General features: G+C 56.0%; 59 protein-coding genes and 2 tRNA genes (1 of these 61 running past the window's edge). 34 read left to right on the top strand and 27 right to left on the bottom strand.

What is annotated here, in order from left to right; all coding sequences use genetic code 11:
- Positions 1-134 precede the first annotated feature (134 nt).
- The 3 genes from flgA (at position 135) to flgN (ending at position 1,611) form a co-directional block, all read left to right on the top strand.
- Positions 135-794 (top strand): flagellar basal body P-ring formation chaperone FlgA, encoded by a 660-nt coding sequence (gene flgA, locus FHC48_RS02255; protein ID WP_059364671.1) that lies wholly within the window; start codon positions 135-137, stop codon positions 792-794.
- 93 nt (positions 795-887) lie between these two features.
- A complete protein-coding gene (flgM, locus tag FHC48_RS02260; RefSeq protein WP_008500817.1) occupies positions 888-1,181 on the top strand; it encodes a flagellar biosynthesis anti-sigma factor FlgM in 294 nt (97 codons plus the stop codon).
- 4 nt (positions 1,182-1,185) lie between these two features.
- Positions 1,186-1,611 carry a flagella biosynthesis chaperone FlgN gene (gene flgN, locus FHC48_RS02265; protein WP_008500818.1) on the top strand — a complete coding sequence of 142 codons (426 nt, stop codon included), beginning with the start codon at positions 1,186-1,188 and terminating at the stop codon, positions 1,609-1,611.
- A gap of 59 nt (positions 1,612-1,670) precedes the next feature.
- Here the strand turns inward: flgN and murJ are convergent, their stop codons facing one another.
- From murJ to rimJ, 4 genes are all read right to left on the bottom strand, one after another.
- Positions 1,671-3,206, bottom strand: coding sequence for a murein biosynthesis integral membrane protein MurJ (gene murJ, locus FHC48_RS02270; protein ID WP_021240770.1), 1,536 nt, complete (start codon positions 3,204-3,206; stop codon positions 1,671-1,673).
- Between the two features lie 129 nt (positions 3,207-3,335).
- Positions 3,336-4,259 (bottom strand): Gfo/Idh/MocA family protein, encoded by a 924-nt coding sequence (locus FHC48_RS02275; protein WP_045417119.1) that lies wholly within the window; start codon positions 4,257-4,259, stop codon positions 3,336-3,338.
- A gap of 2 nt (positions 4,260-4,261) precedes the next feature.
- Positions 4,262-4,912, bottom strand: coding sequence for a YceH family protein (locus tag FHC48_RS02280; RefSeq protein WP_021240772.1), 651 nt, complete (start codon positions 4,910-4,912; stop codon positions 4,262-4,264).
- A gap of 9 nt (positions 4,913-4,921) precedes the next feature.
- Positions 4,922-5,506: a ribosomal protein S5-alanine N-acetyltransferase gene (gene rimJ, locus FHC48_RS02285; RefSeq protein WP_008500822.1), complete on the bottom strand. Its 585-nt coding sequence runs from the start codon at positions 5,504-5,506 to the stop codon at positions 4,922-4,924.
- Positions 5,507-5,742: 236 nt separating this feature from the next.
- Here rimJ and mdtH point away from each other — a divergent pair, with 236 nt between their 5' ends.
- The 9 genes from mdtH (at position 5,743) to FHC48_RS02330 (ending at position 12,421) form a co-directional block, all read left to right on the top strand.
- The gene (gene mdtH / locus FHC48_RS02290) at positions 5,743-6,951 is read left to right on the top strand and encodes a multidrug efflux MFS transporter MdtH (protein WP_008500823.1); all 1,209 of its coding nucleotides are present in this window, start codon (positions 5,743-5,745) and stop codon (positions 6,949-6,951) included.
- Between the two features lie 123 nt (positions 6,952-7,074).
- Entirely contained in the window at positions 7,075-7,635 is a 561-nt protein-coding gene (locus FHC48_RS02295) for a lipoprotein (RefSeq protein ID WP_008500824.1), read from the top strand.
- A 127-nt stretch (positions 7,636-7,762) separates the two neighbouring features.
- Positions 7,763-8,809: a dihydroorotase gene (gene pyrC, locus FHC48_RS02300; RefSeq protein WP_008500825.1), complete on the top strand. Its 1,047-nt coding sequence runs from the start codon at positions 7,763-7,765 to the stop codon at positions 8,807-8,809.
- 74 nt (positions 8,810-8,883) lie between these two features.
- Positions 8,884-9,129 carry a DNA damage-inducible protein I gene (gene dinI / locus FHC48_RS02305; RefSeq protein WP_008500826.1) on the top strand — a complete coding sequence of 82 codons (246 nt, stop codon included), beginning with the start codon at positions 8,884-8,886 and terminating at the stop codon, positions 9,127-9,129.
- A gap of 274 nt (positions 9,130-9,403) precedes the next feature.
- Positions 9,404-9,658 carry a biofilm formation regulator BssS gene (bssS, locus tag FHC48_RS02310; RefSeq protein ID WP_008500827.1) on the top strand — a complete coding sequence of 85 codons (255 nt, stop codon included), beginning with the start codon at positions 9,404-9,406 and terminating at the stop codon, positions 9,656-9,658.
- Between the two features lie 116 nt (positions 9,659-9,774).
- Positions 9,775-10,893: an N-methyl-L-tryptophan oxidase gene (gene solA / locus FHC48_RS02315; RefSeq protein WP_059364673.1), complete on the top strand. Its 1,119-nt coding sequence runs from the start codon at positions 9,775-9,777 to the stop codon at positions 10,891-10,893.
- A 59-nt stretch (positions 10,894-10,952) separates the two neighbouring features.
- Positions 10,953-11,066: a DUF2770 family protein gene (locus tag FHC48_RS02320; RefSeq protein ID WP_021240776.1), complete on the top strand. Its 114-nt coding sequence runs from the start codon at positions 10,953-10,955 to the stop codon at positions 11,064-11,066.
- Positions 11,067-11,274: 208 nt separating this feature from the next.
- Positions 11,275-11,841, top strand: coding sequence for a cytochrome b (locus tag FHC48_RS02325; protein ID WP_023343748.1), 567 nt, complete (start codon positions 11,275-11,277; stop codon positions 11,839-11,841).
- Position 11,842: 1 nt separating this feature from the next.
- On the top strand, positions 11,843-12,421 hold the full coding sequence (locus FHC48_RS02330; protein ID WP_008500830.1) for a YceI family protein: 579 nt from the start codon (positions 11,843-11,845) through the stop codon (positions 12,419-12,421).
- A 41-nt stretch (positions 12,422-12,462) separates the two neighbouring features.
- Here the strand turns inward: FHC48_RS02330 and FHC48_RS02335 are convergent, their stop codons facing one another.
- Entirely contained in the window at positions 12,463-13,512 is a 1,050-nt protein-coding gene (locus FHC48_RS02335; protein WP_008500831.1) for a rhodanese-related sulfurtransferase, read from the bottom strand.
- 221 nt (positions 13,513-13,733) lie between these two features.
- Here FHC48_RS02335 and FHC48_RS02340 point away from each other — a divergent pair, with 221 nt between their 5' ends.
- The 3 genes from FHC48_RS02340 (at position 13,734) to FHC48_RS02350 (ending at position 16,492) form a co-directional block, all read left to right on the top strand.
- Complete coding sequence (locus tag FHC48_RS02340) at positions 13,734-14,660, top strand: Kdo(2)-lipid IV(A) acyltransferase (RefSeq protein ID WP_008500832.1); 927 nt, start codon at positions 13,734-13,736, stop codon at positions 14,658-14,660.
- A gap of 143 nt (positions 14,661-14,803) precedes the next feature.
- Positions 14,804-16,021 carry a multidrug efflux MFS transporter MdtG gene (gene mdtG, locus FHC48_RS02345; protein ID WP_059364680.1) on the top strand — a complete coding sequence of 406 codons (1,218 nt, stop codon included), beginning with the start codon at positions 14,804-14,806 and terminating at the stop codon, positions 16,019-16,021.
- Between the two features lie 96 nt (positions 16,022-16,117).
- Positions 16,118-16,492 carry a MysB family protein gene (locus FHC48_RS02350; protein WP_008500834.1) on the top strand — a complete coding sequence of 125 codons (375 nt, stop codon included), beginning with the start codon at positions 16,118-16,120 and terminating at the stop codon, positions 16,490-16,492.
- Positions 16,493-16,498: 6 nt separating this feature from the next.
- On the opposite strand, the gene FHC48_RS02355 is transcribed toward FHC48_RS02350, so the two are convergent.
- The 3 genes from FHC48_RS02355 to mdoG form a co-directional block, all read right to left on the bottom strand.
- Positions 16,499-16,726: a YceK/YidQ family lipoprotein gene (locus tag FHC48_RS02355; RefSeq protein WP_008500835.1), complete on the bottom strand. Its 228-nt coding sequence runs from the start codon at positions 16,724-16,726 to the stop codon at positions 16,499-16,501.
- 84 nt (positions 16,727-16,810) lie between these two features.
- A complete protein-coding gene (gene mdoH / locus FHC48_RS02360; protein ID WP_023292800.1) occupies positions 16,811-19,339 on the bottom strand; it encodes a glucans biosynthesis glucosyltransferase MdoH in 2,529 nt (842 codons plus the stop codon).
- Positions 19,332-20,885, bottom strand: a complete 1,554-nt coding sequence (mdoG, locus tag FHC48_RS02365; protein ID WP_021240787.1) for a glucans biosynthesis protein MdoG — start codon at positions 20,883-20,885, stop codon at positions 19,332-19,334. The genes mdoH and mdoG overlap by 8 nt, the downstream gene beginning before the upstream one ends.
- Before the next feature lie 254 nt (positions 20,886-21,139).
- Between mdoG and mdoC the strand changes: the two genes are divergently transcribed.
- A complete protein-coding gene (mdoC, locus tag FHC48_RS02370; protein ID WP_008500838.1) occupies positions 21,140-22,279 on the top strand; it encodes a glucans biosynthesis protein MdoC in 1,140 nt (379 codons plus the stop codon).
- A gap of 35 nt (positions 22,280-22,314) precedes the next feature.
- On the opposite strand, the gene ymdB is transcribed toward mdoC, so the two are convergent.
- The 5 genes from ymdB to csgB all read right to left on the bottom strand — a co-directional run bounded on the left by ymdB (position 22,315) and on the right by csgB (position 24,787).
- On the bottom strand, positions 22,315-22,857 hold the full coding sequence (gene ymdB, locus FHC48_RS02375) for an O-acetyl-ADP-ribose deacetylase (protein ID WP_008500839.1): 543 nt from the start codon (positions 22,855-22,857) through the stop codon (positions 22,315-22,317).
- 105 nt (positions 22,858-22,962) lie between these two features.
- Positions 22,963-23,283: a type 1 fimbrial protein gene (locus tag FHC48_RS02380; protein WP_008500840.1), complete on the bottom strand. Its 321-nt coding sequence runs from the start codon at positions 23,281-23,283 to the stop codon at positions 22,963-22,965.
- Between the two features lie 160 nt (positions 23,284-23,443).
- Positions 23,444-23,776: a curli assembly chaperone CsgC gene (gene csgC / locus FHC48_RS02385; protein WP_023343744.1), complete on the bottom strand. Its 333-nt coding sequence runs from the start codon at positions 23,774-23,776 to the stop codon at positions 23,444-23,446.
- A gap of 61 nt (positions 23,777-23,837) precedes the next feature.
- Positions 23,838-24,290 carry a curli major subunit CsgA gene (csgA, locus tag FHC48_RS02390; RefSeq protein WP_008500842.1) on the bottom strand — a complete coding sequence of 151 codons (453 nt, stop codon included), beginning with the start codon at positions 24,288-24,290 and terminating at the stop codon, positions 23,838-23,840.
- Between the two features lie 41 nt (positions 24,291-24,331).
- Complete coding sequence (csgB, locus tag FHC48_RS02395) at positions 24,332-24,787, bottom strand: curli minor subunit CsgB (protein ID WP_220418745.1); 456 nt, start codon at positions 24,785-24,787, stop codon at positions 24,332-24,334.
- Between the two features lie 756 nt (positions 24,788-25,543).
- Here csgB and csgD point away from each other — a divergent pair.
- Genes csgD through csgG form a run of 4 tightly spaced genes read left to right on the top strand, consistent with a single transcriptional unit; the run spans position 25,544 to position 27,885 of the window.
- Entirely contained in the window at positions 25,544-26,194 is a 651-nt protein-coding gene (gene csgD / locus FHC48_RS02400) for a biofilm master transcriptional regulator CsgD (RefSeq protein ID WP_021240790.1), read from the top strand.
- Between the two features lie 4 nt (positions 26,195-26,198).
- Positions 26,199-26,588, top strand: coding sequence for a curli production assembly/transport protein CsgE (gene csgE, locus FHC48_RS02405; RefSeq protein ID WP_008500845.1), 390 nt, complete (start codon positions 26,199-26,201; stop codon positions 26,586-26,588).
- A 23-nt stretch (positions 26,589-26,611) separates the two neighbouring features.
- Positions 26,612-27,025 carry a curli production assembly/transport protein CsgF gene (gene csgF / locus FHC48_RS02410; RefSeq protein WP_008500846.1) on the top strand — a complete coding sequence of 138 codons (414 nt, stop codon included), beginning with the start codon at positions 26,612-26,614 and terminating at the stop codon, positions 27,023-27,025.
- Positions 27,026-27,051: 26 nt separating this feature from the next.
- Positions 27,052-27,885, top strand: coding sequence for a curli production assembly/transport protein CsgG (csgG, locus tag FHC48_RS02415; RefSeq protein ID WP_021240792.1), 834 nt, complete (start codon positions 27,052-27,054; stop codon positions 27,883-27,885).
- 43 nt (positions 27,886-27,928) lie between these two features.
- Here csgG and FHC48_RS02420 read toward each other — a convergent pair whose 3' ends face one another.
- The 4 genes from FHC48_RS02420 to ghrA all read right to left on the bottom strand — a co-directional run bounded on the left by FHC48_RS02420 (position 27,929) and on the right by ghrA (position 30,844).
- Entirely contained in the window at positions 27,929-28,411 is a 483-nt protein-coding gene (locus FHC48_RS02420; protein WP_072203727.1) for a DUF1097 domain-containing protein, read from the bottom strand.
- Positions 28,412-28,507: 96 nt separating this feature from the next.
- Positions 28,508-29,062 (bottom strand): molecular chaperone, encoded by a 555-nt coding sequence (locus tag FHC48_RS02425; protein WP_021240794.1) that lies wholly within the window; start codon positions 29,060-29,062, stop codon positions 28,508-28,510.
- Between the two features lie 21 nt (positions 29,063-29,083).
- Positions 29,084-29,821: a phosphatase gene (locus FHC48_RS02430; RefSeq protein ID WP_059362655.1), complete on the bottom strand. Its 738-nt coding sequence runs from the start codon at positions 29,819-29,821 to the stop codon at positions 29,084-29,086.
- 84 nt (positions 29,822-29,905) lie between these two features.
- A complete protein-coding gene (gene ghrA / locus FHC48_RS02435; protein ID WP_059362658.1) occupies positions 29,906-30,844 on the bottom strand; it encodes a glyoxylate/hydroxypyruvate reductase GhrA in 939 nt (312 codons plus the stop codon).
- A 232-nt stretch (positions 30,845-31,076) separates the two neighbouring features.
- Here ghrA and FHC48_RS02440 point away from each other — a divergent pair.
- Positions 31,077-31,164, top strand: a tRNA-Ser gene (locus tag FHC48_RS02440).
- A gap of 499 nt (positions 31,165-31,663) precedes the next feature.
- Here FHC48_RS02440 and FHC48_RS02445 read toward each other — a convergent pair.
- Positions 31,664-32,569: a LysR family transcriptional regulator gene (locus FHC48_RS02445; protein ID WP_025912992.1), complete on the bottom strand. Its 906-nt coding sequence runs from the start codon at positions 32,567-32,569 to the stop codon at positions 31,664-31,666.
- 109 nt (positions 32,570-32,678) lie between these two features.
- Between FHC48_RS02445 and FHC48_RS02450 the strand changes: the two genes are divergently transcribed.
- From FHC48_RS02450 to FHC48_RS02460, 3 genes are all read left to right on the top strand, one after another.
- Positions 32,679-33,539, top strand: coding sequence for a pirin family protein (locus FHC48_RS02450; protein WP_045334690.1), 861 nt, complete (start codon positions 32,679-32,681; stop codon positions 33,537-33,539).
- A gap of 20 nt (positions 33,540-33,559) precedes the next feature.
- Positions 33,560-34,237 (top strand): isochorismatase family protein, encoded by a 678-nt coding sequence (locus FHC48_RS02455; protein WP_008503510.1) that lies wholly within the window; start codon positions 33,560-33,562, stop codon positions 34,235-34,237.
- 147 nt (positions 34,238-34,384) lie between these two features.
- Positions 34,385-34,472 (top strand) — tRNA-Ser (locus tag FHC48_RS02460).
- A gap of 221 nt (positions 34,473-34,693) precedes the next feature.
- Here the strand turns inward: FHC48_RS02460 and phoH are convergent.
- The 4 genes from phoH to efeU form a co-directional block, all read right to left on the bottom strand.
- A complete protein-coding gene (gene phoH, locus FHC48_RS02465; RefSeq protein WP_008503509.1) occupies positions 34,694-35,482 on the bottom strand; it encodes a phosphate starvation-inducible protein PhoH in 789 nt (262 codons plus the stop codon).
- A gap of 500 nt (positions 35,483-35,982) precedes the next feature.
- Positions 35,983-37,266 carry an iron uptake transporter deferrochelatase/peroxidase subunit gene (efeB, locus tag FHC48_RS02470; protein ID WP_032651282.1) on the bottom strand — a complete coding sequence of 428 codons (1,284 nt, stop codon included), beginning with the start codon at positions 37,264-37,266 and terminating at the stop codon, positions 35,983-35,985.
- A gap of 5 nt (positions 37,267-37,271) precedes the next feature.
- Positions 37,272-38,399 carry an iron uptake system protein EfeO gene (gene efeO, locus FHC48_RS02475; protein ID WP_045334694.1) on the bottom strand — a complete coding sequence of 376 codons (1,128 nt, stop codon included), beginning with the start codon at positions 38,397-38,399 and terminating at the stop codon, positions 37,272-37,274.
- Positions 38,400-38,439: 40 nt separating this feature from the next.
- The gene (gene efeU, locus FHC48_RS02480) at positions 38,440-39,273 is read right to left on the bottom strand and encodes an iron uptake transporter permease EfeU (RefSeq protein WP_059363218.1); all 834 of its coding nucleotides are present in this window, start codon (positions 39,271-39,273) and stop codon (positions 38,440-38,442) included.
- 251 nt (positions 39,274-39,524) lie between these two features.
- Here efeU and FHC48_RS02485 point away from each other — a divergent pair, with 251 nt between their 5' ends.
- Positions 39,525-40,709 (top strand): NupC/NupG family nucleoside CNT transporter, encoded by a 1,185-nt coding sequence (locus tag FHC48_RS02485; protein WP_021240801.1) that lies wholly within the window; start codon positions 39,525-39,527, stop codon positions 40,707-40,709.
- Positions 40,710-40,779: 70 nt separating this feature from the next.
- Here the strand turns inward: FHC48_RS02485 and FHC48_RS02490 are convergent, their stop codons facing one another.
- Positions 40,780-41,199: a DUF3574 domain-containing protein gene (locus FHC48_RS02490; RefSeq protein WP_032651277.1), complete on the bottom strand. Its 420-nt coding sequence runs from the start codon at positions 41,197-41,199 to the stop codon at positions 40,780-40,782.
- Between the two features lie 116 nt (positions 41,200-41,315).
- Positions 41,316-42,824 carry a sodium/proline symporter PutP gene (gene putP, locus FHC48_RS02495; protein ID WP_008499815.1) on the bottom strand — a complete coding sequence of 503 codons (1,509 nt, stop codon included), beginning with the start codon at positions 42,822-42,824 and terminating at the stop codon, positions 41,316-41,318.
- Between the two features lie 423 nt (positions 42,825-43,247).
- On the opposite strand from putP, the gene putA reads away from it, so the two are divergent.
- Positions 43,248-47,210, top strand: a complete 3,963-nt coding sequence (gene putA / locus FHC48_RS02500; RefSeq protein ID WP_032651275.1) for a trifunctional transcriptional regulator/proline dehydrogenase/L-glutamate gamma-semialdehyde dehydrogenase — start codon at positions 43,248-43,250, stop codon at positions 47,208-47,210.
- A gap of 101 nt (positions 47,211-47,311) precedes the next feature.
- Entirely contained in the window at positions 47,312-47,707 is a 396-nt protein-coding gene (locus FHC48_RS02505; protein WP_059363217.1) for a lysozyme inhibitor LprI family protein, read from the top strand.
- Here FHC48_RS02505 and rutR read toward each other — a convergent pair.
- Entirely contained in the window at positions 47,704-48,342 is a 639-nt protein-coding gene (gene rutR, locus FHC48_RS02510) for an HTH-type transcriptional regulator RutR (protein ID WP_008499819.1), read from the bottom strand. The genes FHC48_RS02505 and rutR overlap by 4 nt on opposite strands.
- A 245-nt stretch (positions 48,343-48,587) precedes the next feature.
- On the opposite strand from rutR, the gene rutA reads away from it, so the two are divergent.
- The 7 genes from rutA to rutG are packed head-to-tail and all read left to right on the top strand — an operon-like array spanning position 48,588 to position 54,022.
- Positions 48,588-49,679: a pyrimidine utilization protein A gene (gene rutA / locus FHC48_RS02515; RefSeq protein ID WP_059363215.1), complete on the top strand. Its 1,092-nt coding sequence runs from the start codon at positions 48,588-48,590 to the stop codon at positions 49,677-49,679.
- Positions 49,679-50,368, top strand: a complete 690-nt coding sequence (gene rutB, locus FHC48_RS02520; RefSeq protein WP_059363214.1) for a pyrimidine utilization protein B — start codon at positions 49,679-49,681, stop codon at positions 50,366-50,368. Before rutA ends, rutB begins: the two co-directional genes overlap by 1 nt.
- 11 nt (positions 50,369-50,379) lie before the next feature.
- Positions 50,380-50,766 (top strand): pyrimidine utilization protein C, encoded by a 387-nt coding sequence (gene rutC, locus FHC48_RS02525; protein WP_008499822.1) that lies wholly within the window; start codon positions 50,380-50,382, stop codon positions 50,764-50,766.
- A 7-nt stretch (positions 50,767-50,773) separates the two neighbouring features.
- Complete coding sequence (gene rutD, locus FHC48_RS02530) at positions 50,774-51,574, top strand: pyrimidine utilization protein D (protein ID WP_021240807.1); 801 nt, start codon at positions 50,774-50,776, stop codon at positions 51,572-51,574.
- 9 nt (positions 51,575-51,583) lie between these two features.
- Positions 51,584-52,174, top strand: a complete 591-nt coding sequence (locus FHC48_RS02535; protein WP_059363212.1) for a malonic semialdehyde reductase — start codon at positions 51,584-51,586, stop codon at positions 52,172-52,174.
- Between the two features lie 9 nt (positions 52,175-52,183).
- Positions 52,184-52,678, top strand: a complete 495-nt coding sequence (gene rutF, locus FHC48_RS02540) for an NADH-dependent FMN reductase RutF (RefSeq protein WP_023292823.1) — start codon at positions 52,184-52,186, stop codon at positions 52,676-52,678.
- Between the two features lie 21 nt (positions 52,679-52,699).
- On the top strand, positions 52,700-54,022 hold the full coding sequence (gene rutG, locus FHC48_RS02545; protein ID WP_008499826.1) for a pyrimidine utilization transport protein G: 1,323 nt from the start codon (positions 52,700-52,702) through the stop codon (positions 54,020-54,022).
- 73 nt (positions 54,023-54,095) lie between these two features.
- Here rutG and FHC48_RS02550 read toward each other — a convergent pair whose 3' ends face one another.
- Both FHC48_RS02550 and FHC48_RS02555 read right to left on the bottom strand, forming a co-directional pair.
- Entirely contained in the window at positions 54,096-54,617 is a 522-nt protein-coding gene (locus tag FHC48_RS02550; protein WP_059363211.1) for a GNAT family N-acetyltransferase, read from the bottom strand.
- Between the two features lie 6 nt (positions 54,618-54,623).
- Positions 54,624-54,850, bottom strand: partial view of a DUF1778 domain-containing protein gene (locus FHC48_RS02555; RefSeq protein WP_008499829.1) — the 3' portion only. 43 nt of this gene lie beyond the right edge of the window; the window shows 227 of its 270 coding nt (coding positions 44-270); its start codon lies beyond the right edge, outside the window; its stop codon occupies positions 54,624-54,626.

A 54,850-nucleotide genomic window follows, 5' to 3' on the forward strand; every position in this document is an offset into this window, starting at 1 on the left:
TTCAGTTCACAGCTTAAATCTCACCCGGTCTCCCCTATCGACGGAATAAGCGCAAAATGCGTCGCTATTTATTCCGTTGATGCAAAACCACTGCAGGTAGAATTCGTTCAACTCTGGAAACGGTGGAACTTGCGATGCAAACGTTAAAACGTGGTCTGGTGGCGGCTCTCTTGCTGTTAAGCCCTCTGGCGCAGGCTGAAGGGATACAGGATCGGCTAACGGCTTTTTTTGCTGAAAAACTGGCAGGCTTTAGCGATGACGTGACCGTTACCGTGCGCACGCCACCGAATCTGTACCCGACGTGCGACCAGCCGTCCTTCAGCGTGGTAGGGTTCACAAAGCTCTGGGGGAATGTGAACGTGCTGGCACGCTGCGCCAACGAAAAACGCTATTTACAGGTTGCCGTTCAGGCGACGGGCAATTATGTTGTCGCCGCCGTGCCCATTGCGCGCGGCAGCGTACTACAAACAAACAGCGTGACCTTGAAGCGCGGCCGTCTGGATCAGCTGCCGCCACGCACCATGCTGGATATTAACCAGGCACAGGACGCCGTCAGCCTGCGCGACGTCGCGCCAGGCCAGCCGATACAGCTCTCCATGCTGCGTCAGGCATGGCGGGTAAAAGCAGGCCAACAGGTGATGGTGGTGGCCAACGGAGATGGCTTTAGCATCAACAGTGAAGGGAAAGCGTTGAACAATGCCGCGGTGGCGCAAAACGCCCGCGTCAGAATGTCCTCAGGCCAGGTGGTGAGCGGAACCGTCGATGCTGATGGGAATATTCTGATTAACCTATAATCTTTTTAAAGATTTCGCGGCGCGTGCCGATAAATATTCCACTAATGATGATGTCAGGCGCAAACGCCGTGAACCCTCGATGAGGACAACACTATGAGCATTGATCGTACATCAGCCCTGAAGCCGGTAAGCGCTGTACAACCTCGCGAAACGAATGATGCAACGGCGCAGAAAACGCGCCTGGAAAAACCGTCAACGTCCAACAGCACCAGCGTGACCCTGAGCGACGCGCAGGCAAAACTGATGCAGCCGGGCAGCAACGATATCAATATGGAACGTGTTGAAGCGCTGAAAACGGCTATTCGTAACGGTGAGCTGAAAATGGACACCAGCAAAATCGCTGACGCCCTGATTCAGGAAGCACAGAGTTTCTTACAGAGTAACTAACCGTATGAGTCGACTGTCAGAAATACTGGATCAAATGACGGTTGTCCTGAACGACCTGAAAACGGTAATGGACGCTGAACAGCAGCATCTCTCTTCCGGTCACATCAACGGCAGCGCGCTGCAGCGTATTACTGAAGACAAAAGTTCGCTTCTGGCAACGCTGGATTATCTGGAGCAGCAGCGACGCGCTGAGCAAGATCCTAAGCGCAGCGCCAATGACGATATTATTGAGCGCTGGCAGACCATTACTGAAAAAACCCAGCACCTGCGCGATCTTAACCAGCATAACGGCTGGCTACTGGAAGGGCAGATTGAGCGTAATCAGCAGGCGCTTGAGGTGTTGAAACCGCATAAAGAAACCGGTCTGTACGGTGCGGATGGTCAGACGGCGACGGCGCGTATTGCAGGTGTGAAAAAGATTTCGATTTGACGCTTAAGCGACTAATCATGCAGTGGGGAGCACCATGAGGTGAACTCCCCTTTTGGCGTTTATGCCGTCCGGCGGGCAAACTCTTTGACTTTGAAACCCAGCACCGCGAGCGTAGCAAAGTACGCCACCACACCAACGCACACCACGGCCATCAGGCGCATCAGACGATAAGGCATCGTGCCCAGGGACCACTCCGGCATCACGTGCATCATGCCAAGCAGCGCGGCAGACATCACCAGTACCGCAACGATCAGACGCACCAGGAAACTGCCCCAACCCGGCTGCGGCGTGAAAATATCCTGCTTGCGCAGCTGCCAGTACAGCAGGCCGGCATTCAGACAGGCCGCGAGACCAATCGATAATGACAGGCCGGCATGTTTCAGCGGACCAATAAACGCCAGGTTCATCAGCTGCGTCATAATCAGCGTCACGATGGCAATTTTTACCGGCGTTTTGATGTCCTGACGCGAGTAAAAGCCCGGCGCCAGCACTTTCACCACGATCAGCCCCATCAGTCCCACCGAGTAGGCAATCAGCGCGCGCTGGGTCATGGCGGCATCGAAGGCGGTGAATTTCCCGTACTGGAAGAGCGACACCGTCAGCGGTTTGGCCAGAATACCCAGCGCCACCGCGCTTGGCAGGGCCAGCAGGAAGCAGAGACGCAGGCCCCAGTCCATCAGGCGGCAATACTCATCATGATTGCCGCTGGCAAAACTTTTCGACAGCGACGGCAGCAGGATGGTCCCCAGCGCCACGCCCAGCACCCCGGACGGAAACTCCATCAGGCGATCGGCGTAGTACATCCAGGAAACCGAGCCGGACACCAGGAACGAGGCAAAGATGGTGTTGATAATCAGCGAGATCTGGCTGACGGAGACGCCGAGAATGGCGGGCCCCATCTGCTTGATGACGCGCATCGCCCCGGCATCTTTGAGGTTGATGCGCGGCAGCACCAGCATGCCGATTTTTTTCAGGTGCGGCAGCTGATACGCCAGCTGCAGCACGCCGCCGACGGTGACCGCCCAGGCCAGCGCCAGCACCGGCGGGTTGAAGTGCGGGGCGGCGAACAGGGCAAAGCCGATCATGCTGACGTTAAGAAACGTCGGCGCAAACGCCGGTACAGAGAAGCGGTTCCAGGTATTGAGGATCGCCCCCACCAGCGAGGCCAGCGAGATCAGCAGAATATAGGGGAAAGTAATGCGCAACAGCTGCGAGGTCAGGGCAAACTTGTCGGCCGTATCGGCAAAGCCGGGCGCGGTCACCATAATCACCCAGGGCGCGGCCAGCATCCCGAGGACGGTCACCACCGCCAGCGCCAGCGTCAACAGGCCGGAGACATAAGACACAAAGACGCGCGTGGCGTCCTCGCCCTGCTTGCTTTTATATTCTGCCAGGATCGGGACGAATGCCTGGGAGAACGCCCCTTCCGCAAAAATACGACGCAGCAGGTTCGGTAATTTGAACGCGACGAAAAAGGCGTCCGTGGCCATCCCTGCACCAAATACCCTTGCCACAATGGCGTCGCGCGCAAAACCCAGCACGCGGGAAAACATGGTCATCGAGCTGACGGCCGCCAGCGATTTTAATAAGTTCATTAACGTGAATTTCCAGAACCATACGGATTTCCAGGACGGGCAAGCGTAAGCGCCACCCGGCAAAGCCTACAAGCGGCGCTTAGTCTACCCGGATTTCAACGAATTACTATCCGCAGATGTTACAGCGAGTTATTCACTCATGGCCTCGCGCCAGAGCCTTTCCACAATGCGCTGCGCCATGATGGCCTGCTCGCCGGACGTTTCAGGAACCGTCTGATTTTGCACGCAGGTGATGAAGTGGCGGGCGCAACCGGCAAAACCGCGCTGTTCAAGCGTGCTCTGCCAGCCAGGCGCGGGGAGCGTCACCACGCCGCTGCCCTTCTCTTCCCGCCATTCACGCATGTCGGTAATGTCGTACAACGCGCCGTCGGTGACGGCCTGGACGCATTCTCGCTGGCTGCCGGCACGACGATGCATGCTGGTCGTGATCTGCAGATGGTCAATCGCGAAATGGTGTTCTGCATAGACCATTTCACCCTGCTCGTTCGTGAGCAGCGTGCCACTTTGCAGCTGCGCGTTGCTGCCGGCGAGCCACAGCGCCGTATCCACAACGTGGAGATAATCATCCAGCAGCGTGAAGCGCAAATCGTTCGGCCCGATGCTGTCCGTGCGGTGCTTATCCATCCGCAGCGAGGCAAACGTGCCCGACTGTGCCTTAAGCTGCTGGTAAAGGGGCGCGAAGCGGCGGTTGAAGCCGACCATCAGCGTCAGTTTTTTACGCGCCGCCAGTTCAATCAGGCGTTCCGCGTCCGGAACATTTTCCGCCAGCGGTTTATCCACGCAAACGTGAACGCCCGCATTGAGCAGCTCGCTCACGACCTGATAGTGGGTAGACGTTGAGGTATGGACAAAGACCGCATCGCACTCGCGGGCCAGATCCTGAAGCGACGCCGCATACGGCATACGCCAGGTTTCGCAGATCCGCTCGGCCTTCTCGCGCGTGGGTGACCATGCCCCTTGCAGCGTCCAGTCCGTCGCTGCCCCCAGAACCGGCAGCCAGGCTTTTTGTGCAATACCGCCCAGCCCTACTACGCCAATGCGTAATTTTTTCACCGTCAGTCTCCCAAATGTGCCAGCAGGGCATCCAGACGCTGTTTCAGCCCGGCGACCTCGTCTTCCAGCGCCGCTACGCGGGCAACCAAATCATCATCTACGGCCGTTATGTCAGTTGCGCTGGATTTAACTGAACTATCAACGTCACCGCTGAACAGGTGCATATAGCGGCTTTCACGCTTGCCCGGCTCGCGCGCCAGACGCACCACGTAAGGACCGTCTTCACGCGCGGCCAGCCCTTCCAGAGTTTGCTCGACCTCCTGCATGTCGCTAAACTCATGCATGCGGGAAGCGCGGGTTCGCAGTTCTCCCGGCGTTTGCGCCCCGCGCAGCAACAGCGTGGTGATGACCGCCACTTCCGCACTGCTCAGCTTCAGGTCACCGAATTCAGAGTTACAGAAGCGCTGTTCGTATTTGGTCACGCGGTTGCCGAAGCCGCTGACGGTGCGCAGATAGTGGCGTTTGACCAGCGCATCCAGCACGTCCTGAACCTCATGCTCGCTGAGGTTCATCACCGGCTCGCGGTTGGTTTTCTGGTTGCAGGCCATGGTCACGGCGTTGACGGACAGCGGATACTGCTCCGGCGTGGTGACCTGTTTTTCGAGTAAGCACCCAATCACGCGCGCTTCTGTACCGTTTAGCTGATACTTCATCTTTTCTCCTTAACGACCTGCAGTCCAGTCCCGGGTGGTTAATGCCGTCAGAACGTGGTCGCGCCACTCTCCGTCTATCAGCAGATAGTCTTTGGCGTAACCCTCTTTCTCGAACCCTAAACGCGCCAGCAGATTTCCGCTGCGCTGGTTATGCGGCATATAGTTCGCCATAATGCGATGAATGTGCTGGGTGCGTTGCATATAGCGGATCGCTACCGTCAGCGCCTCGTACATCAGCCCCTGCCCCTGCCACTTCTGGCCGATGGAGTAGCCCAGGTAGCAGGCGTGAAACGATCCCCGCACCACGTTTGAAAAATTGGCGATCCCGATAATCTCTTTCTCTTCAGGATCCAGCAGCGCGAAATAAAACGCGCTGCCCTGCTTGTGAAATTCCGTAATCATGCTGAGGCGCGCCTGCCAGCCGGAAGGGTAACAATGGCTCTCATCCCGAACGGGTTCCCAGGGTTTTAAAAACTGGCGATTCTCGGCGTAATAATCCGCCAGACGCCAGGCATCACGCTCATGCACCAGACGAACGACCAGCCTGTCCGTTGTCAGACGCACTTTTGGCACATTACTGCGATAGCCAAACATCGATACCACTCCTTCCCGTCACTTCAGCTTGCCCATTAGCTTTACTATACCTGCGCCTGCGCCGTCTGTGAAAACAGTGACATACCATTTTCACCTCTTTTCACATTTTTCGATGAGAACTCTCTATCAAAGCACCCTTTTGATAAAAAAATATTGTCACGTGCAGGGGTGGGAAAAAACGCGGCGACACCGCAGAATGTTAGCGTGCTCACCATCTTATTTTCCCTGGAGGGAAAATGTCCCGCGTATCACAGGCCAGGAGCCTGGGTAAATATTTCCTGCTCGTCGATAACATGCTGGTCGTGCTCGGCTTTTTTGTCGTTTTTCCGCTTATTTCGATCCGCTTTGTCGATCAGATGGGCTGGGCGGCATTAATGGTCGGCATTGCCCTGGGGCTACGCCAGTTTGTCCAGCAGGGCCTGGGCGTCTTTGGCGGGGCTATCGCCGACCGCTTTGGCGCGAAACCGATGATCGTCACCGGTATGCTGCTGCGCGCGGCAGGGTTTGCCACGATGGCGGTCGCCCAGGAGCCCTGGCTGCTCTGGTTCTCCTGTTTCCTCTCCGGTATCGGGGGCACGCTGTTCGATCCGCCCCGCACCGCGCTGGTGGTAAAGCTGATTCGCCCGCAGCACCGCGGCCGTTTCTTCTCGATTCTGATGATGCAGGACAGTGCCGGGGCGGTTATCGGCGCCCTGCTGGGAAGCTGGCTGCTGCAGTATGACTTCCGTCTGGTCTGCGCGGCTGGGGCGGTGCTCTTTATGCTGTGCGCGCTGTTTAATGGCCTGTTCCTGCCGGCGTGGAAACTGTCAACGGTGAAAGCGCCGGTTCGGGAAGGGCTGGGCCGCGTTCTGCGCGACAAACGTTTTGTCACCTATGTGTTGACCCTGACGGGATATTACATGCTGGCCGTGCAGGTCATGCTGATGCTGCCGATCATGGTTAACGACATTGCAGGTACCCCTGCGGCGGTGAAATGGATGTACGCCATCGAAGCCTGCCTGTCGTTAACGCTCCTCTATCCGATTGCCCGCTGGAGCGAGCGGCGTTTTCGCCTGGAGCATCGCCTGATGGCCGGACTGTTCCTGATGACGCTGAGCATGATGCCGATCGGCCTGGTGAACACGCTCCAGCAGCTGTTTACGTTGATTTGCACGTTCTATATTGGCTCGATCATCGCCGAGCCTGCCCGCGAAACGCTGAGCGCCTCGCTTGCGGATGCGCGTGCACGCGGCAGCTATATGGGGTTCAGCCGACTGGGGCTGGCGCTTGGCGGGGCATTAGGTTACGCCGGCGGCGGCTGGTTGTTTGATGCTGGCAAAGCGTTAAATCAACCTGAACTTCCGTGGATGATGCTGGGCGTGGTGGGCTTTATGACGCTACTCGCCCTGTGGTGGCAGTTCAGCCAGAAACGCAGCGCGAGCGGCATGCTCGAGCCCGGCGCGTAGCCTTTCCCTCGGGCGGGAGCCCTTCCCGCCCCACTTCTCAGTTTTTTCTGCTGGTTTCTGCCCATTCACGCTGACATACTGGCGTAACAGGACAGAAGCGCCGATTTTTCGTTGAGGAACACTATGAAGAAAATTGTCTTAGCCGCGGCATTGATTGTCAGCGGCCTGCTGGTTGGCTGTAACCAGCTCACGCAATACACCGTCAGTGAACAGGAAATTAATCAGGCGCTGGAAAAACATAACAATTTCTCGAAAGACATTGGCGTACCGGGTCTTGCCGATGCGCATATCGTGCTCACAAACCTCACCAGTCAAATCGGACGTGAAGAGCCAAACAAAGTCACCCTGGCCGGTGATGCGGACCTCGATATGTCCTCCCTCTTTGGCAATCAGAAAGCCAACATCAAGCTCAAGCTGAAGGCACTGCCTGTTTTCAACAAAGAGAAAGGGGCGATTTTCCTGCAGGAGATGGAAGTGGTCGACGCGAAGGTGTCTCCGGACAAGATGGCGCCGGTTCTGCAAACCCTGATGCCCTATCTGAATCAGTCGCTGCGGAATTACTTTAACCAGCAGCCCGCGTACGTCTTAAGCGAAGACAAAAGCAAGGGTGAAGCTCTGGCGAAAAAATACGCAAAAGGCATAGAGGTGAAACCGGGCGAAATTATCATTCCTTTCACCGATTAACCTGACGGGCGCTGCGGCGCCCTTTTTTTTCACGGAAAAGTGTGCAAACGAAAACGTTTCCGCTTATGATTTGTGTCCGGCAAAAACAGCCATCCTTATGACTGATTCCTGACAAGCCGGAGCTTCCATGACTGCACAACCCCAGGTTCTTAAAATCCGCCGCCCTGACGACTGGCATATCCATCTGCGTGATGGCGATATGCTGAAAACCGTCGTGCCTTATACCAGCGAAATTTATGGCCGCGCGATTGTCATGCCTAACCTGGTGCCACCAGTCACCACCGTCGATGCCGCGATAGCCTATCGCCAGCGCATTCTCGACGCCGTTCCTGCGGGACACGATTTTACCCCGTTGATGACCTGCTATCTAACCGATTCACTGGATCCGAACGAAGTGGAGCGCGGGTTTAACGAAGGCGTCTTTACGGCAGCGAAACTCTACCCGGCGAATGCCACCACCAACTCCAGCCACGGCGTCACCAGCATTGATGCCATTATGCCGGTGCTGGAACGCATGCAGAAACTGGGTATGCCGCTGCTGGTTCACGGCGAAGTAACGCATGCCGAGATTGACATTTTCGACCGCGAAGCCCGTTTTATCGAGACAGTGATGGAGCCTTTGCGCCAGCGCCTGCCCGCGCTGAAGGTGGTCTTCGAGCATATCACCACCAAAGACGCGGCAGAGTACGTGCGTGACGGCAACGATCTTATCGCCGCCACCATTACGCCACAGCACCTGATGTTTAACCGTAACCACATGCTGGTGGGCGGGGTGCGCCCTCACCTCTACTGCCTGCCTATTCTTAAGCGCAACATCCACCAGCAGGCGCTGCGCGAGCTGGTCGCCAGCGGGTTCTCCCGCGCGTTCCTCGGTACTGATTCCGCGCCTCACGCCCGCCATCGTAAAGAGGCGAGCTGCGGCTGCGCGGGCTGCTTCAACGCCCCAACGGCGCTTGCCAGCTACGCAACCGTGTTTGAAGAGATGAACGGGCTGGAACATTTCGAAGCGTTCTGCTCCCTTAACGGCCCGCGCTTCTACGGCCTGCCGGTCAACGACACCTTCATCGAACTGGAGCGTAAAGCGAGCCACGTTGAGGAGTCCATTGCCCTGACGGACGACACGCTGATTCCCTTCCTGGCGGGTGAAACCGTAAGCTGGACGGTAAAACGTTAAAAAATCAGTGCCCCTTGTTGTCAAACTGATAATATACCTGTATAAATAAACAGTATATTACACAGGGGGCATTTATGCGTATTGAAGTCACCATAGCCAAAACTACCGTTCTGCCTGCCGGCGCGCTTGATGCACTGGCAGGCGAATTATCCCGTCGTATTAACAACACCTTTCCCGACAACGCGGGTGCCGTCACGGTACGTTACGCCGCGGCGAACAACCTCTCCGTCATTGGCGCCGCAAAAGAAGATAAAGATCGCATCAGCGAAATCCTCCAGGAAACGTGGGAAAGCGCTGACGACTGGTTCATCACGGATTAACACTGCTCCCTCATTGTGTTTTTTTGCCGGGTCGCCCCGGCTTTTTTTTGCCTCATAATCCTGTAAGTTCAAAATAATTCGGCATCTTCTTTAAAAATCGTGAACGAGATGGTGTTTTATTGTTCGAACAATCCTAAAAAGCAGAAAAATGTGTTGCCACCTGTTTATTTTTCCCTTCGGAACCCTTATTACTTGGTATACTGAAGTTGCTTTCAGAAAAACATGCATTGAACCTCAAAGCCGTTGTCTTCTAACACGCATTAAGGGGGTTATAATGGAAAAGAATAGTGAAGTCATCCAGACCCACCCACTCGTTGGCTGGGATATCAGTACCGTAGATAGCTACGATGCGCTGATGCTGCGTTTGCACTACCAGACCCCAAATCAACTCAACCGTGAAGAAGCGGAAGTTGGACAGACGCTGTGGCTAACAACAGACGTCGCCCGTCAGTTTATTTCTATTTTAGAAGCAGGTATTGCAAAAATAGAATCTGGCGACTACCAGGAAAATGAGTATAAACGGCACTAAGCTTATGCCCACTTTTCTCTCTACAGGCACCCTCGCGGTGCCTTATTTATTTCTCCCTTGTCTAACCCCGCGTTGTTAATTACTCTGCTAACAAAACATCAGTTTATGAGATGCATATGAGATACGACTTAATCATTATTGGCAGCGGCTCCGTAGGATCTGCCGCAGGCTATTACGCAACACAGGCTGGTCTGAAGGTTCTGATGATCGATAGCCATCTGCCTCCTCATGCGGAAGGCAGCCATCACGGCGATACCCGCCTCATCCGCCATGCGTACGGTGAAGGTGAACGCTACGTTCCGCTGGTGCTTCGCGCCCAGACGCTGTGGGATGAACTGGCGAAACAGACCGAAGATCGTATTTTCGAACGTACGGGCGTCATCAACCTGGGTCCGGCACATTCTGCGTTTCTCGCTGGCGTCGAACGCAGCGCGAAAGCGTTTAATCTGGACGTTGAGAAGCTGGACGCGACGGGCATTACCGCACGCTGGCCCGAAATTACCGTCCCGGACGATTATATTGGCCTCTTTGAAGCCCACTCCGGGGTGCTCCATTGCGAAACGGCGATCAAAACCTGGATCGAGCTTGCTGCGAAGGCAGGCTGCGCGCAGCTGTTCAACTGTCCGGTAGAGGCCATCACCCATGATGATAATGGCGTCACGGTCACCACTATTGACGGCGATTATTCAGCGTCCCGCCTGCTGGTCAGCGCAGGTACCTGGGTTACCCGCCTGCTGCCCGATCTGCCGATCCAGCCGGTGCGCAAGGTCTTCTCCTGGTTCCAGTCGGATGGCCGTTACAGCGCCCAGAATAAATTCCCGGCCTTCACCGGCGAATTACCCAACGGGGACCAGTTCTACGGCTTCCCGTCAGAAAAAGACGCGCTGAAAATCGGTAAACACAACGGCGGCCAGGCGATCGCCTCCCCTGAAGAGCGTAAACCTTTCGGCGCCTTCCCACAGGATGGCTCAGAAGCCTTCTCGTTCCTGCGCACTATTCTTCCGGGCATTGGCGGCTTACTGTATGGTGCGGCCTGTACCTACGACAATACGCCGGATGAAGACTTTATCATTGATACGCTGCCGGGGCATGACAACACCCTGCTCATCACCGGACTGAGCGGCCACGGCTTTAAGTTTGCTTCCGTTCTGGGTGAAATCGCCGCGCAGTTTGCCCAGGGCATTGCGCCGCAGTTTGATCTGACGCCCTTCTCCCTCTCGCGTTTTAACGGATAATCCGCACGGGCTCCGGAGGTCACGGGGCCCGCTTCATTCACACCGCATGTTGGGGCGTTATGCGCAAGATCGTTAGCTTTCTGATGAATAATATTCGCGAGCATTTTATGCTCTATCTCTTATTGTGGGCGCTGCTGGCCATTATTGATTTTGTTTACATTGTATTTTACTGAAAACCCAGACTGACAATAATTGACATTACTTTATCTTTATTGAAGCTTATAATTTCATCTTGCACGAAGAGATTGAATTAGCGTTAGCGATCCTTTTCAAAATTGCTGAAATAAATAAAATAAAAATCAATAGCCAATTATTTCAGTTGCAATATCCCGCCTTCCCGTTCATTTTTATCCTTCGGTTAATTTGAAAATGGACATTCTGATGCAATGGCGTAACTCCTCCCGGCGCTACGGAATAATATCCATAGGTTTGCACTGGATATTTGCTCTTGCCGTCTACGGTATGTTTGGACTTGGGCTCTGGATGGTCACGCTCAGCTATTACGATGGCTGGTATCACCAGGCGCCGGAATTGCATAAAAGTATTGGTGTCCTGCTGATGCTGGGGCTGGTTTTCCGCGTGATCTGGCGGCACATTTCCCCACCGCCCGCCGCGCAAAAGACTCACAGCAAATTTACCCGCGTCAGTGCAGTCGCCGCGCATATTGCCCTTTATGCGCTGCTGTTTGCCATCCTGATTAGCGGCTATCTCATTTCGACGGCTGACGGTAAGCCGATTAACGTTTTTGGCCTGTTCGAGGTTCCGGCAACCCTTAGCGATGCCGGCGCTCAGGCCGACACGGCGGGGGTTGTTCACCTCTGGCTCGCCTGGAGCGTGGTGATTCTGTCCGTGCTGCACGGGCTTGCCGCCCTCAAACACCATTTTATTGATAAAGACGATACGCTAAAGCGCATGCTTGGCCGCTCGTCAGTTGACTCTGGAGCATAAAATGAAAAAACACCTGCTGGGTATCGCACTGGGTTCTCTGTTATTCACCGCCGGCTCCGCCGTGGCGGCGGATTATAAAATTGATAAAGAGGGCCAGCACGCTTTCGTCAATTTCCGTATTCAGCACCTGGGATATAGCTGGCTGTACGGCACCTTTAAGGATTTTGACGGCACATTCACCTTTGACGAAAAAAATCCCGCAGCCGATAAAGTCAATGTGACCATTAATACAAACAGCGTCGACACGAACCACGCAGAGCGCGATAAACACCTGCGCAGTGGGGAATTCCTCAACGTCGCGAAATTCCCGCAGGCGACCTTCACTTCTACTGAGGTGAAGAAAGAGGGTGATAAGCTGAATATTACCGGCAACCTGACGCTTAACGGCGTAACCAAACCGGTCACGCTTGATGCGAAATTACTGGGCCAGGGTGACGATCCGTGGGGCGGTAAACGCGCAGGCTTCGAAGCGGCAGGGAAAATTCACCTGAAAGATTTTAATATCACAACGGATTTAGGCCCGGCGTCTCAGGACGTGGAGCTGATTATTTCCGTTGAAGGTGTACAGCAGAAATCCTAATAACGTCGCCCGGCAGGCTTTTGCCGTGCCGGGCGTTATTATCATTCCGGGTCAGGGATACCCAGTTTGGTATTCAGACGACCGCGAGATTTATTGAAAATCTTGTTGCCGTTTTCACGTCCTGCGCGACGGCGACGCTGCTCTTCTTCCGGCAGGATGCTCTCTTCACTGCACAGCTCGCTACAGCAACCGTTAAACTTCTCAGCACAGGCCGGGCACTGAATGAACAGCAGATGACAACCGTCGTTTTTGCAGTTGGTGTGGGTATCGCACGGCGCGCCGCACTGGTGGCACTGGGCGATGACGTCATCCGAAATACGTTCACCCATACGCTCGTCAAAGACAAAGTTTTTCCCGATAAAGCGTACCGGCAGCCCCTGTTCACGGGCGCGGCGAGCGTACTCAATAATGCCGCCTTCAATGTGCCAGACTTTATTGAAGCCGTTGTGCTTCATCCACGCGCTGGCTTTCTCACAGCGGATACCGCCGGTGCAGTACATAACGATCTTTTTATCTTTATGCTCCTGCATCATCTCAACCGCTTTCGGCAACTGCTCGCGGAAGGTATCAGCAGGAATCTCCATCGCATTCTCGAAATGCCCCACTTCATACTCATAGTGGTTACGCATATCGATGAACACGGCATCCGGATCGTCCAGCATCGCATTCACTTCCGCCGCCTTCAGATATTCACCGACGTCCGCCGGGTTAAACTCCGGATCGTCGATACCGTCCGCCACGATGCGTTCACGCACCTTCATGCGCAGCACCCAGAAGGATTTCCCGTCATCATCCAGGGCAATGTTCAGGCGTAAGCCGTTAAGGGCCGGGTCAAATTGATAAAGTACGTCGCGGAAGGCGCTGACTTTGCTTTCCGGTACGCTAATCTGCGCGTTGATGCCTTCACGGGCAAGGTAGACGCGGCCGAAGACGTTCAGCGCCGTGAACGCCTGATAAAGCGCATCTCGGGTCGCCTGCGGATCGTCGATCGTGAAGTATTTATAGAATGAGATGGTTGTGCGCGGTTCGGTTTCAGCCAACATACGCGCTTTTAACATCTCGTTCGAAACGCGGTTGTGTAACACTGGCATGGTGTACAGTCCTGGAGTCGTTAGAGAGAATGAAAAATCGGTCGGCATCATATAGCAAACAAAACCAATTTACATCCACACAATTTACGCTACATTTCACACACCCTGATTAATCAGGATTAACAATTGCTGTATTCGTGCACGCTTCGAAAGCAGATATTTTGGCTACGCCTCAAAAAATGAGACACTAGCGAAACAGGACGTTTGAACACAGGAAAGACATGACCCAGTTACCAAAATTTACTGCCGCCCTTTTGCATCCCCGCTATTGGTTGACCTGGCTTGGCATCGGCTTTTTATGGCTTCTGGTACAGCTTCCCTACCCTGTTATTTTTCGGTTGGGTAAATTTCTGGGCCGTTTCGCACAACTATTCATGAAGCGTCGCGCCAGAATCGCGTACCGCAACCTTGAGCTGTGTTTTCCGCAGATGAGCGACTCAGAGCGTCACAATATGGTCGCGAAGAACTTCGAATCCGTTGGGATGGGCCTTATGGAAACCGGCATGGCGTGGTTCTGGCCGGACAAACGCATGGCCCGCTGGAGCGAGGTAACGGGAACCGGCATGGATCCTGTACATACGCTTCAGGCCAACCAGACGGGCGTTCTGCTGATCGGCGTCCATTTTCTGACGCTGGAAATCGGGGCGCGTATGTTCGGCATGCAGGCGCCCGGCATTGGCGTTTATCGCCCTAACGATAACCCGGTCATCGATTTAATCCAGACCAATGGCCGCATGCGCTCCAACAAAAGCATGATCGACCGTAAAGATCTGAAGGGAATGATCCGTGCGCTGAAATCCGGCGAAGTGGTCTGGTATGCCCCCGACCACGACTATGGCCCACAGGCCAGCGTTTTTGTCCCCTTCTTCGCCGTTGAAGAGGCCGCCACAACCACCGGCACCTGGATGCTGGCGCGCATGTCCAAAGCCGCCATCGTACCCTTTGTTCCCCGCCGCAAGCCTGACGGTTCGGGCTACGAGTTGATGATGCTAGAACCGGAACTCGCGCCGCCGCTTGACGATGCAGAAACCACCGCGCGCTGGATGAACGGTATCGTAGAGAAATGCATCATGCTCGCACCCGAGCAGTACATGTGGTTGCACCGCCGCTTTAAAACGCGGCCAAAAGGCACGCCGTCCCGCTATTGATTTTCAGGATGCGATCCTCAGGGTCGCATCCTGTTTTAGCTTTAAAAGCTCCCCCTCATTGCGGCAATCATAACCCAGGCGCATAATTAGCAGGCTTATTACTTCTTGCTTCAGGTGCTCAGCACCTCATTATGCGGATTGTTATGTCACCTTCAGATGCCCCCATAAACTGGAAGCGTAACCTCACGGTTGCGTGGCTTGGCTGTTTTCTCACCGGCGCGGCGTTTAGCCTGGTCATGCCTTTTCTGCCGCTCTATGTTGAACAGCTGGGCGTGACGGGCCATAGCGCGCTCAATATGTGGTCCGGCCTGGTATTCAGCATCACGTTCCTGTTCTCCGCGATAGCCTCGCCCTTCTGGGGCGGCCTTGCCGACCGCAAGGGGCGTAAAATCATGCTGCTGCGCTCGGCGCTGGGGATGGCCATTATCATGGCGCTGATGGGCGTGGCGCAGAACGTCTGGCAGTTCCTGATTTTGCGCGCGTTGCTGGGTTTGCTGGGAGGATTTATTCCCAATGCCAATGCCCTGATTGCCACGCAAATTCCTCGCCATAAGAGCGGCTGGGCGCTGGGCACGCTCTCAACCGGCGGCGTAAGCGGTGCCCTGCTGGGGCCACTGGCCGGCGGACTCATGGCCGATAGTTATGGCCTGCGTCCGGTGTTCTTTATCACCGCCTGTGTGCTGTTCCTGTGCTTTGTTGTCACCCTGCTCTGTATTCGGGAAAACTTCACCCCCGTTGCGAAGAAAGAGATGCTACACGCCAAGGAGGTGCTGACCTCGCTTAAAAATCCCAGACTGGTGCTGAGCCTGTTCGTGACGACCCTGATTATTCAGGTCGCAACCGGATCGATTGCCCCTATCCTCACGCTGTACATCCGCGATCTGGCGGGCAACGTCAGCAATATCGCGTTTATTAGCGGGCTGATTGCGTCCGTGCCCGGGGTGGCGGCGCTGCTTAGCGCGCCGAGGCTGGGGAAACTGGGGGACCGCGTCGGTCCGGAAAAAATTCTGATCTGTGCGCTGGTGATCTCCGTCCTGCTGCTGATCCCCATGTCGATGGTGCACTCTCCGTGGCAGCTGGGCTTACTTCGCTTTTTGCTTGGTGCCGCAGACGGGGCCTTGCTGCCCGCCGTACAGACCCTGCTGGTTTACAACTCCACGAACCAGATTGCCGGGCGGATCTTCAGCTATAACCAGTCATTTCGCGACATCGGTAACGTCACCGGACCGCTTCTCGGGGCGAGCATCTCCGCCAGCTTCGGTTTTCGCGCCGTCTTTATCGTGACGGCGGGGGTGGTACTGTTTAATGCAATTTATTCGTGGTTCAGTTTATCCCGCGCGCTACGGCCAGTGGCGGAATAAGACGAACGCCTGACGCTTATTTTCGCATTCATACTTGCAGAATCGGATATTAAGCTATTCTTTCCCTGAAACCTTCTGGAAAACAGGGAGACACCAATGACCATGTACGCCACGCTGGAAGAAGCTATTGATGCCGCTCGTGAAGAGTTCCTCGCCGACAACCCCGGCGTTGAAGAAGAAGATGCTGACGTGCAACAACTTAATATCCAGAAATACGTTCTGCAGGATGGGGATATTATGTGGCAGGCCGAATTCTTTGCCGATGAAGGTGAAGAAGGGGAATGCCTGCCGGTCCTGAGCGGTGAAGGTGCGCAGGCCGTCTTTGATGGCGACTATGATGAAATCGAACTGCGGCAGGAATGGCTGGAAGAGAACACATTGCACGAGTGGGATGAGGGCGAATTTCAGCTCGAGCCACCGCTGGATACGGAAGAAGGTCAAACCGCAGCCGATGAGTGGGACGAGCGTTAATTTACGCTACTCGTAAGGGCCGTGGCTGGCATCGATCGGGAGCAGCAGCGTGTCGAAAATTAGCGAGAATGGCAGATCCAGCACGGTGAGGTAGCGCCATGCGGAGTCACGGAGATCCCATTTCACACCCGGGTAATACTGATTCCCGTGGCCCTGCCCTGGAATGGTGCGGCTGATGATGCTGCCGCAGCCGCTGAGCAGGCATGCCATCAGAACGACGATGATGATTCTCATGAGTAACCTCTAAAAAAATACCGGCGATTATGCCGGTATTTTAGTTGGCGGGAGGTGCTTCGCTTACCTGCCCTACTTAACCACTTACTTCGCCTTCAACGCCAGCGGGTTCAGCTTCAGTTCTTTATAGTAGTTTACCCACGAAGAGTATCTCTCCGGAGCGGACCATACGCGGTAGTGAAGACGCGCCATCGTAACCGGGTCGCTCAACAGGACCAGACGACGGTCACGGTTAAGTTTTTCCGGGGTCTCGTTCAGCGCCTGCTCAACGTGACGATCGCGGGCAATCTCCAGCACCTGGCTGGCACGGTGACGCGCCGTCGCCATTGCCGTCGCCAGGGCGTTGAATGACGGGTTAAACACGGCGTGCATAAAGCCGTCATCCAGCGTGCGATTGCGGTTCTGCTCGAGATAACGATCGGTGTCTACCAGCACCTGCGGCGGGGAATACTCTTCCGGGATCAGGAACAGCTTCCAACGTTTGGTCCGCAGCCCTACCGTCGAACGGCTGGAGATCACGGAGACAAACGGCGACAGGATCAGCGAGAAGACAATCGGCGCCAGCCAGAACAGGAAGCGCAGATCCAGCCACGCCATCCCGGCCGCCCACACCAGACCCAGCAGCAGCTGAGAACCGTGGCGCATAAAGGCTTCGCTCCACGGCGTGGAGTCGTCATCACGCTGCGGTGAGTTCCAGACCACTTCCCAGCCCAGGAACGCACTGACCACGAACACGGTGTGGAACAGCATACGCACCGGTGCCAGCAGCACGGAGAACAGCACTTCCAGCAGCAGTGAAAGGGTCACGCGGAAGAAACCGCCGTACTCTTTCGAGCCTTTGCACCAGATCAGGATGATGCTGAGCAGCTTAGGCAGGAACAGCAGCACCATGGTGGAGGCAAACAGCGCAATCGCCAGTTCCGGACGCCACTGCGGCCACACCGGGAACAGCTGGCGCGGCTGCAGGAAGTATTGCGGCTCCGTCAGGGCATGGACGACCTGCAGCGCTGTGGAGAGCGCAAGGAACATAAACCACAGCGGTGCGGAGAGATACGACATCACGCCCGTCAGGAACACCGCGCGGTGAACCGGGTGCATCCCTTTCACCAGGAACAGGCGGAAGTTCATCAGGTTACCGTGACACCAGCGGCGGTCACGCTTGAGCTCGTCCAGCAGGTTCGGCGGCAGCTCTTCGTACGATCCCGGCAGGTCGTAGGCAATCCAGACGCCCCAGCCAGCACGACGCATCAGCGCCGCTTCCACGAAGTCATGTGACAGAATAGAACCGGCAAACGAACCCTCGCCCGGCAGCGGCGCCAGCGCACAGTGCTCAATGAACGGCTTCACGCGGATGATGGCGTTGTGACCCCAGTAGTGGGATTCACCCAGCTGCCAGAAGTGCAGACCTGCCGTGAACAGCGGCCCGTAAACACGGGTGGCGAACTGCTGACAGCGCGCATAGAGCGTGTCCATTCCCGACGCTTTTGGTGAAGACTGAATGATACCCGCGTTCGGGTTGGCTTCCATCAGACGCACCAGACCGCTCAGGCAGTCACCGCTCATGACGGAGTCAGCATCCAGCACCACCATGTAGCTGTACTGGTTACCCCAGCGGCGGCAGAAGTCATCGATGTTACCGCTTTTACGCTTCACACGACGGCGGCGGCGACGGTAGAAGATCTGCCCTTCGCCCTGCACTTCTGCAATCAGCTCCATCCACGCTTTTTGTTCTGCCACGCAGATATCCGGGTTGTAACTGTCGCTCAGGATGTAAACGTCAAAATGCTCCGCGTTGCCGGTCGCCTTCACGGACTCCCAGGTGGCACGCAGGCCCGCAAACACGCGGTCAACGTCTTCGTTACAGATAGGCATAATCAGCGCGGTACGGTGCTCAGGATTGAGGGGTTCATCCCCGACCGTTGACGCCGAAATGCTGTATTTGTCACGCCCCATCAGCAGCTGCAGGAAGCCCATCAGCGCGGTCCAGAAACCGGCCGAGACCCAGCAGAAGAGAACCGCGAACAGCAGAAGGATGCCGCTCTGCAGGATATACGGCAGCAGTTGCATGAAGGAGACCCAGAGATCCTGGCCCATCATGTCCATCGGGTTGATGAACGCCCAGCCCTGATACGGCAGGATGGTTTTCATATACCAGGTCGCGACGACCGTCTGCGCCAGCGTCAACAGCAGCAGGATGTAGCGACGGAGGGTCCCCACGGTACGCCATTTCTGTTCGGAAGCCTGCTCTTCTTTCGTCAGGCGTGACAGATAGCGCGGCGTCACATCACGCCCGCGCAGGCGATCCCAGAAGCGGCCCACCGGGTTGGTGCGCCACGGATCGGGGAACATTGAGGAACGCGTGGCCTTCGGCATCGCCTGAAGCTGATCGCGCCCTTCGTCGTCTTTAATCAACTGCCCTTCTGCCAGCGAGTCCGGCCAGGCCTGCTCCAGACGTGCCTTTACTGACCCCAGCGGCGTATCATCATCACGGGAAAACTGACGATGTTCACCATCCAGCGCGGTGTGAACCGCGCGGATGTCGCTCTTAGGCAGTGCCGCTTTTTCGATATCCGTCAGCGGCATGGCATCAATATATTCAGATGTATTATTCATTGGCAGGTAGCTGATAGCTCCAGGTTTCACTCAGCGGCTGATCGTTACTGACCAGCGCAGCACGCATTTCAGTGGTCTGTTTCGGATCTTTCACTTTCACGCGCAGGGTCAGACGCCAGCCTTTGGTTACCGGGTTGTAACGCACGGTATTCTCAACGATTTCACCGTTATCACCGATGCTGGCCTGAGCGGCAACGGCGGTGTCCGGTGACAGTTTCTTCATATCCTGGCCTGTAAAGTCCACGACAAAGGCCACGGTACCGTCAGGCTGACGGATAAGATTAGACTGCTTCACATCACCCGTTGAACGGCGAGTCTGCATCACATACGCGTTATCCGGCGCATGCAGCTTATCTTCGTCGCGGCTGAAGGTGATGGTGTACTTGAAGTTCATCTCTTTACCGGCTTCCGGCAGCTGATCCGGCGTCCAGTAAGCCACGATGTTATCGTTGGTTTCGTCGTTGGTTGGAATCTCAACCAGCTCCACCTTACCTTTACCCCAGTCACCGTTTGGCGTGACCCAGGCGCTTGGACGCTGGTCATAGCGGTCGTCCAAATCTTCAAAGCGGGAGAACTGACGGCCACGCTGCAGCAGGCCAAAACCTTGCGGGTTTTCCATCGCGAAGCTGCTCACCGCCAGATGTTTCGGGTTGTTCAGCGGACGCCAGATCCACTCTCCGTTACCGGCATGAATAGACAGACCGTTGGAGTCGTGCAGTTCCGGGCGGAAGTTAGTGGCCGGAGACGGCTGGTTCGGCCCAAACAGGAACATGCTGGTCAGTGGTGCAACGCCCAGTTTGCCCACTTTATCACGCAGGTAAACCTTGGACTGCACGTCAACCACGGTGTCACGACCCGGCATAATCACAAAGCGATAGGCGCCGGTCGCACGCGGTGAATCCAGCAGCGCGTAAATGGTCAGACGTTTATCCGTTGGTTTTGGACGTTCAATCCAGAACTCACGGAAACGTGGGAATTCTTCACCTGATGGCAGCGCGGTATCAATCGCCAGTCCGCGCGCAGAAAGCCCGTATACCTGCCCCGCGCCAATCACGCGGAAATAGCTGGCACCAAGCATGCTGACGATTTCGTCGTTTTTATCTTTGCTGTTGATCGGGTAAAGCACCTTAAAGCCTGCGAAGCCCAGGTCTTTCACCGTATCTTTGTCGTGTTGCACATTGCCAAAATTGAAGTAATCCGGGCTGTATTTGATCTTACGTACCGCTGTGGCCGTCACTTCGTTGATGGCAACAGGCGTGTCGAAATACATACCCTGATGATAAAACTCAAGCTTGAACGGGGTCTTGATGTTGCTCCAGTAGGCTTTGTCGTGATTGAACTGGATCTGCTGATAGTCCGCATATTTCATATCGCGGAAAACGGAGGGCAAGTTACTTTTCGGCGCTTCGTAGCTCTTGCCAGCCATCGATTTTGCCTGTTTTGCGACATCGTCGATGTTAAAGGCCAGTGCCGATGAGGTATACAGTGATAACACCACTGCAGCACCTAACCAACGCATTTTCATCATCTGTGGTTTATGTTTCATAATAAGTAAGCACTTCCCCCTTTGTGTGCTTATATCGATCCGATCCATTTTAATGGAAACTCAGGCAATCCGACAACATTATCACTGCTTTGTTCAGCTGCTGGCTCATGGTTTAAGCAAATGAAAGAACCCATTATTCACTTTGCGTGCTTATCCTGGAGACAGGGTGTCGGTCTTGGTGTAGGGTTGCTTTCGAATGTAACCATTATGAGTCTTAGGGATAAGACGAAAAGTCTGAGAATGCACAACGTTATATGAGCACAACACCAACAGAACGTGAATATTTCCTCGACTCGATCCGGGCATGGCTGATGCTATTGGGGATCCCTTTTCACATATCACTGATTTACTCCAGCCACACCTGGCATGTGAATAGCCAGATGCCCTCCTGGTGGCTGACGCTGTTTAATGACTTTATTCACGCCTTCCGTATGCAGGTGTTTTTTGTCATCTCCGGCTATTTCTCTTACATGCTGTTTCTGCGATACCCGCTTAAACGCTGGTGGAAGGTGCGCGTCGAGCGCGTGGGGATCCCCATGCTGACCGCGATTCCGCTACTGACGCTGCCTCAGTTCATCATGCTGCAGTACGTCAAAGGCAAAGCGGAAAACTGGCCGAATCTGTCGCTGTATGAAAAGTACAACACGCTGGTCTGGGAGCTGGTGTCTCACCTGTGGTTCCTGCTGGTCCTGGTGGTCCTCACTACGGTGAGCCTGTTCATTTTCAGCCGCCTGCGTCACCACCTGAGTTCGAGAGCTGACGCCTTTTTCGCCACCGTTACGCTGGGCAAACTGTCGGTGCTCTTCTTGCTGTTGGGTATCGCTTACGCCGCGGTGAGACGCATCCTGTTTATCGTCTATCCACCGATACTGAGCGACGGCCTGTTTAATTTTGTGGTGATGCAGTCCCTTTTCTACATTCCGTTCTTTTTAATTGGCGCGCTGGCGTTTATTTACCCGAAGCTGAAAGCGCTGTTTACTACCCCGTCACCGTGGTGTGCTGTGGGTGCGGCCATCGCGTTCGCGGCCTATCTGCTGAACCAGCGCTACGGGAGCGGTGACGCCTGGATGTACGAAACGGAAAGCGTGATCACCATGCTGCTGGGTTTATGGATGGTGAACGTAGTATTCGCGCTCGGCCACCGCCTGCTGAACTTTAAGTCCAGCCGCGTGACCTACTTCGTGAATGCGTCGCTGTTTATTTATCTGGTGCATCACCCGCTCACGCTCTTCTTCGGGGCTTACATCACCCCGCATATCGCCTCTAACACGCTGGGTTTCTTTACCGGTCTGGTGTTTGTCGTGGGGATTGCGATCGTGCTCTATGAAATCCACCTGCGGATCCCGCTTCTCCGTTTCCTCTTCTCAGGAAAACCTCAGGTAAAAGCCTCATAAACAACCGCGGCGCACTCAGTGCGCCGCGTTTTGCTTCAGGTGTCCAGTTCCTGCCCGCGCTGGGTCAGCAACCGTTGATAAAGGTGGGTGGTTTCTTCATCGAAACAGACAAAGATAACTTTCTCAGGCATCGGCTTTAGCGACAGATAGCGGTAAACGGTGTCGACGGCGATCGTAGCGGCAGCCGCCTTAGGATAGCCATACACCCCGGTACTGATGGCCGGGAATGCCATTGTTTTATAGCCGTTGTCGGCAGCCAGCCGCAGACAGTTCCGGTAAGCCTCTTCCAGAATACTCGCCTCGTGCCGATCGCCACCGTGCCAGACAGGCCCTACGGCGTGGATCACCGCTTTGGCAGGCAGATCGCCCGCAAGCGTAATGACCGCATGGCCGGGAGGACATTCGCCCTGCTGTTGCCGTACGGTTTTGCAGGCTTCCAACAGCTGCGGTCCTGCAGCCCGGTGGATAGCCCCGTCCACACCGCCTCCCCCCATCAGGGAGGGATTGGCCGCATTGACGATGACGTCGACGTGCATGGTCGTAATATCACCATGAATAACTTCAATTTGCGGTTTCATAAAGCCCCTCTGCAACCCGCCTTTTTATTAAGTGTATCGCAGGGCTGCCCGGGAGAAAAAACTATCAGAAAAAATCCTCTTCCGCACAAAGCGGAAGAGAGAACGCTATCGATACTGGATTTCGACAACCGCGAGCGTTTTTTCAGGGTTAAGGTATTTCATGCGGAGCGACACCAGATCTGAATCGGACACTTTGCCATTAAGCGCCTCTTCATAACTGACCATGCGCGTTTGCATACGATTATTATCCGGACAGGACATAGCAAACTGTCTTTGCTGCGGCGTAACTTCACAGGGGTCTGCAACAATGGCACCGCGAAAATGAATAACGCCACCGTTCACAATGGTAGCCGAATAAACCGGGAGGCTAAAAACAGAAACAATCAGGCCCAGACCCGTCACGAGTCGAGCGAAAGAGTGGTTCATTATCGGTACTCCTCAATGAAAATCGTCCTTGAGGGGTAAACGCACTTCATTATGACAAACGAAGTCTCACGTTAAGGAACATAATGACCTGATCCCTGATATCAGCATAGCTCAACGGCACGGACCCGCCACATTCGCAACACATTGATTTCATGAATGATTAAAGCGAACGTTCCGCTGGCGACCACTGCTGTGATAAATGAAGCGATTTACCGTCTGAAACGGTGACAACGATTTTTACCGTGTCTCCCGCATTAATATTTAAACTCAGGCGCATTAAATCAATCGTCTGATTAGCGGGTATAAAAAGGGTATTTTGCTGTCGGGACGAACTTTGTCCCCCCTGCCCTTCCCGAACGGAAACAATCTGAACCTGACAATCACACGGCTGCGCCAGGGTGACCTGAGGAATAATGGTGGTCATATTTTCCTGCTGCGACGTTTTGAAAGTTATCTGGCTGGAAAGCGCGGCAAGAAGAATTAAGGTATTCATGATGAACTCCCGAAAAAAAACAGGGCATCAGCCCTGTTTTTTTGTAGCACAGATTTCAGTATCAGTACTGATGAGCTGTCGCGTGGTTACCAAAGCCAATCTGGGTAACGTTGACAGTAGAGTTAGAGGCAGTCTGGTCGACGAGGGCGCCGTTAAAGCCGCCGGACTGGCTAACGTTCATAACAGATTTTTTGCTGTTCCACTGATCCAGTGTTGCACTGTTGCCAAATCCTTTCTGGGTCAGGTTGATTTTACTGTCATCAGAACCCTGACCAACGTCAGCGCCGTTACCGCCACCTTTCTGGGTAATATTCAGCACGGAATTTCTGGCGTCTGTCTGCAGAGCAACCGCGGAGTTACCGCCACCGTCCTGATAAATATTCAGGGTTGAATTTGGGCCACTGTATCCGCCATGACCATGCCCATGGCCCCAGCCGCCCTGATTAATAGAACCCGCCATAGCACTACCAGAAACTACGATTGCTGCAAGCGCTGCCACTTTGAGAAATTTCATGGTAAACCCCCATCGGATTGATTAAAATCGTCGCGAATGCGCTAATTTTGAATAACGTTAATCGCCATTTGCGACTGTTTCTGCACTACAACTGCGGTTTTCTGCGTACCGTACTGCGTAATATTTGCTCTATTACCCGACCCTTTCTGGATAATTTTCGCGCTATTACCGTATCCCTCTTGCGTAATACCTGCATCATTCGCGGTACCGCTCTGATCGATCCAGGCTATATTGTAACTCCCTGATTGATCAACTCTTGCTCTGTTGCCCGCCCCATCCTGTGAAACAATGGACAAGAGTTTTGAACCTTCCTGGCGAACCTGAGCGTCATTAAAAACACCCTGTTGACCAATAATGGCTGCCTGATTGAGTGATGAAAGACTTAATTCGTTAACCGCAAAGTTATATTCAGCATTGGCTAAATCTGAATTCGCTGCGGTTACAAATCCAGGCGCACCCAGTAATGTAAACACCATAAATAACGATGTGTATTTCATGTTGTCACCCTGGACCTGGTTATTTAATCACGCTATAACCGTGTTACTTGTAAAAACGATGCATATTGTGTTAACGCGTCGTTACGGTGAAGAGTATGTCCGCTGAAACATTTTAAATATCTCACCCGCGCGGCTTATTTTTATTTTTCGGATCACCACAAAGTCGTAATTTACGACAAAAATCACTTTACTCAGGCCAGCTTATATTTTTTATTTCCCCTGTCCAACAATCAGGTTGTACAACGAGGCGAAGGCTGTCCACGCGTCTTCTCGCGTTGTTTAAACGTAACGGCAGAAGGACACTTTTTCACAGTCGTGACACGAAGCCCGTTTTCTTAAGCCAGACAACCGCGCATTTATGGGCTTAGAAATAATCTGTACCTCATACTGTTTTATCGTTCGCATAAAATAATAAATATACCTAAGAATCAATGAGATATAAATATTTGTATGATTTTTAAAAACTGTGCATCTCTATTTAGATGTACAACTTTCTCATCATTTCTCGCCATTCATCACAAGTGATTTTCACAAATTAATATTGATTTTTACATTCGGTTACATGTTTAACACTTGCTTTAAACTTCGTAAAAGCTAGATTGAAATTAGATGTACGAAATTGGTTTTATATTTACCTCCCCGTTGAGGTTATGGTCTGATTCTACACACAGCAGTGCAACATCTGTCAGTACTTCTGGTGTCCTCTATTAAACAGGAGGACAGCTGCCAGGTGCCAAAAAAAAGTGGGGTTTCATCATGTATAATGAAGTCCATAGTTTACATGGTCATACATTACTGTTGATCACAAAACCTTCTTTGCAAGCGACAGCGTTATTACAACATTTAAAGCAATCTTTATCACTGAACGGGAAATTGCATAATATTCAACGTTCTTTTGATGATATTGCACCTGGCAGCATCATTCTGTTCGATATGATGGAAGCTGATAAAAAGCTCATCCATTACTGGCAAGATATTTTAAGCAGGAAAAACAATAATATCCGCGTGCTATTATTGAATACGCCTGATGAATATCCTTTCAGGGATATTGAAAGCTGGCCGCATATCAATGGCGTGTTCTACGTCACGGAAGAAGAAGACCGGGTAGTTGAGGGTCTGCAAGGCATATTGCGCGGAGAGTGTTATTTTTCGCAAAAGCTGGCCAGCTACCTCATCACGCACTCCGGAAATTATCGCTATAACAGCTCAGAGTCAGCACTGCTCACGCACCGTGAGAAAGAGATCCTGAATAAGTTACGCATTGGTGCTTCAAATATTGAAATCGCCCGTTCGTTATTTATCAGCGAAAATACGGTAAAGACGCACCTTTATAATCTTTTCAAGAAGATAGCTGTAAAAAACCGAACTCAGGCGGTTTCGTGGGCAAACGATAACCTCAGGCGTTAATCACATGAAGCGCACGTTGAGTTGGATCGCCGCAGCGAGTTTCCTGCTCGCTGCCGGGAATCTGAAGGCCGTCGAGGTCGAAGTTCCCGGATTGTTAACAGACCACACTGTCTCATCGGTCGGGCACAGTTTTTACCGAGCCTTCAGTGACAAATGGGACAGTACTTATACCGGAAATATAACAATCAACGAGCGGCCCAGTGCACGATGGGGAAGTTGGATAACAATAACGGCCAATCAGTACGTTATTTATCAAACGTTTTTATTCCCCACTAAAATGGACTTCGATAAAAACGTAGCCCTGGCACTGGCCCAATCAGAAGACGCTATTAATCGCCTGCAAATAGATAAAGCCCTATTAAGCACCAGCGATTTAGCTAAAGACGAGTTCTAGCGAACCGATATGCGGAGGCTGTCATGCGTATTGCATATGCAGTTGTTTCGATAATGCTAATAACACCTATAAGCTGGGCCGGAAATATGACGTTTCAGTTCCGTAACCCTAACTTTGGCGGTAACCCTAACAACGGCGCCTTTCTGCTGAATGAAGCGCAGGCGCAAAACTCCTATAAGGACCCAAGCTTAAAGGATTTTAGCGTTGATACCCCATCCGCACTGGACAACTTCACTCAGGCTATCCAGTCGCAGATTTTAGGCGGGTTACTGACCAACATTAATACCGGCAAACCCGGCCGGATGGTGACCAACGATTTTATCGTTGATATCGCCAACACCGATGGACAGCTTCAGCTGAACGTGACCGATCGTAAAACCGGAAGGATCTCCACTATTCAGGTTTCCGGTCTACAAAGTAATTCAACTGACTTTTAAACAATAGCTAAATAAGGACAACGATCATGCAGCGCTTCCTGATATTTGTTGCAGTGTGCTTATTGAGCGGTTGTTTAACTGCTCCACCTAAAGAAGCTGCAAAACCAACATTAATGCCTCGGGCCCAGAGTTATCGTGATTTAACGCATTTACCTGCTCCAACGGGGAAAATATTTGTCTCCGTATACAATATTCAGGATGAAACCGGGCAATTTAAGCCTTACCCGGCAAGTAACTTCTCCACGGCCGTGCCGCAAAGTGCCACCGCGATGCTGGTTACCGCGCTCAAGGATTCGCACTGGTTTATTCCGCTGGAACGTCAGGGTCTTCAGAACCTGTTGAATGAACGGAAAATCATTCGTGCCGCACAGGAGAATGGTACCGTCGCGGCCAATAACCGCACGCCTCTGGAATCTCTGGCGGCAGCGAACGTGATGATTGAAGGATCGATTATTGGTTACGAAAGTAACGTTAAATCGGGTGGTGCGGGCGCGCGGTACTTCGGTATCGGTGCGGATACCCAGTACCAGCTCGACCAAATCGCCGTTAACCTGCGTGTGGTCAACGTCAGTACAGGCGAAGTGCTCTCTTCGGTGAACACCAGCAAAACCATCCTGTCTTATGAAGTTCAGGCAGGGGTATTCCGCTTCATCGATTACCAGCGTTTGCTGGAGGGTGAAATTGGCTACACCTCTAACGAGCCGGTCATGATGTGTCTGATGTCGGCCATTGAAACCGGCGTGATCTTCTTAATCAACGACGGTATTGACCGCGGGCTGTGGGATCTGCAAAACAAAGCAGACGTGCAGAACCCGATACTGGTGAAATACCGCGATATGTCAGTACCTCCGGAATCCTGACAGGAAGCGCATAAAAAAGGCGAGATGATTATCTCGCCTTTTTTTATTCGCTCACCGCCGTGATGTCTTGCGCTTTTTCCCGCCGCGACGCCAGCCAAAGACCGCTGTTTTTCATGGCATAGCCAAACAGCAATCCCAGCGCCAGAGAAGGAACGACCAGCTTCCAGTCACCCTGCCCTGCAAAGGTCGCGCACGCCCCGATAAAGGTGCCCGGCACAAACGAAAGCAGGAGATGCTTAGCCTGAATACACATCAGGAAGGCAACAACGCCCGTCATGATGTACCCCAGCATCTCCAGATGCGGCGCCAGCGCGCTGCCTTTCATGATCACCAGCGCCCAGATAACCCCGCTCATGAGCGTGCAGCCTGAGATAAAGAGCCCTTTGACGCCCCCCTGCGGGCAGGCGAAATAGGCCGTACAGCCAAGGAATCCAGCCCAGCTGAGCAATCCGAGAGACACGGCCACCCATCCCCAGAGCCCGGAGAGAATGCCTGTTGTTATTGCGATACAAAGTAATATGTTCATGGCGCGCATCTTAGCAGAAGCGCACCATAGAAATGCGATCAGAAGCACATTATGTGCAAATTGAAATGCGGCGTTGCATGATTTATGTGATTCAAGTCACTCTTCGTTCTCTTCTTCCAGCTCATCCCACATCGCCGCAATTGCGTCGCGGGTCAGCGGTGCCAGCGTTCTCCAGAATGGCGAGGCGGCGTGGGCTTCGACTTTCCCAAGGAATGTTCCGACCCACGGCAGCAGGTACGTTTCGAAAAGCGTTTCGATGGCTTCGTTCTCATCATCCCCGGCGTTATCTTCAATCCAGGAAGCGGCCAGCAGCAGCGTACCGATATGATCCGCAGGCGTATCGCTCAGCGGCATACCGCGCGTGGAGAGGAAAGCACGGACTTCCGCTTCCGTCGCCCCTTCCTGCCAGGCAGAACGGTATGGCGAAACGCGGCACTCATCGCCGACGAACAGCGCATTGTAATCGGTCGCAATCTGCTGCATGTCGCAGCTTTTTTGCAGACGCGCCAGTAAATCATCCTGTTCCAGCGGCCAGTTCTCCGCCAGCTTACCTTCACGAATTAACGTAAAGAGCGGAACCAACAGCGGGTCTTGCGGCTGGCGATAATAGAGCGTACCCAGCACGCGGCAAAGGATGGAAAACTCGTTCATTTTTATTATTCCATTACACAATTAAAGATCGGCAAATTCGGCAATCGGCTCCATGCCGCGCGATTCGAGGAAATCGAGCATGCGGCGCGGAGTCACGTTCAGGATTTGCGCTTCCGGGAAGTTAACGTCATTGAGCACTTTCAGGCACTCGCTGAAATCACCCAGCGTAAAGGCGGTATGGGAATCCGAACCCAACGCCACCATGCCGCCCGCATCGCGTACGGCAGCGGCCACTTCGCGGCAGTTGGCTTCACTGCCCTTGCGCGAGTGAACAAAGGAGGAGTTATTAATCTCCAGCGCCACGCGGTGCTTCGCTGCCGCCTGCGCGACAGCCTGAATATCAATCGGGTACTTCGGGTTGCCGGGGTGGCTGATAATGTGCACATTGCCGCTGGCAATGGTGGCAATCATCGCCGCGGTGTTGGTCTCTTTATCCTGAGGTGCAAAAACCGGCTCGTGGAAACCGGCGAGGATAAGATCCAGAGACGTCAGCATCGGCCCGGTGCTGTCGATCTCACCGTCGGTATTTTTGATATTCGCCTCGATGCCGCGCAGTATCCCAATGCCGTCCACCAGACGTGGCCAGATCCGCATATTCACAAAATGCCAGTAGTGCGGCGCATCCGCCATGTCCGGACCATGATCGGTGATCGCAAACAGCTTAATGCCTTTCAGCTTCGCCTGGGCGATATAATCATGGAGGTTGCTATACGCGTGGGTACTGGCGACGGTGTGCATATGCAGGTCAACGGGATACATCTCTCTCTCCTCTGCGGTTTTTCCAAAGGATAGCAGTTATCAGCGGCGAATATTAGCAAAAACCCGGCGAACGCCGGGTTTCTCTCAGTAGCCGCGCTGTCTGTCAACCTGGCCAGTGACCGCGTTACCCTTCTCCATTTCGCTGATGGTATGGGATATGTACGCCACCGCTTCTGCCGGACGCGTCACGGCGGCCACGTGCGGGGTCATCGCCACGCGCGGATGTGCCCACAGCGGGCTTTCCACCGGCAGCGGCTCACGGCTATAGACATCCAGCATGGCGCCTTTTAGCTTTCCGCTGTCCAGCGCCTTCAGCAGATCGGTCTCGACCAGATGCACCCCGCGCGCCAGGTTCATCAGGTAGCTCTGATCGGCTAACTGGTTGAGCAAGGTTTCATTGATGATCCCTACCGTTTCCGCCGTGTTGGGCAGCAGGTTGATCAGCACGCGCGTACCGTTCAGAAAGGCCGAAAGCTCATCCGTGCCGGCAAAGCTCTCTACGCCCGGATAGTCCTTACGGCTGCGGCTCCAGCAGCGCAGCGGGAAGCCCCACGGAGCGAGGGCTTCAGCCACTTTTGAGCCCAGCACGCCCGCACCGAGGATGCCGATGGTAAAGTCTTCGCGACGGTAATCCGGCAGCGGCTCCCAGTGGGCCTGCTGTTTAAAGGCCTGATAGTCATCAAAGCGGCGGAACCAGTGCAGCACCTGGCTGACGGCATATTCCTGCATCTGCTGGCCCATTCCGGTATCTTCCAGGCGGAACAGGGGAATCGCTTCCGGCAGCATGTCAGGGTGCGCCTTCAGCTTGCTCAGAATGGAATCCACGCCCGCCCCCAGGGCAAAAACGGCCTTCAGCTTACGGCCCTGGAGCATTTCTACCGGCGGATGCCAGACCAGCGCATAGTCAGCATGTTCGTTATCTCCACGCTTCCACTCGCGAACGCGTGCGCCGGGTAAAGCTGCCGTGAGCGCCTCGATCCAGTAGGCCGTATCAAACGTGGGGTGAAAGAAAAGTATATCCATAGTCATTCCTGCCTTTTATTGCGCTGATTTATTTTGCTTTTTAACGAGGTTGTCAGCATAACAAATTTATTGCGCGGCTGTGTTGCTGATAAAAAAGACGCTTTCAGCACAATTAAGAATCATGTTGCCTGAAGTTTGTCTAAACGCGCTAAATTACTGAAAAAGTGAGTTGACGGCAGTTCGGCTTTTCCTTACATTAGCGCCCGTCCCGTCAACAACGGGATGACAATATGGTGAGGTGTCCGAGTGGCTGAAGGAGCACGCCTGGAAAGTGTGTATACGGCAACGTATCGGGGGTTCGAATCCCCCCCTCACCGCCATATTTAAAGAAGAGCTCGCATGAAAATGCGGGCTTTTTTTTCGCATATTGCACGCATGCAGGGGGGATGAGAATCCCCGACCGGGGTTCGACAACTGGCGACAGCCAGTTGGACAGACTGTGAGCGTCGCGAACAGGCTGCCCACAGGGCGAGCGAAGCGAGTCAATCCCCCCCTCACCGCCATATTTAAAGAAGAGCTCGCATGAAAATGCGGGCTTTTTTTTCGCATATTGCACGCATGCAGGGGGGATGAGAATCCCCGACCGGGGTTCGACAACTGGCGACAGCCAGTTGGACAGACTGTGAGCGTCGCGAACAGGCTGCCCACAGGGCGAGCGAAGCGAGTCAATCCCCCCCTCACCGCCATATTTGAGATGAGAGCTCGTACGAAAGTACGGGCTTTTTTCTTTTATATTCTCCGAAAGGGGGGGATTCGAACCTTGAAACTCCCTGCGCTCTTTATGTCGGGTGGCGCTGCGCTTACCCAACCTACAAAAAGCTACTCCTCCACCATCTTCGCATACTCTTCAGTCAGAAAATCCACCAGCGTCCTGACCGACGGCAGCATGCCGCGCCGCGAAGGATAAACCGCGTGAATCACTTCCCGTCGGGGTTCCCACGCGTCCAGCACCCGTACCAGTTCCCCTGACGCAAGCTGATCCTTCACCATCAATATCGGCAACTGTACAACGCCCACGCCCGCCATCGCTGCTTCCCGCAATGCCAGCATGTCGGTGGTAATAAAGCGCGGTGCGTAGTGGATCTCCGCTTTCGCCCCTTCTGGACCACTGAGCTCCCATTTATGCACCTGTTTACCGGCCCCCATACTTAATCCAGGCCATTCACTGAGCTCGGAAGGCATTCGCGGTTTACCCATACGTTCAATCAACTGCGGACTTGCCACCAGGCAATGCCCCCTGTCAGCCAGCACCCTTAACACCAGATCGCTGTCATCAAACGGACGCGGACGCACGCGGATAGCCACATCAATACCTTCGCCAACAAGATCGACCCGACGATTGGTGGCCTCAAGCTGGAGATTAATCCCGGGGTAGCGCGCCATAAACCGCGCCAGCATCGGTCCCACGTGGACGTGCAGTAACGTGACGGGACAGGTGATCCTGACGACGCCGCGCGGCTCAGCCTGCAGCGCAGCAACGGCCTCCTCTGCCGCTTCTGCTTCTATCAGCATTGCCTTACAGTGCTGATAGAAAGTGTGCCCCACTTCCGTCACCGTAAACTGCCGCGTCGTGCGCTGTATCAACCGTACGCCAAGCCGCTCCTCCAGCTGCGCAATCCTGCGGCTCAGTTTGGACTTGGGTTGGTCAAGCGCCCTTCCCGCCGCCGCAAACCCCCCGTACTCCACCACCTTCACAAACCAGACGAAGTCATTGAGATCCTGCATAAATCCTCATCGTTCTATTTTCAGAACAGTGAATGCCATTTTCACTACCTACCGGGATATTAACCCTGAATATAAGCTAATTACATCAACAGAACATCAGGAGTTAATCATGAAAAACATCACTGGCGTTTATACCGCGCCACGTCAGCACTGGGTGGGCGACGGTTTCCCGGTCCGTTCAATGTTCTCTTATCAGACGCACGGCGAGCCGCTCAGCCCGTTCCTGCTGCTGGACTACGCGGGCCCGTACACCTTTCCGGCAGACGGTGCGAAACGCGGCGTCGGCCAACACCCTCACCGGGGTTTTGAGACGGTCACTCTCGTCTATGCCGGTGAAGTGGAGCATCGCGACTCCACGGGGAAAGGCGGCGTCATTGGCCCCGGCGACGTGCAGTGGATGACCGCAGGCGCAGGCATTTTGCACGAGGAGTTCCACTCCAGCGCGTTCTCGCAAAAAGGCGGAGAACTCAAAATGATGCAGCTTTGGGTCAACCTGCCGGCGAAAGACAAGATGGCCGCACCGGGCTACCAGAGCATCACGAAAGCCGACATCCCGGTAGTGACGCTGCCTGATGACGGTGGAACGCTGCGGGTTATTGCCGGTCGCTACGACACGGTGACCGGCCCGGCGCACACCTTCTCGCCGCTCAACGTCTGGGACATCGCGCTGAACCAGGGAAGCCATCTGACGCTCGCTCAGCCGGAAGGCTGGAGCACGGCGCTGGTCGTGCTTGAGGGCAGCATCACGGTAAATGGTACCGCTCAGGCGGGTGAAGCCCAGCTGGTCGTGTTAAGTCAGGAAGGCGACAAACTGCACCTGGAAGCGAACAGCGACGCAAAAGTGCTGCTGATGGCCGGCGAGCCGCTGAATGAACCGATCGTGGGCTACGGCCCGTTTGTGATGAACAGTAAAACCGAAATCAACGAAGCCATTCGTGATTTCAATTCCGGCCGCTTCGGCCAGCTCTGAACGTAATAAAGGAGAAGAACATGTCTACACCTGCGAACTTTAATGGAACCCGTCCGGTCATCGATGTGAACGATGCTGTGATGCTCCTTATCGATCACCAGAGCGGTCTGTTCCAGACCGTTGGTGATATGCCAATGCCGGAACTGCGTGCCCGTGCGGCAGCGCTGGCAAAAATCGCTACCCTGGCGAAGATCCCGGTGATCACCACCGCATCCGTCCCGCAAGGGCCGAACGGACCGCTTATCCCGGAGATCCACGCCAACGCGCCGCATGCGCAATATGTTGCCCGTAAAGGCGAGATCAACGCCTGGGATAACCCGGAATTCGTGGCGGCGGTAAAAGCCACCGGGCGTAAGACGTTGATCATTGCGGGTACCATTACCAGCGTCTGCATGGCCTTCCCGTCGATCAGCGCGGTTGCGGACGGGTATAAGGTGTTTGCGGTGATTGATGCCTCCGGCACCTACAGCAAAATGGCGCAGGAGATCACGCTGGCGCGCGTTGTACAGGCCGGTGTGGTCCCGATGGATACGGCGGCGGTGGCCTCTGAGATCCAGCGTACCTGGAACCGTGAAGATGCGGCGGAGTGGGCGGAAGTGTACACCCACATCTTCCCGGCTTATCAGCTGCTGATCGAAAGCTACAGCAAAGCGCAGGAAGTGGTTAAAAACAGCGAAGTGCTCGATTCACAGCGTTAATCCCCTGCTCCGCGGCGTAAAAACCGTGGAGCTGATTATTGCTTAACCGAACAGGCACTAAAGCTGAAAATCTGCTTGACCGTGTCAGCGCAACTCCCTATAGTAGCGCCCCGTTGCCCCCCACGCGGTCAGGCAGCAAAACAATATGGTGAGGTGTCCGAGTGGCTGAAGGAGCACGCCTGGAAAGTGTGTATACGGCAACGTATCGGGGGTTCGAATCCCCCCCTCACCGCCATATTCGAGATGAGAGCTCGTACGAAAGTACGGGCTTTTTTCTTTTATATTCTCCGAAAGGGGGGATTCAAACCTTGAAACTCCCTGCGCTCTTTATGCCTGGTGGCGCTGCGCTTACCAGGCCTACGGGTATTGTAGGTCGGGTAAGCGCAGCGCCACCCGACAACATGCCTGCACATAAAACAAAGCCCGGTTTCCCGGGCCTTGAACGCAACTGCACACTCAGTAATACGCTTGCAGCGTGCGCTGGCAGAGCGCCGAGCGCACGCAGTCATCTTTGGTGAAGCGTACCACCCCAATCATCTCATCTTCCTCAAAACGTGACATGGCGTCGCTCAGTCCGGATTTCACGCCGGACGGCAGGTCACACTGGGTAATATCGCCGTTAACGATAACCGTCACGTTCTCCCCGAGGCGCGTTAAAAACATCTTCATTTGCGCAGCGGTCACGTTCTGAGCCTCGTCAAGAATGACGACCGCATTTTCAAATGTACGTCCGCGCATATAGGCGAACGGCGCGATTTCCACCTTGCCAATCTCTGGCCGCAGGCAGTACTGCATAAAGGATGCACCCAGCCGCTTCACCAGCACGTCATAGACGGGCCTGAAGTACGGGGCAAACTTCTCCGAAATGTCACCGGGCAAGAAGCCGAGATCTTCATCAGCCTGCAGTACCGGACGGGTAACAATGATTCTTTCCACGTCCTTATGGATCAGCGCTTCCGCCGCTTTGGCTGCACTGATCCAGGTTTTCCCGCATCCGGCTTCACCGGTTGCAAAGATGAGCTGTTTACTCTCGATAGCATTCAGGTAGTGCGCCTGAGCCTCATTGCGCGCCACAATTGGAGAATTATCACGGCTGTCACGGGCCATGCCAATTGCTTCTACGCCACTCATCTGCACAAGCGAGGTGACCGATTCTTCTTCACGCTGTTTATGGCTACGTGAATCCCGTCTCAGCACACGTTTTGCTTCGCGACGAGCTTTGATCACTGCTTTTTGTCTTCCCATGGATAGCACCTTGAGTTGTTGGTATTCATCACACGCGCCAGCGTCGGCACGATTATGCGCACGAACATCAGAGGGTTGGCTTCCTTGTAAGCCATTGCTTGCACTATCGGATGACGATACGGAACAGCTACGCGCACCGTTCTGCACGTCGGTCGAATCAGATTCTTGAGGGAGGGGGGAAAATTTAGTGGTGAGGAAATCGCTGCCGGAGTCTGAGCCTCCGCGCCGGGTGCTGCGGTTGTTATGTTTACCTTGTCCAGTACAGGACGCAACCATTCGCGATCTCCATAGTGATTCAGCATCACTGCCGGGAACTACCGCTGTCTTATCTTAAGTACATCAGGAGTTATCATAAATGCAACATTTATTTTACCCGAATGCAACTTTTAGGACTGTCCCTACAGTTGAAATCAGTCTCATATAGAAATATTACAGAAATATAACAGCAGGATAGTCATATGAAAAAATAATGTCCCCGCGAACGGTTGCGGGGACAATTATCAGGCTTCAATAAGACCCTGCGCGAGATACGCGTTGCTGTCGCGCACGCCTGGCAGGGCAAAGAAATAGCCGCCGCCGATAGGTTTAATGTACTCTTCCAGCGCTTCGCCGTTTAAGCGCTTCTGTACCGTCAGGAACCCCTTCTCGAGATCGTGCTGATAGCAGACGAACAGCAGCCCCATATCGAGCTGACCGGAATTGGTCACGCCGAGCGAATAGCTGTATCCCCGACGCATCATCAGACTGGACTGCGTCTCTTTGGTACGCGGATTGGCCAGACGAATATGGCTGTCCAGCGCAATCACGTCGCCATTCGGATCGCGGGCGTAGTCAGGCACATCATGCTCGTTCTTCATGCCGAGCGGCGCCCCGCTTTGCTTATCGCGACCGAAGATCGTCTGCTGCTCTTTGAGCGGCGTGCGGTCCCAGAACTCCACGTGGAACTGAATAATGCGCACCGCCTGATAGCTACCGCCCACCGCCCATGCCGGTTCGCCCTGATCGGCAGTGACCCACACCACCTCCTTCATGAGCGCACTATCATGGCTGTCCGGGTTGGCCGTGCCGTCCTTGAAGCCCAGCAGGTTCACCGGTGTCTCTTTCCCTTTGCTGCGGGCGGCGTGGTCAGAGATAAACCCTTCCCGCTTCCAGCGCACGCTCAGCAGATCCGGCGTGTGCTTAATGATGTCGCGCAGGGCGTGGATTACCGTGTCCTGCGTATTGGCGCAAATCTGCAGAAGCAGATCGCCGTGGCAGAGGGCGGCGTCCAGGGAATCATTCGGGAAGCGCGTCATTTTTTGCAGCGCCTTCGGCTTCTGTTTTGCCAGCCCGTAACGCGCATCAAACAGCGATTCCCCGAGCGAAACGGTAATGGTCAGGTTATCCGGGGCGATGAAAGGCCCCAGAATGCCGGAGTCCATTGGCGGCAGACGTGGGTTCGGCGTATCGGGCGCCGGTCCACCGGCGGTCAGAAACGCGATGCGCGTCGTCAGCAGGCGGAACAGGCGTTCCAGATCGGCTTTATCGCTGGCCAGCGAATCAAATGCCACCAGCATCATCGACGCCTGCTGCGGCGTCAGAATGCCCGCCTGATGCTCGCCATAAAACGGCTGCGTCTCCATGCGGGCGTTGGGTGACAGCGTGCCGGGCGCGCTTTGCGGTTTCGCCGCGTGCGCCACCGGACACCCGCCAGCCAGAGCAAGCGCGCCTCCCAGCGCCCCTACCCCTTTTAACAGCCGACGACGTGAGGGCTCTGCCACGTCGCTCTCGTTGTGCTTATCCATCGTGCTTAGTCCAGACCCAGTACGCCACGCAGCAGGGAGAGATCTTCCGCCAGGGCGGTAATCGGGCCTTTCAGCGCGTTACGGTCGGCATCGGTCAGCTTATCGTAGGTCTCAAACCCGTCTTTGGTGCGGTACTTCGCCAGGATGGTGTCGACTTTTTTGAAGTTGGCGTCCACCTTGGCCAGCAGCTCGCCGTTCTCTTTCTGCAGCTGAGGACGCAGCAGGTTAACAATTTTCTGCGCGCCGTCGACGTTTGCCTGGAAGTCCCACAGGTCGGTATGGCTGTAGCGATCTTCTTCGCCGCTGATTTTGCTCGCGGCCACTTCTTCAATCAGACCGGCCGCGCCGCCCACCACTTTAGACGGCGGGAAGGCCAGCTCGCTGATGCGCTTTTGCAGCTCCAGCACGTCGCTGTTCAGCTGCTCAGCGTATTTCTCCATCCCTTTGGTGGAGTTGTCGCCAAACAGGGCTTTTTCCAGTCGGTGGAAGCCGGTAAATTTCGGATCGGCGGCCTTCTGCTCGTAATCGTCCTCACGGGCATCGATGCTGCCATCGAGGTCAGAGAACAGCTCGGCAATCGGCTCGATGCGCTCGTAGTGCTGACGGGTTGGCGCATAGAGGGATTTCGCTTTTTCGATATCCCCGGCCTTCACCGCATCGGTAAAGGCTTTGGTTGCCGTCGCCAGCTCCGCCGTCTCTTTCGTGACGTACGCCTTATACGCGGTAATTGCATCGCCCAGGCTCAGCACCGCAGCGCCTTTCGCCGCATCGGCCGTCGCTTCACCTTTGACGATGAGCTTCCCTTTCGGGTTGGTCAGCAGGCCGCAGGTCATCTCATACTCGCCCGGCTGCAGGTTGGCGGTCATCTTCTGGCTAAAGCCAGGGGCGATATTTTCACGCTCTTCCACCACCAGAACGCCTTTCAGGATCTCCCACTCCAGCGCCTTCTGGCTGTGGTTCTGAATAATAAACTGGGTTTTACCGCTGTTCACCGTGAGGGTCATCGGCTCACACTGCTTGTCGTTGACGGTGACCTTAACCTGTGGAACATCCGCGCCCCAGGCGGAGAAAGCAGAAGCGAACAGCGCGGCAATGCCTGCGCATAACGCACTACGACGGAACTGAATTGCCATGACTCTTCCCTTTAAAAGTATGTTGTCACTAAATCAAAAATTACGGCGCAACGCGCGACGCCTGCGTGCCGGTACGCGGCGGCATTGCGAACAGCACCAGCGCCGGAACCAGATAAATAAAGTACATCGCCACTTCGCTGACGCTCGGCGTTTCCTGATAGCCGAAGATACCTTCGAGCAGGGTGCCGGTCAGAGAGTGCGTGGAGAGAACGTTGCTGAGGTCAAACGCCACGTCCTGGAAGTGGTTCCACAGGCCCGCTTCATGGAAGGCGCGAATCGCCCCCGCCGCCAGACCCGCGGCCACCAGCAGAATAAACAGGCTGGTCCACTTGAAGAAGGCGCCCAGATTCAGGCGGATACCGCCCCAGTACAGCAGGAAACCGAGCACCACGGCCGTGGCGAGGCCCAGCACGACCCCCAGCGGCGGCCAGATCCCCACATCCTGCTGAAACGCCGCCAGCAGGAAGAAAACAGACTCCAGCCCTTCACGCGCGACGGCGAAAAAGACCATCATAATGAGCGCCCAGCCGTGGTTGTTCCCCTTCTGCAGCGCGTTATCCACCGCCTGCTCCAGCTGCACCTTCACGTTACGCGAGACTTTACGCATCCAGAACACCATCCAGGTGAGGATCACCACCGCAATCACGGCGACGATACCTTCAAACAGCTCCTGCTCTTTCTGCGGGAACTCGCCGGTGGTTTCGTTAATGAGAATGCCCAGGCCCAGGCAGAGCGCCGCGGCAAGGAATACGCCGACCCACATGACGCCAATCCAGCGCCCGCGCTGGGTTCGCTTCAGATAACTGGCGATGAGGCTCACGATAAGGGCGGCTTCGAGCCCTTCACGTAACATAATGAGAAATGGAACAAACATGCCGACACCTTAAATGTTTATCGCGGTCAACTGATGCAAAGAAAGGTAAATTCTTGTGATAGTGATTATCATTACGACGGAAAGAAAAACAAGCGAAATGTGCGGTGTTTTGATGACGAGTTGTAAACGCAAAGCCTGATAATAGTGACGTACGTAACGTTCAGGTTTATAAGTTATAACGAAAATGCCCATTTACGCTGATTCAGGGCTGTGGCTAAATATCCGCCTCACAACCTAACTGAAAATAAACCATGTTTAAAATTGTCCATTTCCTGCTGGCGCTGGTGATTATTCTTGCGCTCGCCTGGCTTACGAGTTTTGACCGCCGGAAAATTCGGGTTCGTTTTGTTTTACAGCTGATTGTTATTGAAATTGCGCTGGCGTTCTTTTTCCTGCACGCCGAAAGCGGGTTATTCCTGATTAAATACGTCTCAGGATTTTTTGAGTCACTGCTCAAATTTGCTGGCGAAGGCACCAATTTCGTCTTTGGCGGTATGGGTGAAAAAGGGCTGGCGTTCATTTTCCTCGGCGTGCTTTGTCCGATTATTTTTATTTCCGCGCTGATCGGTATTCTTCAGCACTGGCGGATCCTGCCAATTTTTATTCGGGTAATCGGTACGCTGCTGTCAAAACTGAACGGTATGGGCAAGCTGGAATCCTTTAACGCGGTGAGCTCGCTGATCCTCGGCCAGTCGGAAAACTTCATTGCCTACAAAGGCGTGCTGGGCGATCTCTCCTCGCGTCGTCTGTTCACCATGGCGGCCACGGCCATGTCGACAGTCTCCCTGTCGATTGTCGGGGCGTATATGACCATGCTCGACGCCAAATATGTCGTCGCGGCGCTGATTCTCAACATGTTCAGCACCTTTATTATCCTCTCAGTCATCAACCCGGCGCGCCCGGAAGCGGAACCGGATGTTAAGCTCGAAAAACTGCATGAATCCCAGAGCTTCTTCGAGATGCTCGGCGAGTATATTCTGGCCGGTTTTAAAGTAGCGATGATTATTCTGGCGATGCTGATTGGCTTTATCGCGCTTATTAGCGCCGTTAATGCCCTCTTCTCCAGCGTATTTGGCATGAGCTTCCAGCAGATCCTGGGCTATGTATTTTATCCCCTGGCGTGGCTGGTAGGGATTCCGCTGAGCGATGCCTTAAACGCGGGCAGCATAATGGCGACCAAGCTGGTGGCGAATGAATTTGTGGCGATGATTGAGCTGCAAAAAATAGCGCACCAGATGTCCCCGCGCGGGCTGGGGATTTTATCCGTCTTCCTCGTCTCGTTCGCGAACTTTGCCTCCATCGGCATCGTGGCCGGGGCGATTAAGGGCCTGAACGAGCAGCAGGGTAACGTGGTATCGCGTTTCGGGCTGCGTCTGGTGTACGGCGCGACGCTGGTGAGTTTGCTGTCGGCGAGCTTTGCGGGGTTGGTGCTCTGATGCAATGCCGGGTGGCGCGCAGCGATCCCGGCCTACAAAACAACAACGGCGGGAATTCCCGCCGTTTTCATTAAAACTGCACGCACACCGGCTGATCGACACGCATCACCGACTCCTGCGCGAAGCGGGACTTATAAATCCCGCGTAACGCTTCGATGTTCTTCTCGCTCTGCGCATCTTTACCGTGGATCAGCATCAGCGCCTTGCTCGGCTCGCGCGCCACTTTTCCGTCGTTCCCCAGCCACTGCCCGCGGGCATCAAACACCGTTAAGCCATCGCGAAAGCGCGGCGTCACGTCCTGGTCAACAAACTGCTGCCACTCGTTGCTGGTAATCTGCGCCCCGGCAGGACGGTTTAAGCCGAAATAGAGCGTGGTTTGCTGCATCTGGCTATCCGCTTTGCAGGTCTCCACCGCCGCGTGTTGCGATGGCGCGCTGCAGCCCGCCAGCATCAATAATGCCGCCGCCATTAACCCTGTTTTGATTGTCATGCTTCGCTATCCTCATTGTTATAAGCACAGGGATATCACAGGAAAAGACAGATTTTGGCAAGAAAAAAGCCGGGTGCGCTTGCGCTTACCCGGCCTACGGTTTTCCGTGGGAAAAATTATTCCGGCTGCAGCTTAGACGGCGGCGCGGAGTGGTAATGCGCGTCGGCTTCCGCAAAGCGTTTCTGCATGGAGGCAGACGGTGCTTTACCCAGCAGGCTGAAGACCACGATACCGATGCTGCCGAAGATGAAGCCAGGAATGATTTCGTACAGGCCCAGCCAGGCGAACTGTTTCCAGACGATAACGGTCACCGCACCGATAATCATCCCCGCCAGCGCGCCGTTACGGGTCATACGGGACCACATGACGGAGAACAGGACGACCGGACCAAACGCCGCACCGAAGCCCGCCCACGCGTAGCTCACGAGACCCAGCACGCGGTTTTCCGGGTTGGCCGCCAGCGCAATCGCCACCAGCGCCACCAGCAGCACCATAAAGCGCCCTACCCACACCAGCTCTTTCTGGCTCGCGTTTTTACGCAGGAAGGCCTTATAGAGATCTTCAGTGATTGCACTGGAGCAGACCAGCAGCTGACAGCTCAGGGTGGACATCACCGCCGCCAGGATCGCAGAGAGCAGAATACCGGCAATCCACGGGTTAAACAGAATCTGCGCCAGTTCGATGAACACGCGCTCGGCGTTCTGGTTCACCGCGCCCGCCTGCGCCGGGTTGTTATTAAAGTAGGCGATACCGAAGAAGCCGACCGCACACGCGCCCGCCAGACACAGAATCATCCACGTCATGCTGATGCGACGCGCATGAACGATGGTGTGATGAGAATCCGCCGCCATAAAGCGCGCCAGAATGTGCGGCTGACCGAAGTAGCCCAGACCCCAGCCCATCAGGGAGACGATGGCGACAAAGTTCAGCCCTTTCAGCATGTCGACGTTTTCAATGCTCTTCTGCTTGATCACTTCCAGCGATTCGCCAAAGCCGCCAACGGTGAAAATCACAATCACCGGGGTCAGGATCAGGGCAAAGATCATCAGACTCGCCTGCACGGTGTCGGTCCAGCTTACCGCCAGGAACCCGCCCACGAAGGTATAGAGGATGGTCGCCGCCGCACCGGCCCACAGGGCGGTTTCATAGCTCATGCCGAAGGTGCTTTCGAACAGGCGCGCGCCCGCCACGATGCCGGAGGCACAGTAGATGGTAAAGAACAGGAGGATAACCACGGCAGAGATAATGCGCAGAATGCGGCTGTTATCTTCAAAGCGTCCGGTGAAGTAGTCCGGCAGCGTCAGGGCATTATTGTTAGCCTCGGTATGCACGCGCAGACGGCCCGCCACCAGCTTCCAGTTGATCCACGCGCCCACGGTCAGACCGATGGCGATCCAGCTTTCCGAGATACCGGAGATAAAAATCGCACCCGGCAGACCCATCAGCAGCCATCCGCTCATGTCCGATGCGCCCGCGGAGAGTGCGGTCACCATCGGGCCTAAACTGCGTCCGCCCAGAATGTAGTCGTCAAAGTTTTTCGTGGAACGCCACGCCAAAAACCCTATCAGGATCATGCCAAAAATATAAACGAGAAATGTCACCAGCATCGGTGTGCTAATTGCCATTCAAATTCTCCAAAAGTGTCGAGCGACAACCATCCGGGTTGCCTTGTTATATGATCACCGGAACGAGGTGACGGTATCTTGTGTTTCGGTTGGGCGCGCTATCCTGCCGTATGCGCCCTCCGCTGACAAACGATTTAACACTGCATTTACATCAATTTCATCCCCGGTTTGATACGAGTTTCCTATAGGTTGCACTCGCTCACGCTTTTACGGGTTGCACCTTTGAAAAGTGTTAACTCCCGCATAAAACCAGGCTTTCCGCGACAAAGCCAGCACGTTTTTCCAGCTAACCATTCGTTAACAATCCATTCATTTTCTGGGTTGCAAACCAGGTCACATTTAACACGGTTGCACAAAGTTGCAACATGGTGGATATTTCACGCTAACGACCAAACACGATGAAAGCACAACAGGAGCTTTGGCATGGGTATGACCACCATGGGGGTTAAGCTGGATGACGCGACCCGCGAACGGATTAAGACCGCAGCAACCCGCATTGATCGCACGCCGCACTGGTTAATTAAGCAGGCGATTTTTAACTATCTCGAAAGACTCGAGAGCGACGAGGGCCTGCCGGAGCTGCCTGCCCTGCTCGCCGGTGCCGCCAATGAAAGCGAAGACGCGCCAGCCGCTGGCGACGAGAGCCATCAGCCGTTCCTCGAATTCGCCGAGCAGATCCTGCCGCAGTCCGTCAGCCGCGCCGCCATTACCGGTGCGTACCGTCGCGCCGAAACCGACGCCGTACCGATGCTGCTGGAGCAGGCCCGTCTGCCGGAAGCTATTGCCGCACAGGCGCACAGCCTGGCGTACCAGCTGGCTGACAAACTGCGTAACCAAAAAACCGCCACCGGCCGCGCCGGGATGGTTCAGGGTCTGCTGCAGGAGTTTTCCCTCTCCTCACAGGAAGGCGTGGCGCTGATGTGCCTGGCGGAAGCGCTGCTGCGTATTCCGGATAAAGCCACCCGCGACGCGCTGATCCGCGACAAGATCAGCAACGGCAACTGGCATTCGCACATTGGCCGCAGCCCGTCGCTGTTCGTCAACGCCGCGACCTGGGGCCTGCTGTTCACCGGCAAACTGGTCTCGACCCATAACGAAGCCAACCTGTCCCGCTCCCTGAACCGCATCATCGGCAAGAGCGGCGAGCCGCTGATCCGCAAGGGCGTGGACATGGCGATGCGTCTGATGGGCGAGCAGTTCGTCACCGGGGAAACCATTGCCGAAGCGCTGGCGAACGCCCGCAAGCTGGAAGATAAAGGTTTCCGCTACTCCTACGACATGCTGGGCGAAGCGGCGCTGACCGCCGCCGACGCGCAGGCCTACATGGTTTCTTACCAGCAGGCGATCCACGCCATCGGTAAAGCGTCCAACGGTCGCGGTATTTATGAAGGCCCGGGCATCTCCATTAAGCTTTCCGCCCTGCACCCGCGCTACAGCCGCGCGCAGTACGATCGGGTAATGGAAGAGCTCTACCCGCGCCTGAAGTCCCTGACCCTGCTGGCGCGCCAGTATGATATCGGCATCAACATCGACGCCGAAGAGGCCGACCGTCTGGAGATCTCCCTCGATCTGCTGGAAAAACTGTGCTTCGAACCGGAGCTGGCGGGCTGGAACGGCATTGGCTTCGTGATCCAGGCCTACCAGAAGCGCTGCCCGTTCGTCATTGATTACCTGATTGACCTGGCCAGCCGCAGCCGCCGTCGCCTGATGATCCGCCTGGTGAAAGGGGCCTACTGGGACAGCGAAATCAAACGCGCCCAGATGGAAGGGCTGGAAGGCTATCCGGTCTACACCCGCAAGGTCTATACCGACGTCTCTTACCTCGCCTGCGCGAAAAAGCTGCTCGGCGTGCCGAACCTGATTTATCCGCAGTTCGCCACCCACAACGCCCACACCCTGGCGGCCATTTACAGCCTGGCCGGGCAGAACTACTACCCGGGCCAGTACGAATTCCAGTGCCTGCACGGCATGGGTGAACCGCTGTACGAGCAGGTGACCGGTAAAGTGGCGGACGGCAAGCTTAACCGCCCGTGCCGCATTTACGCCCCGGTAGGTACCCACGAAACCCTGCTGGCATATCTGGTGCGTCGCCTGCTGGAAAACGGCGCGAACACCTCCTTCGTTAACCGCATCGCCGACACCACGCTGCCGCTCGACGAGCTGGTCGCCGATCCGGTGCAGGCCGTTGAGAAGATGGCGGCGCAGGAAGGCCAGATTGGCCTGCCGCATCCGAAGATTGCCCTGCCGCGCGAGCTGTACGGCCAGGGTCGCGTCAACTCGGCGGGGCTGGATCTCGCCAACGAACACCGTCTGGCGTCCCTCTCCTCTGCCCTGCTCAACAGCGCGCTGCAGAAGTGGCAGGCCAAACCGATGCTGGAGCAGCCCGTTGCTGACGGCGACATGCAGCCGGTCATCAACCCGGCGGAGCCAAAAGACATCGTCGGCTACGTGCGTGAAGCCACCGATGCGGAAGTGGATCAGGCGCTGGACAGCGCGGTGAATAACGCCCCTATCTGGTTCGCCACGCCGCCGCAGGAGCGCGCCGCCATTCTGGAACGCGCGGCGGTGCTGATGGAAGACCAGATGCAGTCGCTCATCGGCATTCTGGTGCGCGAAGCGGGTAAAACCTTCAGCAACGCCATCGCCGAAGTGCGCGAGGCGGTCGACTTCCTGCACTACTACGCCGGTCAGGTGCGCGATGATTTCGACAACGAAACCCACCGTCCGCTCGGCCCGGTCGTCTGTATCAGCCCGTGGAACTTCCCGCTGGCGATCTTCACCGGCCAGATTGCCGCCGCCCTGGCCGCTGGCAACAGCGTGCTGGCAAAACCGGCAGAGCAGACCCCGCTGATTGCCGCACAGGGCATCAACATTCTTCTGGAAGCCGGCGTACCGGCGGGCGTGGTCCAGCTGCTGCCGGGCCGCGGTGAAACCGTGGGCGCCAAACTGACCTCCGATAACCGCGTGCGCGGCGTGATGTTTACCGGTTCGACCGAAGTGGCCTCGCTGCTGCAGCGCAATATTGCCACCCGTCTGGATGCGCAGGGTCGTCCTACTCCGCTCATTGCGGAAACCGGCGGCATGAACGCCATGATCGTCGACTCCTCTGCCCTCACCGAGCAGGTGGTAGTTGACGTTCTGGCCTCCGCCTTCGACAGCGCCGGTCAGCGCTGCTCCGCCCTGCGCGTGCTGTGCCTGCAGGATGACGTGGCGGACCACACCCTGAAGATGCTGCGCGGCGCGATGGCCGAATGCCGCATGGGCAACCCGGGCCGTCTCACCACCGACATCGGGCCGGTGATCGATGCGGAAGCCAAAGCCAATATTGAAAACCACATTCAGGCCATGCGCGCGAAAGGCCGTCCGGTGTTCCAGGCGGTGCGAGACAACAGCGAAGATGCCCGCGAGTGGCGTTCCGGCACCTTTGTGCCGCCTACGCTTATCGAGCTGGCAAGCTTCGACGAGCTGAAAAAAGAGGTCTTCGGTCCGGTGCTGCACGTGGTGCGCTACAACCGTAACAACCTCAACGAGCTGGTTGAGCAGATCAACGCCTCCGGCTATGGCCTGACGCTCGGCGTGCATACCCGTATCGACGAGACCATCGCGCAGGTGACCGGCAGCGCCAAAGTAGGCAACCTGTACGTCAACCGCAACATGGTTGGCGCGGTCGTGGGCGTGCAGCCGTTCGGCGGTGAAGGCCTCTCCGGCACCGGTCCGAAAGCGGGCGGTCCGCTCTACCTGTACCGTCTGCTGGCGAACCGCCCTGAGAACGCGCTGGGCGTCACCCTGGCGCGTCAGGATGCGGAGTATCCGGTGGATGCGCAGCTGAAAACCGTGCTGACCCAGCCGCTGGACGCGCTGATTAAGTGGGCTGATAATCGTCCAGAGCTGCGTGCGATTGCGCAGCAGTATGGCGAGCTGGCACAGGCCGGTACGCAGCGTCTGCTGCCGGGGCCGACCGGCGAGCGCAATACCTGGACGCTGATGCCGCGCGAGCGCGTTCTGTGCGTGGCGGATAACGAGCAGGACGCGCTGGTACAGCTGGCCGCCGCGATGGCCACCGGGTGTGAAGTGCTGTGGCCGGACGATGCGCTGCATCGCGACCTGGCCAAACAGCTGCCGAAAGCGGTCTCGGCCCGCATTCACTTCGCGAAAGCCGATGCGCTCCTGACGCAGCCGTTCGATGCCGTCATTTACCACGGTGATTCTGACCAGCTGCGCGAGCTGTGCGAGCAGGTTGCGGCCCGCAGCGGGGCGATTGTTTCGGTGCAGGGCTTCGCGCGCGGCGAAACCAACCTGCTGCTGGAACGCCTGTACGTGGAGCGCTCGCTCAGCGTCAACACCGCTGCAGCGGGCGGTAACGCCAGCCTGATGACCATCGGTTAATCGTGTAAACTCTCCCCGGTGGCGCTACGCTTACCGGGGCTACAAAACAACCGTAGGCCGGATAAGCGCAGCGCATCCGGCTTTTTTACACGGAGGGGATGATGAAAAGAGTATTTTTCGCAGGCGCAGCGCTGTTGCTGAGCGCCAGCGCGCTGGCCGACGAGTGCGACAAAGCGACCACCCAGCTTGAGCTGAATACCTGTAGCGCGCAGCATTATCAGGCTGCCGACAAAAAGCTCAACCAGACCTATCAGGCCGCCGTCAAGCGTGCGGAAGCCCCTCAGCGCGAGCTGCTGAAAAAGGCGCAGCAGGCCTGGATTGCCCTGCGCGACGCGGACTGTGCGTTTATCGGTTCGGGGACGGAAGGCGGCAGCGTTCAGCCGATGATCGTGAATCAGTGCCTGGCGGAGAAAACCGTGGAGCGCGAGGCGTTTCTGGCCTCGCTGATGCAGTGTGAAGAGGGCGACTTAAGCTGCCCTCTCCCACCGGGGAACTAGCGCAAGCGGATCCCTTCGATAATCATCCGCTGCACGTTCTCCAGGGTGCTGTGGAAAAACGCTTCGTCCTGGAGCGTTTTTCCGGTCACCGCCTCGACCTGGGCCGCAAAGTCAGCGTAATGCTGGGTGGAGGCCCAAATCATAAAGATCAGATGATGCGGATCGACCGGGGCCAGCTTTCCGCTGGCCACCCATCCGGCGATAATGGCCGACTTATCGTCCACCAGCTGCTTTAAATCTCCGGTCAGCTCCGCCTGCAACAGCGGCGCCCCCTGCAGCATCTCAAGACAAAACAGCCGTGATGCCTGCGGGTAATCGCGCGACACCTCCAGCTTCAGGCGTATGTACTCTTTGATCGCCACCAGCGGGGCCAGCTCTTCGCGGAACGCTTTCAGCGGCGCCAGCCAGATATCGAGGATCTGCTGCATCACCGCAACATAAAGCGCCTCTTTCGACGGGTAATAGTAGAGCAGATTGGTTTTGGATACCCCGGACTGCTCCGCCACCTGCTCAAGGCGCGTGCCGTGAATGCCAAACTGCGAAAAGGTCTCCAGGGCCGCGCTGAGGATCGCCTGCTTCTTGGCGCTCACCGCCTGCGAACGTTTACCTGGTGTTTTCACTGCGCCTTGTGTCATTCCCGCTCTCCTTATTCTGCGTTGCCCTCAGCATAGCAAAACCCCCGTCTCGCCACGACATCCTGCACCCCGATCGCGCATGAATGCCTGTTTTCTGTGCAATGTTTTTGACCAGTTAGTCCACATTTAATCACATCAAACCACCAACCTCTGATTAACACATTAATAACACTGCCATTTTCAAAACTGGCACTGCCTTTGCAAAAACACCGTTACACCTGCGACGTAATGAAGAGAGGTTCGTGATGAAAATTGGCGTATTTGTACCCATCGGCAACAACGGCTGGCTTATCTCGACCACTGCACCGCAATACATGCCGACCTTTGAGCTGAATAAAGCCATCGTGCAGAAAGCGGAGCACTACCATTTCGACTTTGCGCTTTCGATGATCAAGCTGCGCGGCTTCGGCGGCAAAACCGAGTTCTGGGATCACAACCTGGAGTCCTTCACCCTGATGGCCGGACTGGCCGCGGTCACCTCGCGGATCCAGATCTACGCCACCGCAGCCACCCTCACCCTGCCCCCGGCGATCGTGGCGCGCATGGCCTCCACCATCGACTCCATCTCCGGCGGACGCTTTGGCGTCAACCTGGTGACCGGCTGGCAAAAACCGGAGTACGAGCAGATGGGTCTCTGGCCGGGCGACGATTACTTCTCTCGCCGCTACGACTACCTGGCCGAGTACGTGCAGGTGCTCCGCGACCTGTGGGGTACCGGCAAAAGCGATTTCAAGGGCGACTTCTTCACCATGAACGACTGCCGCGTCAGCCCGCAGCCGTCGGTGCCGATGAAGGTGATTTGCGCCGGGCAGAGCGACGCGGGAATGGAATTCTCGGCGAAATACGCCGACTTCAACTTCTGCTTCGGTAAAGGGGTTAACACGCCTGCCGCCTTCGCCCCGACCGCCGCGCGCATGAAAGAGGCCGCCGACAAAACCGGGCGCGACGTGGGCTCCTACGTGCTGTTTATGGTCATTGCCGACGAAACCGACGAGGCCGCACGCGCGAAATGGGAGCGCTATAAGGAGGGCGCCGACGAGGAGGCCCTGAGCTGGCTCACCGAGCAGAGCCAGAAGGACACCCGCTCCGGGGCGGATACCAACGTTCGCCAGATGGCCGACCCGACCTCCGCGGTCAATATCAACATGGGCACGCTGGTCGGCTCGTACGCCAGCGTCGCCAGGATGCTGGACGAAGTGGCAGCCGTTCCCGGGGCGGAAGGCGTCCTGCTGACCTTCGACGACTTCCTCACCGGCGTGGAAACCTTCGGCGAGCGCATCCAGCCGCTGATGCAGTGCCGCGCCCACATCCCTGCCGTCACGAAGGAGGTAGCGTAATGACAACCCTTAACGCACGCCCGGAAGCCATCACCTTTGCGCCGCAGCAGAGCGCGCTGATCGTGGTGGACATGCAAAACGCCTACGCCAGCCAGGGCGGTTATCTGGATCTGGCGGGGTTCGACGTCTCCACCACCCAGCCGGTGATCGCGAACATCAAAACCGCCGTCGCCGCCGCGCGCGCCGCGGGCATGCTTATCGTATGGTTCCAGAACGGCTGGGATGACCAGTACGTTGAGGCCGGTGGCCCCGGCTCGCCCAACTTCCACAAGTCGAACGCCCTGAAAACCATGCGTAAACGGCCCGAACTGCAGGGCAAGCTGCTGGCGAAAGGCGGCTGGGACTATCAGCTGGTGGATGAGCTGGTCCCGCAGGCGGACGATATCGTCCTGCCGAAACCGCGCTACAGCGGCTTTTTCAACACGCCGCTCGACAGCCTGCTGCGCAGCCGGGGCATTCGCCACCTGGTGTTCACCGGCATTGCCACCAACGTCTGCGTGGAGTCGACCCTGCGCGACGGCTTTTTCCTCGAGTATTTCGGCGTGGTGCTGGAAGACGCGACCCATCAGGCCGGGCCGGAATTCGCCCAGAAGGCGGCCCTGTTCAATATCGAAACCTTTTTTGGCTGGGTCAGTAACGTTGCGGAGTTCTGCGACGCCCTGACGCCTCAGCTCGCCCGTATCGCCTGAGGAGACACACGATGCCGAAATCCGTAATCATCCCGCCGGGCACCAGCACGCCCATCGCCCCGTTTGTCCCCGGCACCCTCGCCGACGGCGTGGTGTATGTCTCCGGCACGCTGCCGTTTGATAAAGACAATAACGTGGTGTTTATCAACGACCCAAAGGCGCAAACCCGCCACGTGCTGGAGACGATCAAAACCGTGATCGAAACGGCGGGTGGCACGATGGAAGACGTGACCTTCAACAGCATCTTTATTACCGACTGGAAAAACTACGCCGCGATTAACGAAATCTACGCGGAGTTCTTCCCCGGCGATAAGCCGGCCCGATTCTGCATTCAGTGCGGGCTGGTGAAGCCGGACGCGCTGGTTGAGATCGCCACCGTTGCGCACATCGCGAAGTGAGGCAGGCATGAAACTCTCCGTCTCACCGCCCCCGTATGAGGGTGCGCCCGTGGTGGTCCTTATTGCCGGTCTCGGCGGCAGCGGCAGCTACTGGCTGCCCCAGCTGGCCGCGCTGGAACCCGAGTATCAGGTGGTGTGCTATGACCAGCGCGGAACGGGCAATAACCCCGACGCCCTGCCGGAAGGATACAGCCTGGCACAGATGGCGGACGAACTGGCCCAGGCGCTGGCTGAGGCCGGGATTGCCCGCTACAGCGTCGTCGGCCATGCGCTGGGGGCGCTGGTCGGCCTGCAGCTGGCCCTCGACCGCCCCGACGCCCTCACCGCGCTGGTGTGCGTCAACGGCTGGTTGACCCTCAGCGCGCATACCCGCCGCTGCTTTCAGATCCGCGAGCGCCTGCTGCATTACGGCGGCCCGCAGGCGTGGGTTGAGGCGCAGCCGCTGTTTCTCTACCCGGCAGACTGGATGGCCGCTCGCGCCCCCCGTCTGGAGGCCGAAGAAGCGCTGGCGCTGGCCCACTTTCAGGGAAAAGCCAACCTGCTGCACCGGCTCAGCGCCCTGAAAAAGGCCGACTTCAGCCGCCACGCCGCACGCATCCGCTGCCCGGTACAGATCATTTGTTCCGCCGACGACATGCTGGTGCCCTCTGTCTGCTCGTCTGAGCTGCAGGCGGCCATCCCGCACAGCCACAGCGCGGTGATGCGCCAGGGCGGCCATGCCTGCAACGTCACCGAGCCGGACACCTTTAACACCCTGCTGCTGAACGGGCTTGCCAGCCTGCTGCACAGTCATGAACACGCTTTATAAGGAGCCTTAATGAGCGAAGCCATTACCCCCGCCGCGCTGGAAACCCTGTTCACCGGCGCCCGCACCCATAACGGCTGGCAGGATATTGCCGTCACCGACGAGACGCTGCGCGAAATCTACGACCTGATGAAATGGGGGCCAACCTCGGCCAACTGCTCCCCGGCACGGATTGTGTTTGTGCGAAGCGCGGAAGGAAAAGAGAAGCTCCGCCCGGCGCTCTCCAGCGGCAATCTGGAGAAAACGCTCACCGCCCCGGTCACGGCGATTGTCGCCTGGGACAGTGAATTCTACGAGCGCCTGCCTGAACTGTTCCCGCACGGCGATGCCAGAAGCTGGTTTACCGCAAGCCCCGCGCTGGCGGAAGAGACCGCCTTTCGCAACAGCTCGCTGCAGGCCGCGTACATGATTTTCGCCTGTCGCGCGCTGGGGCTGGACACCGGCCCGATGTCGGGCTTTGACCGCCAAAAGGTCGACGAGGTCTTTTTCACCGGCACGACGCTTAAAAGCAATCTGCTGATCAACATTGGCTACGGCGACCCGGGCAAACTTTACGGCCGCCTGCCGCGCCTGACCTTCGACGATGCCTGCGGGCTGGCGTAAGGAGCGATCATGACGACACCGGATAAGCAAACCTTTCGCGACGCCATGGCCTGCGTTGGCGCGGCGGTGAACATCATCACCACCGACGGCCCGGCGGGGCTGGCAGGCTTCACCGCCAGCGCGGTGTGCAGCGTTACGGATTCACCACCCACCCTGCTGGTGTGCCTGAACCGCGGCGCGTCCGTCTGGCCGACGTTCAGCGAAAACCGCACCCTTTGCGTGAATACCCTCAGCGCCGGACAGGAGCCGCTCTCAAACCTGTTTGGCGGCAAAACGCCCATGGAAGAACGCTTCGCCGCCGCCCGCTGGCAGACGGGCGACACCGGATGTCCGCGTCTGGAGGATGCGCTGGCCTCGTTTGACTGCCGCATCAGCCAGGTGGTGAGCGTCGGCACCCATGACATTTTGTTCTGCGACATCGTTTCGATTATTCGCCACCCGGCGCCGCAAGGGCTGGTGTGGTTTGACCGCGGCTACCACGCGCTAATGCGACCCGCCTGTTAAGGCGCTCTAAGGAGAAAGACCATGTTCGGATTTCCCCACTGGCAGTTGAAATCGACCTCCACAGAAGCTGGCGTGGTCGCGCCGGATGAACGCCTCCCGCTCGGGCAGACGATGGTGATGGGCGTCCAGCACGCGGTCGCCATGTTTGGGGCCACGGTGCTAATGCCGATGCTGATGGGACTCGATCCCAACCTCTCGATTCTGATGTCCGGTATCGGCACCCTGCTGTTCTTTTTTGTCACCGGCGGGCGCGTGCCCAGCTATCTGGGATCCAGCGCCGCCTTTGTCGGCGTGGTGATCGCCACCACCGGGTTTAACGGCCAGGGAATCAACCCCAACCTGAGCGTGGCCCTCGGCGGCATCATCGCCTGCGGTCTGGTGTATACCCTGATTGGTCTGGTGGTGATGAAGATCGGCACGCGCTGGATCGAACGCATGATGCCCCCCGTCGTCACCGGCGCGGTAGTAATGGCGATCGGTCTGAACCTTGCGCCGATTGCGGTGAAAAGCGTCTCCGGCTCGCCCTTTGAAAGCTGGATGGCCGTCGTGACCGTGCTGTGCATCGGTCTGGTGGCGGTCTTTACGCGGGGCATGATCCAGCGGCTGCTGATCCTGGTCGGGTTGATTGTCGCCTGTCTGGTATATGCCCTGCTGGCGAACGTTTTTGGTCTCGGCAAGCCGGTTGATTTTACGCTGCTGCATCAGGCCGCCTGGTTCGGCCTGCCGCAGATCACCTCCCCCACCTTTAACACCCAGGCGATGATGCTTATCGCCCCCGTCGCCGTTATCCTGGTGGCGGAAAACCTGGGCCACCTGAAGGCGGTCGCGGGAATGACCGGACGCAGCATGGACCCGTACATGGGCCGCGCGTTCGTCGGCGACGGGCTGGCGACCATGCTCTCCGGTTCCGTGGGCGGCAGCGGCGTTACCACCTATGCCGAGAATATCGGCGTGATGGCGGTGACCAAAGTCTATTCGACGCTGGTCTTCGTGGCGGCGGCGGTGATGGCGATGCTGCTCGGCTTCTCGCCGAAATTCGGCGCGCTGATCCATACCATTCCGTCACCGGTCATCGGCGGGGCATCAATCGTGGTGTTTGGGCTGATCGCCGTGGCCGGGGCGCGCATCTGGGTGCAGCATCGCGTCGACCTTAGTCAGAATGGCAACCTGATTATGGTGGCGGTCACGCTGGTGCTGGGCGCGGGCGATTTTGCCCTGACGCTGGGCGGGTTTACGATCGGCGGGATTGGCACGGCGACCTTCGGCGCGATCCTGCTTAACGCCCTGCTGAGCCGCCGGATGGCCGCTGCGCCGCAGGGCGAGGTGGTGCGTCAGGAGTCGTGAAATCTGAATGTCGGGTGACGGCGATGCCTTACCCGACCTTTATGTTCGCTAAGAACACCTTTATGTCAGGCAATCACGCCTGCTCAAACAGTCGTTCGATAGATTTTGTAGGAAAGAAAAGAGAATGGCTGTTTTCATCCGTCAGCGGAATAAAGCCCTGCTTCAGATAAAATTGTTTTGCCTGGTCGTTGAGTGCATCAACAAATATTCCGTGTACGCCCACCGCCTGCGATGCCAGATAGACAACCCGCATGGCATGCGTGACGAGCGTCGTTCCCCACTCCAGCCCCTGTAAGTCTTTATGTATCGCCAGACGTCCCAGCGTTACGCTCGGTACGTTGCTATAAGGGATCCGACGCTGCTGAGTCTTAGAAGGCAGCATCGCTTTTTCAAAGCAACTACCAGACAACGTGTAATAGCCCAGGACTCGCGGACCATCGCGATCTTTAAGCAAATAGCCTCGTAAAATACGCCCATTGTGCTGACGCACCAGATGTTCTGTGAGGAAGACATTTAGCGAGGGTTCACCACAATCGAAGTCCCTGAAATCATAATTTTTTCCCTCTGAAAACATTTCGATCGTGAGATTGTCCACGACGCTTCACTCCATGTTTCGAAGACGTTTCGCCGCTCGCTTCAGGCGTTCATTTGGCTCTGGTGGATTGTCGATGGCATCCATCACCGCATTCCAGGATGCTTCGTTTAATACGAGACGGCGGTGCTGCTCGATGACTTCCGCTGCCCGCTCTGATGCACTGTTCACCATAAACTGGGTGATCGTTTGATTCGTCATCGCTGCCGCTTCTTCAATCATTGTTTTGTCTTCGT

It is taken from the genome of Enterobacter sp. EC_50 (genome assembly GCF_019584525.1).
GTDB classification, from domain to species: Bacteria; Pseudomonadota; Gammaproteobacteria; order Enterobacterales; family Enterobacteriaceae; genus Enterobacter; species Enterobacter roggenkampii.

Bases quoted from the DNA above. Each gene is read 5' to 3' on its own strand.
- FHC48_RS02340 (WP_008500832.1), top strand. From the start codon at position 13,734: ATGACCCAGTTACCAAAATTTACTGCCGCCCTTTTGCATCCCCGCTAT.
- mdoG (WP_021240787.1), bottom strand. From the start codon at position 20,885: ATGAAACATAAACCACAGATGATGAAAATGCGTTGGTTAGGTGCTGCA.
- ymdB (WP_008500839.1), bottom strand. From the start codon at position 22,857: ATGAAACCGCAAATTGAAGTTATTCATGGTGATATTACGACCATGCAC.
- FHC48_RS02295 (WP_008500824.1), top strand. From the start codon at position 7,075: ATGAAGAAAATTGTCTTAGCCGCGGCATTGATTGTCAGCGGCCTGCTG.
- FHC48_RS02485 (WP_021240801.1), top strand. From the start codon at position 39,525: ATGTTTAAAATTGTCCATTTCCTGCTGGCGCTGGTGATTATTCTTGCG.
- murJ (WP_021240770.1), bottom strand. From the start codon at position 3,206: ATGAACTTATTAAAATCGCTGGCGGCCGTCAGCTCGATGACCATGTTT.
- csgC (WP_023343744.1), bottom strand. From the start codon at position 23,776: ATGAATACCTTAATTCTTCTTGCCGCGCTTTCCAGCCAGATAACTTTC.
- FHC48_RS02350 (WP_008500834.1), top strand. From the start codon at position 16,118: ATGACCATGTACGCCACGCTGGAAGAAGCTATTGATGCCGCTCGTGAA.
- FHC48_RS02330 (WP_008500830.1), top strand. From the start codon at position 11,843: ATGAAAAAACACCTGCTGGGTATCGCACTGGGTTCTCTGTTATTCACC.
- csgA (WP_008500842.1), bottom strand. From the start codon at position 24,290: ATGAAATTTCTCAAAGTGGCAGCGCTTGCAGCAATCGTAGTTTCTGGT.
- csgB (WP_220418745.1), bottom strand. From the start codon at position 24,787: ATGAAATACACATCGTTATTTATGGTGTTTACATTACTGGGTGCGCCT.
- rutG (WP_008499826.1), top strand. From the start codon at position 52,700: ATGTTCGGATTTCCCCACTGGCAGTTGAAATCGACCTCCACAGAAGCT.
- rutB (WP_059363214.1), top strand. From the start codon at position 49,679: ATGACAACCCTTAACGCACGCCCGGAAGCCATCACCTTTGCGCCGCAG.
- FHC48_RS02450 (WP_045334690.1), top strand. From the start codon at position 32,679: ATGAAAAACATCACTGGCGTTTATACCGCGCCACGTCAGCACTGGGTG.
- FHC48_RS02320 (WP_021240776.1), top strand. From the start codon at position 10,953: ATGCGCAAGATCGTTAGCTTTCTGATGAATAATATTCGCGAGCATTTT.
- pyrC (WP_008500825.1), top strand. From the start codon at position 7,763: ATGACTGCACAACCCCAGGTTCTTAAAATCCGCCGCCCTGACGACTGG.
- rutD (WP_021240807.1), top strand. From the start codon at position 50,774: ATGAAACTCTCCGTCTCACCGCCCCCGTATGAGGGTGCGCCCGTGGTG.
- efeO (WP_045334694.1), bottom strand. From the start codon at position 38,399: ATGGCAATTCAGTTCCGTCGTAGTGCGTTATGCGCAGGCATTGCCGCG.
- efeB (WP_032651282.1), bottom strand. From the start codon at position 37,266: ATGGATAAGCACAACGAGAGCGACGTGGCAGAGCCCTCACGTCGTCGG.
- csgF (WP_008500846.1), top strand. From the start codon at position 26,612: ATGCGTATTGCATATGCAGTTGTTTCGATAATGCTAATAACACCTATA.
- rutA (WP_059363215.1), top strand. From the start codon at position 48,588: ATGAAAATTGGCGTATTTGTACCCATCGGCAACAACGGCTGGCTTATC.
- ghrA (WP_059362658.1), bottom strand. From the start codon at position 30,844: ATGGATATACTTTTCTTTCACCCCACGTTTGATACGGCCTACTGGATC.
- mdtH (WP_008500823.1), top strand. From the start codon at position 5,743: ATGTCCCGCGTATCACAGGCCAGGAGCCTGGGTAAATATTTCCTGCTC.
- csgG (WP_021240792.1), top strand. From the start codon at position 27,052: ATGCAGCGCTTCCTGATATTTGTTGCAGTGTGCTTATTGAGCGGTTGT.
- FHC48_RS02420 (WP_072203727.1), bottom strand. From the start codon at position 28,411: ATGAACATATTACTTTGTATCGCAATAACAACAGGCATTCTCTCCGGG.
- rimJ (WP_008500822.1), bottom strand. From the start codon at position 5,506: ATGTTTGGCTATCGCAGTAATGTGCCAAAAGTGCGTCTGACAACGGAC.
- mdoC (WP_008500838.1), top strand. From the start codon at position 21,140: ATGAGCACAACACCAACAGAACGTGAATATTTCCTCGACTCGATCCGG.
- FHC48_RS02505 (WP_059363217.1), top strand. From the start codon at position 47,312: ATGAAAAGAGTATTTTTCGCAGGCGCAGCGCTGTTGCTGAGCGCCAGC.
- FHC48_RS02280 (WP_021240772.1), bottom strand. From the start codon at position 4,912: ATGAAGTATCAGCTAAACGGTACAGAAGCGCGCGTGATTGGGTGCTTA.
- dinI (WP_008500826.1), top strand. From the start codon at position 8,884: ATGCGTATTGAAGTCACCATAGCCAAAACTACCGTTCTGCCTGCCGGC.
- FHC48_RS02325 (WP_023343748.1), top strand. From the start codon at position 11,275: ATGCAATGGCGTAACTCCTCCCGGCGCTACGGAATAATATCCATAGGT.
- FHC48_RS02455 (WP_008503510.1), top strand. From the start codon at position 33,560: ATGTCTACACCTGCGAACTTTAATGGAACCCGTCCGGTCATCGATGTG.
- putP (WP_008499815.1), bottom strand. From the start codon at position 42,824: ATGGCAATTAGCACACCGATGCTGGTGACATTTCTCGTTTATATTTTT.
- FHC48_RS02535 (WP_059363212.1), top strand. From the start codon at position 51,584: ATGAGCGAAGCCATTACCCCCGCCGCGCTGGAAACCCTGTTCACCGGC.
- FHC48_RS02355 (WP_008500835.1), bottom strand. From the start codon at position 16,726: ATGAGAATCATCATCGTCGTTCTGATGGCATGCCTGCTCAGCGGCTGC.
- mdoH (WP_023292800.1), bottom strand. From the start codon at position 19,339: ATGAATAATACATCTGAATATATTGATGCCATGCCGCTGACGGATATC.
- FHC48_RS02445 (WP_025912992.1), bottom strand. From the start codon at position 32,569: ATGCAGGATCTCAATGACTTCGTCTGGTTTGTGAAGGTGGTGGAGTAC.
- rutC (WP_008499822.1), top strand. From the start codon at position 50,380: ATGCCGAAATCCGTAATCATCCCGCCGGGCACCAGCACGCCCATCGCC.
- FHC48_RS02430 (WP_059362655.1), bottom strand. From the start codon at position 29,821: ATGTATCCCGTTGACCTGCATATGCACACCGTCGCCAGTACCCACGCG.
- flgN (WP_008500818.1), top strand. From the start codon at position 1,186: ATGAGTCGACTGTCAGAAATACTGGATCAAATGACGGTTGTCCTGAAC.
- bssS (WP_008500827.1), top strand. From the start codon at position 9,404: ATGGAAAAGAATAGTGAAGTCATCCAGACCCACCCACTCGTTGGCTGG.
- csgE (WP_008500845.1), top strand. From the start codon at position 26,199: ATGAAGCGCACGTTGAGTTGGATCGCCGCAGCGAGTTTCCTGCTCGCT.
- csgD (WP_021240790.1), top strand. From the start codon at position 25,544: ATGTATAATGAAGTCCATAGTTTACATGGTCATACATTACTGTTGATC.
- mdtG (WP_059364680.1), top strand. From the start codon at position 14,804: ATGTCACCTTCAGATGCCCCCATAAACTGGAAGCGTAACCTCACGGTT.
- phoH (WP_008503509.1), bottom strand. From the start codon at position 35,482: ATGGGAAGACAAAAAGCAGTGATCAAAGCTCGTCGCGAAGCAAAACGT.
- rutR (WP_008499819.1), bottom strand. From the start codon at position 48,342: ATGACACAAGGCGCAGTGAAAACACCAGGTAAACGTTCGCAGGCGGTG.
- rutF (WP_023292823.1), top strand. From the start codon at position 52,184: ATGACGACACCGGATAAGCAAACCTTTCGCGACGCCATGGCCTGCGTT.
- flgA (WP_059364671.1), top strand. From the start codon at position 135: ATGCAAACGTTAAAACGTGGTCTGGTGGCGGCTCTCTTGCTGTTAAGC.
- FHC48_RS02380 (WP_008500840.1), bottom strand. From the start codon at position 23,283: ATGAACCACTCTTTCGCTCGACTCGTGACGGGTCTGGGCCTGATTGTT.
- flgM (WP_008500817.1), top strand. From the start codon at position 888: ATGAGCATTGATCGTACATCAGCCCTGAAGCCGGTAAGCGCTGTACAA.
- solA (WP_059364673.1), top strand. From the start codon at position 9,775: ATGAGATACGACTTAATCATTATTGGCAGCGGCTCCGTAGGATCTGCC.
- efeU (WP_059363218.1), bottom strand. From the start codon at position 39,273: ATGTTTGTTCCATTTCTCATTATGTTACGTGAAGGGCTCGAAGCCGCC.
- FHC48_RS02335 (WP_008500831.1), bottom strand. From the start codon at position 13,512: ATGCCAGTGTTACACAACCGCGTTTCGAACGAGATGTTAAAAGCGCGT.
- FHC48_RS02425 (WP_021240794.1), bottom strand. From the start codon at position 29,062: ATGAACGAGTTTTCCATCCTTTGCCGCGTGCTGGGTACGCTCTATTAT.
- FHC48_RS02490 (WP_032651277.1), bottom strand. From the start codon at position 41,199: ATGACAATCAAAACAGGGTTAATGGCGGCGGCATTATTGATGCTGGCG.
- putA (WP_032651275.1), top strand. From the start codon at position 43,248: ATGGGTATGACCACCATGGGGGTTAAGCTGGATGACGCGACCCGCGAA.